This window comes from Streptomyces sp. NPDC104761 (assembly GCF_055583445.1).
Genome location: NZ_JBVJNZ010000001.1, coordinates 1,248,885 through 1,304,112, shown reverse-complemented (window position 1 = coordinate 1,304,112; position 55,228 = coordinate 1,248,885). Strand labels below are relative to the sequence as shown.

Annotated in this window: 49 protein-coding genes and 6 pseudogenes (1 of these 55 running past the window's edge); 26 read left to right on the top strand and 29 right to left on the bottom strand. The window is 72.4% G+C overall.

Features of this window, described 5'->3' with window-relative positions; genetic code table 11:
• On the bottom strand, positions 1–49 hold the start of the coding sequence (locus ACZ63F_RS05830) for a beta-ketoacyl-[acyl-carrier-protein] synthase family protein (protein WP_469709028.1). Its footprint begins 1,136 nt before the window's first position; the window shows 49 of its 1,185 coding nt (coding positions 1–49); its start codon is at positions 47–49; the stop codon falls past the left edge of the window.
• A 671-nt stretch (positions 50–720) separates the two neighbouring features.
• Between ACZ63F_RS05830 and ACZ63F_RS05825 the strand changes: the two genes are divergently transcribed.
• Positions 721–1,158: a DUF485 domain-containing protein gene (locus tag ACZ63F_RS05825; RefSeq protein WP_469709026.1), complete on the top strand. Its 438-nt coding sequence runs from the start codon at positions 721–723 to the stop codon at positions 1,156–1,158.
• Positions 1,155–2,771 carry a sodium/solute symporter gene (locus ACZ63F_RS05820; protein ID WP_469709024.1) on the top strand — a complete coding sequence of 539 codons (1,617 nt, stop codon included), beginning with the start codon at positions 1,155–1,157 and terminating at the stop codon, positions 2,769–2,771. The genes ACZ63F_RS05825 and ACZ63F_RS05820 overlap by 4 nt, the downstream gene beginning before the upstream one ends.
• A 137-nt stretch (positions 2,772–2,908) precedes the next feature.
• Here ACZ63F_RS05820 and ACZ63F_RS05815 read toward each other — a convergent pair whose 3' ends face one another.
• Entirely contained in the window at positions 2,909–3,115 is a 207-nt protein-coding gene (locus ACZ63F_RS05815; protein WP_351959748.1) for a hypothetical protein, read from the bottom strand.
• Positions 3,116–3,433: 318 nt separating this feature from the next.
• Between ACZ63F_RS05815 and ACZ63F_RS05810 the strand changes: the two genes are divergently transcribed.
• The gene (locus ACZ63F_RS05810; RefSeq protein ID WP_469709022.1) at positions 3,434–4,954 is read left to right on the top strand and encodes a catalase; all 1,521 of its coding nucleotides are present in this window, start codon (positions 3,434–3,436) and stop codon (positions 4,952–4,954) included.
• 128 nt (positions 4,955–5,082) lie between these two features.
• On the opposite strand, the gene ACZ63F_RS05805 is transcribed toward ACZ63F_RS05810, so the two are convergent.
• Positions 5,083–6,591, bottom strand: coding sequence for an MFS transporter (locus tag ACZ63F_RS05805; RefSeq protein ID WP_469709019.1), 1,509 nt, complete (start codon positions 6,589–6,591; stop codon positions 5,083–5,085).
• Positions 6,592–6,917: 326 nt separating this feature from the next.
• Between ACZ63F_RS05805 and ACZ63F_RS05800 the strand changes: the two genes are divergently transcribed.
• Positions 6,918–8,771, top strand: coding sequence for an arabinofuranosidase catalytic domain-containing protein (locus ACZ63F_RS05800; RefSeq protein WP_469709017.1), 1,854 nt, complete (start codon positions 6,918–6,920; stop codon positions 8,769–8,771).
• Between the two features lie 138 nt (positions 8,772–8,909).
• Here the strand turns inward: ACZ63F_RS05800 and ACZ63F_RS05795 are convergent, their stop codons facing one another.
• Positions 8,910–9,434: a MarR family winged helix-turn-helix transcriptional regulator gene (locus tag ACZ63F_RS05795; RefSeq protein ID WP_469709016.1), complete on the bottom strand. Its 525-nt coding sequence runs from the start codon at positions 9,432–9,434 to the stop codon at positions 8,910–8,912.
• Between the two features lie 39 nt (positions 9,435–9,473).
• Between ACZ63F_RS05795 and ACZ63F_RS05790 the strand changes: the two genes are divergently transcribed.
• Positions 9,474–10,397: an EamA family transporter gene (locus tag ACZ63F_RS05790; RefSeq protein WP_469709014.1), complete on the top strand. Its 924-nt coding sequence runs from the start codon at positions 9,474–9,476 to the stop codon at positions 10,395–10,397.
• Here the strand turns inward: ACZ63F_RS05790 and ACZ63F_RS05785 are convergent.
• Positions 10,368–11,309, bottom strand: a complete 942-nt coding sequence (locus ACZ63F_RS05785; RefSeq protein WP_469709340.1) for a L,D-transpeptidase — start codon at positions 11,307–11,309, stop codon at positions 10,368–10,370. The two genes, ACZ63F_RS05790 and ACZ63F_RS05785, sit on opposite strands and share 30 nt — an antisense overlap.
• A gap of 534 nt (positions 11,310–11,843) precedes the next feature.
• Between ACZ63F_RS05785 and ACZ63F_RS05780 the strand changes: the two genes are divergently transcribed.
• Positions 11,844–13,271 (top strand): alkaline phosphatase family protein, encoded by a 1,428-nt coding sequence (locus ACZ63F_RS05780; RefSeq protein WP_469709012.1) that lies wholly within the window; start codon positions 11,844–11,846, stop codon positions 13,269–13,271.
• Positions 13,272–13,406: 135 nt separating this feature from the next.
• Here ACZ63F_RS05780 and ACZ63F_RS05775 read toward each other — a convergent pair whose 3' ends face one another.
• On the bottom strand, positions 13,407–15,314 hold the full coding sequence (locus tag ACZ63F_RS05775) for an FHA domain-containing protein (protein ID WP_469709010.1): 1,908 nt from the start codon (positions 15,312–15,314) through the stop codon (positions 13,407–13,409).
• A gap of 251 nt (positions 15,315–15,565) precedes the next feature.
• On the opposite strand from ACZ63F_RS05775, the gene ACZ63F_RS05770 reads away from it, so the two are divergent.
• A complete protein-coding gene (locus ACZ63F_RS05770; protein ID WP_469709008.1) occupies positions 15,566–15,835 on the top strand; it encodes a hypothetical protein in 270 nt (89 codons plus the stop codon).
• A 73-nt stretch (positions 15,836–15,908) separates the two neighbouring features.
• Here the strand turns inward: ACZ63F_RS05770 and ACZ63F_RS05765 are convergent, their stop codons facing one another.
• Positions 15,909–17,522, bottom strand: coding sequence for a purple acid phosphatase family protein (locus tag ACZ63F_RS05765; RefSeq protein WP_469709006.1), 1,614 nt, complete (start codon positions 17,520–17,522; stop codon positions 15,909–15,911).
• A 255-nt stretch (positions 17,523–17,777) separates the two neighbouring features.
• Between ACZ63F_RS05765 and ACZ63F_RS05760 the strand changes: the two genes are divergently transcribed.
• Both ACZ63F_RS05760 and ACZ63F_RS05755 read left to right on the top strand, forming a co-directional pair.
• Positions 17,778–18,674, top strand: coding sequence for an RNA polymerase sigma-70 factor (locus ACZ63F_RS05760; protein ID WP_469709004.1), 897 nt, complete (start codon positions 17,778–17,780; stop codon positions 18,672–18,674).
• 101 nt (positions 18,675–18,775) lie between these two features.
• On the top strand, positions 18,776–19,522 hold the full coding sequence (locus tag ACZ63F_RS05755; RefSeq protein ID WP_469709002.1) for an SDR family oxidoreductase: 747 nt from the start codon (positions 18,776–18,778) through the stop codon (positions 19,520–19,522).
• 59 nt (positions 19,523–19,581) lie between these two features.
• Here the strand turns inward: ACZ63F_RS05755 and ACZ63F_RS05750 are convergent, their stop codons facing one another.
• The 8 genes and pseudogenes from ACZ63F_RS05750 to ACZ63F_RS05715 form a co-directional block, all read right to left on the bottom strand.
• Entirely contained in the window at positions 19,582–19,923 is a 342-nt protein-coding gene (locus ACZ63F_RS05750; protein ID WP_469709000.1) for a hypothetical protein, read from the bottom strand.
• Positions 19,924–20,413: 490 nt separating this feature from the next.
• Positions 20,414–20,665: pseudogene (locus ACZ63F_RS05745) on the bottom strand (glycoside hydrolase family 65 protein); the annotation flags it as partial.
• An 82-nt stretch (positions 20,666–20,747) separates the two neighbouring features.
• Positions 20,748–21,620: a universal stress protein gene (locus ACZ63F_RS05740; protein WP_469708998.1), complete on the bottom strand. Its 873-nt coding sequence runs from the start codon at positions 21,618–21,620 to the stop codon at positions 20,748–20,750.
• 506 nt (positions 21,621–22,126) lie between these two features.
• A complete protein-coding gene (locus ACZ63F_RS05735; protein ID WP_469708996.1) occupies positions 22,127–22,747 on the bottom strand; it encodes an Rv1733c family protein in 621 nt (206 codons plus the stop codon).
• A complete protein-coding gene (locus tag ACZ63F_RS05730; RefSeq protein WP_469708994.1) occupies positions 22,744–23,487 on the bottom strand; it encodes a CBS domain-containing protein in 744 nt (247 codons plus the stop codon). The genes ACZ63F_RS05735 and ACZ63F_RS05730 overlap by 4 nt, the downstream gene beginning before the upstream one ends.
• Positions 23,488–23,770: 283 nt before the next feature.
• Positions 23,771–24,472: a helix-turn-helix domain-containing protein gene (locus tag ACZ63F_RS05725; RefSeq protein WP_469708992.1), complete on the bottom strand. Its 702-nt coding sequence runs from the start codon at positions 24,470–24,472 to the stop codon at positions 23,771–23,773.
• 22 nt (positions 24,473–24,494) lie between these two features.
• Positions 24,495–25,562: a zinc-dependent alcohol dehydrogenase family protein gene (locus ACZ63F_RS05720; RefSeq protein WP_469709338.1), complete on the bottom strand. Its 1,068-nt coding sequence runs from the start codon at positions 25,560–25,562 to the stop codon at positions 24,495–24,497.
• Positions 25,563–25,828: 266 nt separating this feature from the next.
• Positions 25,829–26,215 (bottom strand): annotated as a pseudogene (locus ACZ63F_RS05715) (universal stress protein); the annotation flags it as partial.
• Positions 26,216–26,272: 57 nt separating this feature from the next.
• Between ACZ63F_RS05715 and ACZ63F_RS05710 the strand changes: the two are divergent.
• The 6 genes and pseudogenes from ACZ63F_RS05710 to ACZ63F_RS05685 all read left to right on the top strand — a co-directional run.
• Positions 26,273–26,668: pseudogene (locus ACZ63F_RS05710) on the top strand (hypothetical protein); the annotation flags it as partial.
• 36 nt (positions 26,669–26,704) lie between these two features.
• Positions 26,705–27,091 (top strand): annotated as a pseudogene (locus ACZ63F_RS05705) (universal stress protein); the annotation flags it as partial.
• A gap of 30 nt (positions 27,092–27,121) precedes the next feature.
• Positions 27,122–28,111 carry an Acg family FMN-binding oxidoreductase gene (locus ACZ63F_RS05700; protein WP_469708990.1) on the top strand — a complete coding sequence of 330 codons (990 nt, stop codon included), beginning with the start codon at positions 27,122–27,124 and terminating at the stop codon, positions 28,109–28,111.
• A 67-nt stretch (positions 28,112–28,178) separates the two neighbouring features.
• On the top strand, positions 28,179–28,637 hold the full coding sequence (locus ACZ63F_RS05695) for a CBS domain-containing protein (protein ID WP_469708987.1): 459 nt from the start codon (positions 28,179–28,181) through the stop codon (positions 28,635–28,637).
• A gap of 205 nt (positions 28,638–28,842) precedes the next feature.
• The gene (locus tag ACZ63F_RS05690) at positions 28,843–29,088 is read left to right on the top strand and encodes a DUF1876 domain-containing protein (protein WP_469708985.1); all 246 of its coding nucleotides are present in this window, start codon (positions 28,843–28,845) and stop codon (positions 29,086–29,088) included.
• A gap of 16 nt (positions 29,089–29,104) precedes the next feature.
• Positions 29,105–29,998, top strand: a complete 894-nt coding sequence (locus tag ACZ63F_RS05685; RefSeq protein ID WP_469708983.1) for a DUF1918 domain-containing protein — start codon at positions 29,105–29,107, stop codon at positions 29,996–29,998.
• Positions 29,999–30,188: 190 nt separating this feature from the next.
• Here the strand turns inward: ACZ63F_RS05685 and ACZ63F_RS05680 are convergent, their stop codons facing one another.
• Positions 30,189–32,888: a bifunctional acetate--CoA ligase family protein/GNAT family N-acetyltransferase gene (locus ACZ63F_RS05680; protein WP_469708981.1), complete on the bottom strand. Its 2,700-nt coding sequence runs from the start codon at positions 32,886–32,888 to the stop codon at positions 30,189–30,191.
• A gap of 331 nt (positions 32,889–33,219) precedes the next feature.
• Here ACZ63F_RS05680 and ACZ63F_RS05675 point away from each other — a divergent pair, with 331 nt between their 5' ends.
• Complete coding sequence (locus ACZ63F_RS05675) at positions 33,220–33,669, top strand: pyridoxamine 5'-phosphate oxidase family protein (protein ID WP_469708979.1); 450 nt, start codon at positions 33,220–33,222, stop codon at positions 33,667–33,669.
• Between the two features lie 72 nt (positions 33,670–33,741).
• Here the strand turns inward: ACZ63F_RS05675 and ACZ63F_RS05670 are convergent, their stop codons facing one another.
• On the bottom strand, positions 33,742–33,951 hold the full coding sequence (locus ACZ63F_RS05670) for a hypothetical protein (protein WP_469708977.1): 210 nt from the start codon (positions 33,949–33,951) through the stop codon (positions 33,742–33,744).
• 113 nt (positions 33,952–34,064) lie between these two features.
• On the opposite strand from ACZ63F_RS05670, the gene ACZ63F_RS05665 reads away from it, so the two are divergent.
• Together ACZ63F_RS05665 and ACZ63F_RS05660 are read left to right on the top strand one after the other, a co-directional pair.
• Positions 34,065–34,889, top strand: a complete 825-nt coding sequence (locus ACZ63F_RS05665; RefSeq protein ID WP_469708976.1) for a DUF1684 domain-containing protein — start codon at positions 34,065–34,067, stop codon at positions 34,887–34,889.
• Positions 34,890–34,938: 49 nt separating this feature from the next.
• Positions 34,939–35,466 (top strand): annotated as a pseudogene (locus ACZ63F_RS05660) (TetR/AcrR family transcriptional regulator); the annotation flags it as partial.
• Between the two features lie 279 nt (positions 35,467–35,745).
• Here ACZ63F_RS05660 and ACZ63F_RS05655 read toward each other — a convergent pair.
• The 9 genes and pseudogenes from ACZ63F_RS05655 to ACZ63F_RS05615 form a co-directional block, all read right to left on the bottom strand.
• Positions 35,746–36,435, bottom strand: a complete 690-nt coding sequence (locus tag ACZ63F_RS05655; RefSeq protein WP_469708974.1) for a DinB family protein — start codon at positions 36,433–36,435, stop codon at positions 35,746–35,748.
• Between the two features lie 96 nt (positions 36,436–36,531).
• Positions 36,532–37,644 carry a 1,2-phenylacetyl-CoA epoxidase subunit PaaE gene (gene paaE, locus ACZ63F_RS05650; RefSeq protein WP_469708972.1) on the bottom strand — a complete coding sequence of 371 codons (1,113 nt, stop codon included), beginning with the start codon at positions 37,642–37,644 and terminating at the stop codon, positions 36,532–36,534.
• Complete coding sequence (gene paaD / locus ACZ63F_RS05645; RefSeq protein WP_352092239.1) at positions 37,644–38,159, bottom strand: 1,2-phenylacetyl-CoA epoxidase subunit PaaD; 516 nt, start codon at positions 38,157–38,159, stop codon at positions 37,644–37,646. Before paaD ends, paaE begins: the two co-directional genes overlap by 1 nt.
• Positions 38,153–38,983, bottom strand: coding sequence for a 1,2-phenylacetyl-CoA epoxidase subunit PaaC (paaC, locus tag ACZ63F_RS05640; protein WP_469708970.1), 831 nt, complete (start codon positions 38,981–38,983; stop codon positions 38,153–38,155). The genes paaD and paaC overlap by 7 nt, the downstream gene beginning before the upstream one ends.
• Before the next feature lie 9 nt (positions 38,984–38,992).
• A complete protein-coding gene (gene paaB, locus ACZ63F_RS05635; protein ID WP_093507257.1) occupies positions 38,993–39,283 on the bottom strand; it encodes a 1,2-phenylacetyl-CoA epoxidase subunit PaaB in 291 nt (96 codons plus the stop codon).
• Positions 39,280–40,251, bottom strand: coding sequence for a 1,2-phenylacetyl-CoA epoxidase subunit PaaA (paaA, locus tag ACZ63F_RS05630; RefSeq protein ID WP_469708967.1), 972 nt, complete (start codon positions 40,249–40,251; stop codon positions 39,280–39,282). Before paaA ends, paaB begins: the two co-directional genes overlap by 4 nt.
• Positions 40,252–40,390: 139 nt before the next feature.
• Positions 40,391–41,242 (bottom strand): 3-hydroxyacyl-CoA dehydrogenase family protein, encoded by an 852-nt coding sequence (locus ACZ63F_RS05625; RefSeq protein ID WP_469708966.1) that lies wholly within the window; start codon positions 41,240–41,242, stop codon positions 40,391–40,393.
• A pseudogene (locus ACZ63F_RS05620) lies at positions 41,239–42,055 on the bottom strand (enoyl-CoA hydratase/isomerase family protein). Before ACZ63F_RS05620 ends, ACZ63F_RS05625 begins: the two are co-directional and overlap by 4 nt.
• A complete protein-coding gene (locus ACZ63F_RS05615; protein WP_469708964.1) occupies positions 42,052–43,272 on the bottom strand; it encodes a thiolase family protein in 1,221 nt (406 codons plus the stop codon). The pseudogene ACZ63F_RS05620 and the gene ACZ63F_RS05615 overlap by 4 nt, the downstream one beginning before the upstream one ends.
• 203 nt (positions 43,273–43,475) lie before the next feature.
• Between ACZ63F_RS05615 and paaI the strand changes: the two genes are divergently transcribed.
• From paaI to ACZ63F_RS05600, 3 genes are read left to right on the top strand one after another with little or no spacing between them, the layout of a single operon-like run.
• Positions 43,476–43,907, top strand: coding sequence for a hydroxyphenylacetyl-CoA thioesterase PaaI (gene paaI / locus ACZ63F_RS05610; protein WP_217555826.1), 432 nt, complete (start codon positions 43,476–43,478; stop codon positions 43,905–43,907).
• Entirely contained in the window at positions 43,904–45,250 is a 1,347-nt protein-coding gene (gene paaK / locus ACZ63F_RS05605; protein WP_469708962.1) for a phenylacetate--CoA ligase PaaK, read from the top strand. Before paaI ends, paaK begins: the two co-directional genes overlap by 4 nt.
• Positions 45,251–45,292: 42 nt before the next feature.
• Entirely contained in the window at positions 45,293–45,772 is a 480-nt protein-coding gene (locus tag ACZ63F_RS05600) for a GNAT family N-acetyltransferase (RefSeq protein ID WP_469708960.1), read from the top strand.
• Between the two features lie 146 nt (positions 45,773–45,918).
• Here the strand turns inward: ACZ63F_RS05600 and ACZ63F_RS05595 are convergent, their stop codons facing one another.
• A complete protein-coding gene (locus tag ACZ63F_RS05595; protein ID WP_469708957.1) occupies positions 45,919–46,983 on the bottom strand; it encodes a glycoside hydrolase family 5 protein in 1,065 nt (354 codons plus the stop codon).
• A 256-nt stretch (positions 46,984–47,239) separates the two neighbouring features.
• Here ACZ63F_RS05595 and ACZ63F_RS05590 point away from each other — a divergent pair, with 256 nt between their 5' ends.
• A complete protein-coding gene (locus tag ACZ63F_RS05590) occupies positions 47,240–48,334 on the top strand; it encodes a LacI family DNA-binding transcriptional regulator (RefSeq protein ID WP_469708955.1) in 1,095 nt (364 codons plus the stop codon).
• On the opposite strand, the gene ACZ63F_RS05585 is transcribed toward ACZ63F_RS05590, so the two are convergent.
• On the bottom strand, positions 48,300–49,907 hold the full coding sequence (locus ACZ63F_RS05585) for an FAD-dependent monooxygenase (protein WP_469708954.1): 1,608 nt from the start codon (positions 49,905–49,907) through the stop codon (positions 48,300–48,302). The genes ACZ63F_RS05590 and ACZ63F_RS05585 overlap by 35 nt on opposite strands.
• 192 nt (positions 49,908–50,099) lie before the next feature.
• Here ACZ63F_RS05585 and ACZ63F_RS05580 point away from each other — a divergent pair, with 192 nt between their 5' ends.
• The 3 genes from ACZ63F_RS05580 (at position 50,100) to gap (ending at position 52,590) form a co-directional block, all read left to right on the top strand.
• Positions 50,100–50,465 carry a low affinity iron permease family protein gene (locus ACZ63F_RS05580; protein ID WP_469708951.1) on the top strand — a complete coding sequence of 122 codons (366 nt, stop codon included), beginning with the start codon at positions 50,100–50,102 and terminating at the stop codon, positions 50,463–50,465.
• A gap of 63 nt (positions 50,466–50,528) precedes the next feature.
• Complete coding sequence (locus ACZ63F_RS05575; protein ID WP_352357503.1) at positions 50,529–51,485, top strand: GlxA family transcriptional regulator; 957 nt, start codon at positions 50,529–50,531, stop codon at positions 51,483–51,485.
• 109 nt (positions 51,486–51,594) lie between these two features.
• Positions 51,595–52,590 carry a type I glyceraldehyde-3-phosphate dehydrogenase gene (gene gap / locus ACZ63F_RS05570; RefSeq protein ID WP_469708949.1) on the top strand — a complete coding sequence of 332 codons (996 nt, stop codon included), beginning with the start codon at positions 51,595–51,597 and terminating at the stop codon, positions 52,588–52,590.
• A gap of 63 nt (positions 52,591–52,653) precedes the next feature.
• Here gap and ACZ63F_RS05565 read toward each other — a convergent pair whose 3' ends face one another.
• Positions 52,654–54,261, bottom strand: a complete 1,608-nt coding sequence (locus ACZ63F_RS05565; protein ID WP_469708948.1) for an MFS transporter — start codon at positions 54,259–54,261, stop codon at positions 52,654–52,656.
• Positions 54,262–54,641: 380 nt separating this feature from the next.
• On the opposite strand from ACZ63F_RS05565, the gene ACZ63F_RS05560 reads away from it, so the two are divergent.
• Complete coding sequence (locus tag ACZ63F_RS05560; protein ID WP_469708946.1) at positions 54,642–55,112, top strand: iron chaperone; 471 nt, start codon at positions 54,642–54,644, stop codon at positions 55,110–55,112.
• The last annotated feature ends 116 nt before the right edge of the window (positions 55,113–55,228 follow it).

Here is a 55,228-nt window from a genome sequence, read left to right as displayed (position 1 = left end):
CGTCATGTTCGCCTTGTAGTACGGCTGGAGGAGTCAGATAGGCACCCATAGCGCGCATCTTTCACAGAAAGACATTAAATGAGTGAAGTGTCCGAATCACCCCTGATTGCAGGAGCTTGAGGCTCAAGACACTGCCATTGCAATGTACTTCGCATTCGACAACTCCCCCGTGGCCCCATGTCCCGCGAATGCCACGAAAGTTCCTTCCGGCCCCTGCCCGGCAGGGACCCATGACCACACCACGGAGATCGTTGCGGAGCAAATTGCGTACCGTTTACGGAAGTTGAAGGGCGTACGGATCGGGCCGCCGGACGAGACCCACGCCACCCATGAGGTGCGTCACAGCCGCGCCCCGCCCGGGCCGGCCAACCGCCGCGCGGCCCGGGGCTCATGAGGTGTGCGACGGCGCACTTCGGGAAACAATCGCGCCACCGCGCGCTCCGCCCATGCTTCATCACCCACTGGCAGAGATCCCGACGTCAGCCCCGCGCACCAGGGGCCGCCCCCATCGACTCCCGCCGCACCCCTGGCGGACGGCGCCCACGCCGGAGACCATGGCGCTTCGCCCACCCGACCGCTCCCCTATGAGACGACGTCCCGGACGACCGGCGCACACGGCTTCCCACCAGCCCCCGGCCGCACGGCGTCCGGCCGGCCGAACCGCCCTCCCCGCTCGTGGCCCGTCACGACCGGCCCGGTCCCCACCGAGGAGTTGCCGAAATGTCCTATGATGTGCCCGATTTACCCTCGGGCCGCTCCCCTTACGGCCACCCGTCCCCGTACGACCGCCCGTCCCCGGCCTGGTCGAGCGGCGAGGAGCCGTACGGCACCCCGGCTGCGAACCCTCGCTCCGGTGCCCACCGCACCCTGCGCCTGCTGCGGCGGGCCTACCGCTGGCAGCGGCGGGTGGCGACCATCACCGCGCTCGGCTACTTCGCCGCCTTCCTCACCCTGACCGTCAAGGCGCCCGCCCTGATGACCCGCCCGGGTCCCGGCGGCCTGCCCACCGGACTGGTCCTGGCCCTCGTCCAGATTCCGGTGACCTGGCTCGCGGTCCTGCTCCACGAGGCCGCCGCGCACCGCTTCGTGGATCCCCTGGCGCGGCGCGCCCGCCGCCAGACGGGCGGGGCCGTCGCGGACCGGGAGCAGGCGCCGTGACCGGGTTGGGAGGCTCCGCCCAGTCCTGGTCCCTCGTCGCGTTCTGCGCCGTCGTCGCCCTCACCCTGCTGCTGTGCGTGCTGACCGGCCCGGAGGCGGACGACCTCGCCGAGTTCTACACCGGGTACCGGTCCCTGTCGCCGTTGCGCAACGGGCTGGCCGTCGCGGGCGACTACATCTCCGCCGCCACCGTCCTCACCATCGGGGGGATCATCGCCCTGTGCGGCTACGACGGCATCGTCCTCGCCCTCAGCGCCCTGCTGTCGCTGCTGTTGCTGATGTTCCTGCTGGCCGAACCCCTGCACAACACCGGGCGCTACACCATGGGCGACGCGCTGGCCCGTCGCCACCCTGCCCGGTCGGTGCGTGTCACGGCCTGCCTGGTCACCCTCGCGGCCCTGGTGCCGATGATGGTCGTCCAGCTCGCCGGGGTCGGTGAACTCCTCGCGTACGTGCTCGGGTTCACCGACACCGGCATGCAGAACGGGTGCGTGGCCGGGGCCGGGGTCCTCATGATCAGTTACGCGGCGCTCGGCGGGATGCCCGGCACCGCGCTGGTCCAGATCATCAAGACCGTGGCACTGCTCGGCTCGGGGCTGGTCGTGAGCGTGCTGATCCTGCGCGCGTTCGACTGGCAGCCCCAGGCGCTGTTCCACGCGGCGGCCGCGCGCAGCGGAGCGGGGGACGCCTATCTGACCTGGGGGCTGCAGTACTCCAGCAGCCCGCATCCGGCGCTGGACATGGCCAGTACCCAGGGCGCCATCGTGCTGGGCGGCGCCTGCCTGCCGCACGTCACCATGCGCATGTACACGGCGGGCACGCCACGACAGGTCCGCCGGGCCATGTCCTGGGCGGTCTCCTCGGTGACCCTCTTCATTCTGATGCTCACCCTGATCTGCACCGGCGCGACCGCGCTCGTCGGTCACGACCGCATCGCCGCCGCCGACGCGCACGGCACGACCGCCTACCTGCTGGGTGCCCGCGCCGCGTTCGGAACCGGCCTGTCCCGGCCGGAGAGCCTGCTCTTCGCCACCGTCACCACCGCCGTCTTCCTCACCCTGCTCGCCTCCGTCGCGAGCATGACACTGGCCTGCGCCAACACACTCGCCCACGACCTGACGGCATCCCGCGCCACTCCCCCGGCACCGGCCCGTGAGCTCGCCCTCGCCCGGTGCTGCGCCCTCGCCGTGGGCGTCCCCACCATCGTGCTGGCCGTCCTCGCCCAGCACCGCAGCCTTCAGCCGCTGGCGACCGTCTCCTTCACCCTCGGCGCCTCCGCCATCGCCCCCGCACTCCTCTACACCCTCTTCTGGCGCCGCTACACGCGCACCGCGCTCCTCGCCACCCTCGTCGTGGGCTCACTGACCGTGCTCGCCCTGGCCCCCGGCACCACCCTGGTCTCCGGAACGCCACTGTCCGCGTTCCCGGACGCCGACTTCGCCTGGTTCCCCTACAACACGCCCGCCCTCGTCTCGGTACCCGCGGGCTTCCTCACCGGCTGGCTCACCACCGTCCTGGCGGGGCGGAGGTCCGCCGACCGTGAACGCAGCCGCTACGAGTCCCACGAGCGCCACCTGCTGACCGGCGCGCCCCCCGGCCCCTCGCCCCGGTAGAGCGGTCCGGCACGGCGGTTACGGGCGGGACAGGCCGCCCCCGGCCGACGGGTCGCCGCCCGACCCGGCCGCCGGGAACGGACCGGGTCGGAATCGGACGGACCTGTGCGACGGACGGACCCGACGGGCGGCCCGGTCTACTTGGCCGGGGGCCGGTCCTGCATGCCGGTCGCCATGGACGAGGCAGCCGCGTTGAGACCCGCCACCGCGGCCTTGGGCAGCGCCCCGGCGACCTTGGTGGCGAGGTCACGGGAGGGGCCGGGGGCGGTTCCGTCCGCGTGGGCCGGGGCGGCGAGAGCCACGCCCGTCAGGGCGAGCGCGGCGGCAGTGATGATCCTCTTCATGCCCTGAGGAACGACCGTCCCCGCCCCGGGGACACGACCGGCGGCGGCTCCAGCCGAAAAACGTCCCGGATCCCCGAGTGGCGGCACCGGCCCGGTGGGACCAGGCTGGATGCCGGACAACCGGGCCGGGGCCGCCGTCGCCGCGCGGCCCCTGCAACGGCTGCCGGGCCCGGTGTTTGCCGCGCTCGGGCCGGGTCACCCGCCACTGCGGGGCGCGGCCGCGGGTGTGTGAAACGGCCGCCGGCCCCGGACACCGCAACGACCCCAGTATCCGCAGGAAACCGGCACCCACTGCTCCGCGCGGAGAAAGGCAGAGTCATGACGCAGAAGCCACCCCTCACCACGACCGACTCCGGTGCCCCCGTCGAGAGCGACGAGCACTCGCTGACCGTGGGGCCCGGGGGACCGGTCCTGCTGCAGGACGCCTATCTGATCGAGCAGATGGCACAGTTCAACCGGGAGCGGATCCCCGAGCGCCAGCCGCACGCCAAGGGGAGCGGCGCGTTCGGCCACTTCGAGGTGACCGAGGACGTCAGCGCCTACACCATGGCTGGCCTCTTCCAGCCCGGCGCCCGTACCGACCTGGTCATCCGCTTCTCGACGGTCGCGGGTGAACGCGGCAGCCCGGACACCTGGCGCGACCCCCGCGGCTTCGCAATCAAGTTCTACACCGGCCAGGGCAACTACGACATGGTCGGCAACAACACGCCGGTGTTCTTCGTGAAGGACCCGATGAAGTTCCAGCACTTCATCCGGTCCCAGAAGCGCCGGGCGGACAACAACCTGCGCGACCACGACATGCAGTGGGACTTCTGGACGCTCTCCCCGGAGTCCGCCCACCAGGTGACCTGGCTGATGGGCGACCGCGGCATCCCGCGGACCTGGCGCCACATGAACGGCTACACCTCGCACACGTACATGTGGATCAACGCCAAGGGCGAGCGGTTCTGGGTGAAGTACCACTTCAAGACGGACCAGGGCATCGAGTTCTTCACCCAGCACGAGGCGGACCAGATGGCCGCCGTCGACACGGATTACCACATGCGCGACCTGTTCGAGCACATCCGTGACGGCCAGTTCCCCAGCTGGACCCTGTACGTCCAGCTCATGCCGTACGCGGACGCCGCGGGTTACCGCTTCAACCCGTTCGACCTCACCAAGGTGTGGCCGCACGGTGACTATCCGCTCGTGCCGGTCGGGCGGATGACCCTGGACCGCAATCCGACCGACAACCACGCCGAGATCGAGCAGGCGGCGTTCCAGCCGAACAACTTCGTTCCCGGGATCGGGCCCAGCCCGGACCGCATGCTGCTGGCCCGGCTGTTCTCCTACGCGGACGCCCACCGGCACCGGATCGGCGCCAACTACCAGCAGCTCCCGGTGAACGCTCCCGTCGTCGACGTCCACACGTACTCCAAGGACGGGGCGATGGCCTTCCGCAAGACGTCCGACCCGGTGTACGCCCCGAACTCCAAGGGCGGCCCCGCCGCCGACCCCACCGCCTTCGGCCCGTCGCCCACCTGGGAGGCGGACGGCGAGCTCGTCCGCGCCGCGTACGTCTCCCACCCCGAGGACGACGACTGGGGCCAGCCCGGCACCATGGTCCGGGAGGTGCTGGACGACGCCGCCCGTGACCGTCTGGTCGACAACGTCGTGGGGCATCTGCTCAACGGCGTGAGCGAACCGGTCCTCCAGCGCGCGTTCACGTACTGGTCGAACATCGACGAGACGATCGGCAAGCGCATCGCCGACGGCGTCCGCGCCAAGGGCGACGAGAAGGACCCCAAGGCGGCCGAGCAGGGCAACCCCGCACGGAGCTCCATGCAGGCCAAGGCCTGACCCCGTCCGCGCACGGCGGACGCCGAACGGAAAGGGTGCCGTGCGAGCCATGGGCTCGGACGGCACCCTTTGCGCGGATGCCGGGGGGGCTCGCGAGCGCAGGTGGTGGCCGCCCCGTCACGACGCGCTCAGGACCGTGCGGCTGATTCTGAGCCCCTGGCATCCGCCCGGTCCCGCAGGCAGGCGCTGTACAGCTCCTGCGAAGTGCCGACCAGCCGGCGCTGCTCCGCGCGTGAACCGACCATGGGGCGGGAGCCGCGCAGCGGGACCTGGGCGCTCTCCGGCAGGAAGCGGACGGTCAGCAGACCGATCGCGCCGGCCAGCATCAGGTAGTAGGCGGGCATCAGCTCGTCGCCGGTGACGTTGACCAGGGCCGCGGTCACCAGTGGAGTGGTGCCGCCGAAGGCCGCGACCGCGATGTTGAAGCCGATGCCCATCGCGGCGTAGCGGACGGCCGTGGGGAAGAGGGCCGGGAGGGTCGCGGCGCTCGGCGCTGCGAAGCAGGCCAGCAGGGTGGCGAGGAGCAGGACGCCGAGGACGGGTGGCCAGGTGCCGTGCATCCTGATCAGCTGGAAGGACGGCACCGCGAGCAGGATCATGGCGGCCGCGGAGACCCCGTAGACGGGACGCCGTCCGATCCGGTCGCTGAGCCGCCCGACGAAGGTGATCAGTACGACGATCCAGACCATGCCGATCAGCACCAGGAGGTCGGCCGAACCGCTGGAGCGGTGCAGGGTCTCGGTCTGGTACGTCGGCAGGTACCCGGTGACCATGTAGTTGGTGACGTTGTACAGCAGCACCAGGCCCATGCAGACGAGCAGCGCGCGCCAGTGATGCGTGACGACGGTCCGGAGTTCGCTGTCTGCCGACTCCTGGGCGAGGTCCTTCTCGTGGTCGTCGAGTTGCTGCTGGAAGGCCGGGGACTCCTCCAGTTTCAGCCGCATGTAGAGGCCGATCACGCCCAGCGGACCTGCGATCAGGAAGGGCAGGCGCCAGCCCCAGGTGAGCATCTGCTGGTCGGTGAGGAGCACGTTCAGCACGGTGACCAGGGCCGAGCCGAGGGCGTAGCCGACGAACGTGCCGAAGTCGAGCCAGCTGGAGAGGAAGCCGCGGCGCCGGTCCGGGGAGTACTCGGCGACGAACGTGGTCGCGCCGCCGTACTCCCCGCCGGTGGAGAACCCCTGGACCATGCGGGCGACGAGGAGCAGGACCGGAGCGGCGATGCCGATGGTGGCGTAGCTCGGGATCAGTCCGATGGCGAAGGTGCCGAGCGCCATCATGATCATGGTGGTGGCGAGCACCTTCTGCCGGCCGACCCGGTCACCGAGCGGCCCGAAGAAGAGTCCGCCGAGGGGCCGTACGACGAAGGCGGCCGCGAAGGTGGCGAACGAGGAGATCACCTGGGCACCGGCGGAGGCTCCGGGGAAGAAGACCTTGCCGATGGTGGCGGCCAGGTAGCTGTAGACGCCGAAGTCGAACCACTCCATGCAGTTGCCGAGCGCGGACGCGCCGACCGCGCGCCGCAGCAGCGGGCGTTCGACGACCTGGACGTCGTCGCTGCGGAAGGCCCGGTCGTTCCGTCGGAGCCTGCGGACGAGCTCGTCGCGGACCTGCCGGGGCAGTACGGCTCCGGACACGCTGCCTCCCCGTTCCACCGTCGAAGGGTTTCACCGGCAGAGGTTCGCCGAAGCGAACTCCGCGGCGGGTGCGAACACCTCGCACCACAACCTGCTGCCCCGGAACGGCGAGGCCACACGCGTGGCCTGTGCTCCTGCAACCGCCGCCGCCCGCCATGCCTGGTCTGAACCAAAAGAAGGAAACAAATATTGACGGACTCGAACAGCGTGCGTAAGTTCCGGGCCGAGCCGATCTGAGAGCTGTGCCGCCGTACCTCGGTGCGACCTCCCCCCGTTCCAGCTTCGAAGGGACGCGCATGCCTGGATCTCCGTCCGTCCGTAATGTCATGACCTCGCCAAGATTCTGCTTACGGCGGCCGCAGGCCGTGGCCGTACTGGCCTCCCTCTGTCTCGCGCTCGGGCTGCTGCTCGGGTTCCCGGCCGCCTCGCAGGCCGCGAGTTCGCTGCCCTGCGACATCTATGCCGCGGCGGGTACCCCCTGCGTCGCCGCGCACAGCGTCACCCGCGCGCTGTTCTCCTCCTACGCCGGCCCGCTGTACCAGGTGACCCGCGTCTCGGACGGGGCCACCGCCGACATCGGGCTGCTCACTCAGGGCGGGTACGCCGACGCGGCCGCTCAGGACGCCTTCTGCGCCACGGACGGCGGCTGCCGGATCACGAAGATCTACGACCAGAGCGGCCGGCACAACGACCTCACGCCCGGGCCCGCCGGCACCGCCGGCATGGGTGCCGACCGGGGTGCCGACGCGTCCGAGATCGCCGTCACCGCGGGCGGCCACAAGGTCTACGGCCTCTGGATCTCGCCCGGGGTCGGCTACCGCTACACCGGTGTCGCGTCGGGTGTCGCCGTCGGCGGCCAGCCCGAGGGCGCCTACATGGTGGCCAGCGGCACCCATGTCGGATCCGCCTGCTGCTTCGACTACGGCAACGCCGAACGCACCCCCGCCGACACCGGCAACGGCCACATGGACGCCGTATCCATCGCCACCACCTGCTACTTCGCGCCGTGCACCGGAAACGGCCCGTGGGTGGAGGCCGACCTGGAGAACGGCATGTTCCAGGGCGACAACGGCTCCAACACGGCGAACCGGGGCAACGGCTCCACCTTCGTCACCGCCGTCCTGAAGAACAACGGGCAGACCCGGTACGCGCTCAAGGGCGGTGACTCCCGGTCCGGCAGCCTCTCCACCTGGTGGGACGGCGCGCTGCCGACCCGGGGCGGCTATCAGCCCATGCAGCAGGAGGGCGGCATCATCCTGGGCATCGGCGGCGACAACAGCAACTGGAACCGCGGGACCTTCTTCGAGGGCGTCATGGTCTCCGGCTATCCCACCGACGCCGCCGAGAACGCCGTGCAGGCGAACATCGTCTCCGTCGGCTACAACGGCGCGACGGACGTGCCGAACGGCCCGCAGGGGACCATCACCGGTCCGGGCGGCAAGTGCGTGGACGTCGCCGCCGACGACACCGGCACGAACGGGGCCGCCGTCCAGCTGTGGGACTGCCAGACGTACGCCGAGGACCAGCACTGGACGCACAACCCCGACGGTTCGCTCTCCACCCTCGGGCGGTGCCTCGACATCGAGGGCAACGGTACGGCCGGCGGCGCGAAGCTGGAGCTGTGGGACTGCAACGGGGTCGGCGGCCAGAAATGGGTCCAGCGGGCCGACGGCTCCCTCCTCAACCCCCAGTCCGGACGCTGCCTCGACTCCCCCAGCGGCGCCACCGCCAACGGCACCCGCCTGCAGATCTGGGACTGCAACGGCGCCGCCGCGCAGAAGTTCTCGGTCAACGGCGGCGGGGCGGTCAAGGGCCCGGGCGGCACGTGCGTGGACGTCGCCGCCGACGACACCGGCACGAACGGGGCCGCCGTCCAGCTGTGGGGCTGCCAGTCGTACGCGATCGACCAGCACTGGTACCACGGCTCGGACAACTCCCTTGCCACGCTCGGCCGTTGCCTGGACATCGTGGGCAACGGCACCGCGAACGGCACCAAGGTCGAACTGTGGGACTGCAACGGGGTCGGCGGCCAGAAATGGGTCCAGCAGGCCGACGGCTCCCTCCTCAACCCCCAGTCCGGACGCTGCCTCGACTCCCCCAACGGCGCCACCGCCAACGGCACCCGCCTGCAGATCTGGGACTGCAACGGGTCCGGTGCACAGGCCTTCGGCCTGACCTGAGCGCCGCTCCGGGCGCGCCCTGCCGACGGCGGGGCGCGCCCGGCGGAAGGTCCGGGTCTTCCCGCATCGTCCACACCATGCGCGCGAGGTTCATCCCTCCGAGTGAACCCGTGAGCGTGGCCGCGTACCGGGGCCCGGTCATTCGCCGCCGGGGGTGTGCGGGTCCTCCATGCGGGCCAGCCAGGTGGTGAGCAGGGTTTCGAGCGACTCGGCCTCGGCGGGGGTCAGCAGGTCGACCAGGCGCCGTTCGTTGCGCATGTGGTCGGTGAAGGCACGGTCGACGAGTTCACGCCCCGGGGTGGTGAGGGCGACGATGCGGCCGCGCTGGTCGTCGTCGGAGCGGCGGCGGGTGACGAGTCCGGCCCGTTCGAGGCGGTCGATCCGTTTCGTCATCGCGCCGGTGGTGACCATGGTGTGCGCGGCGAGTTCGCCGGGCGCCCTCTCGTAGGGCTCCCCCGCACGGCGCAGGGCGCACAGGACGTCGAACTCCCCCTCGCTGAGGCCGTAGCGGCCGTAGACGAGGCAGAGTTCCTCGGTGAGCCGGCCGGCCAGACGGTGCAGCCTGCCGATCACCCCCTGGGGGCCGACGTCGACGTCGGGCCGCTCGCGGCGCCAGTCGGCCTGGATGCGGGCCACGCGGTCGATGGGTCCGTCGTGCTTCATGCCTCCACAATACCTTCCCGGGAAGCTATATTAGTTTCCATGGAAGCTAATTTGCGCTGGGTGGCGGTCACCGCGGTGGCGCCGGTGGCCTGGGGTGCCAACTACTACGTGACGCACGAGTTCCTGCCCGCCGACCGCCCGCTCTACGGGGCCGCCCTGCGGGCGCTGCCCGCGGGTCTCGTCCTGCTCGCACTGGGCAGGCAGCGGCCGCGCGGTGCGTGGTGGTGGCGGTCGGCCGTGCTCGGGCTGCTCAACATGAGCGTGTTCTTCGTCCTCGTCTACACGGCCTCCCAGCTGCTTCCGACGAGCGTCGCCTCGACCGTCATGGCGGTGTCCCCGCTGACGATGATGCTCATGGCCTGGCCCCTGGTGTCCGAGCGGCCCCGGCCCGCCCAACTGGCCTGCGCGGTGCTCGGACTCGGCGGGGTCTGCCTCATGCTGCTCACGGGGGTGGAGGGCACGAGCGTGCCGGGAGTCCTGGCCTCGGCCGCCGCCATGCTGGTGTCGGCCTTCGGGCACGTCCTCACCAAGCGGTGGAACGCCGGTACCGACGTGCTCGCCTCGACCGCCTGGCAGCTCACGGCCGGCGGCCTCCTCCTGCTCCCGGTCGCCGCGGCGGTGGAGGGCCCCCCGCCCGCGCTCAGCGCACCGGCGCTGCTCGCGTTCGGCTACGTCTCCCTGGTCGCCACCGCACTGGCCTTCGTCGCCTGGTTCACCGGGCTGCGGCACCTGTCGGCGGGAACGGTCGGGCTGATAGGTCTGCTCAACCCCGTCACGGGCGTCCTGCTCGGCACGGCGGTCGCCGGGGAGGTGCTCACCGGCCGGCAACTGTGCGGACTGGTGCTGGCCCTGGCCGGAGTCGTCCTGGGCCGGCCCAGGCGGGAGGGGCCGCCGCCGCTCCCGGAGGAGCACCGGCGACCCTCCCGCCGCGGGTCACAGCGCCGTGGTCGTCTGCTGTCCTGACGCGCTGCCCGTGAGCCACTGGTCCCAGCTCAGGTTGAAGTCGGCGTAGCCGTTGTCGGCCGGGGCGTTGCCCCGGGGCGAGCCGGTGATGGTGACCGGGTCGCCCTGCTTGACCTGGCCGTAGAACCACTTGGCGTCGGACAGCGAGAGGTGGACGCAGCCGTGCGAACCGCGGGCGCTGCCGCTGCCCGGGTTGGGATCGCCCGTCGAGTAGTGCACGTAGGTGCCCGACTGGGTGAGGTGGACGTCCCAGGGCAGCGTCAGGTCGTAGAAGTTGGGGCTGCCCTTGTCGCAGCTGATGCCGACGCTGCAGGAGGTCATGTGGACCTTCGCCTGCTTGTCGATCACGGCCATCGTGCCGTCCCACGTCGGGTACTGGGCGCTGCCCGCGTTGATCGACAGGGTGCGCACGGTCTGGCCGTTGCGGGTGACCTTCATGGTGTGGCCGGTCACCGAGACGTCCGCCCGCACGTCGTCGCCGATCGTGAAGGTGTGCGTGTAACCGTGCACGCCGTAGCGCCCGTTGCCGTTGCTGACGCCCGTCATGTCGGCGTCGATCTTCACCTTCGTGCCGGAGGGCCAGTAGGTCTTCGGCCGCCAGTCGGCGCGCCGGTCGCCCATCCAGTGCCAGGCCCCGACCACCGGCTGGGAGGTGCTGACCTTCAGGTGCTTCTCGACGTTCGCCCGCGCCTTGGCCGCCACCGGGTTCGTGAAGATCACCGAGATCGGCATGGCCACGCCGACCGTGGTGCCCGTCTGCGGGGTGATCGTGTCCAGCAGCATCGGCGGGCCCGCGGGCTTCGTGGGACTGGGCGAGGCGCTCGCGCTCGGCGTCCCGGACGCCTTCGCGTCGCCCCCGCTCGCCTTGTCGCTGCCGCCCCCGCCGCCGCAGGCGGTCACCCCCACCAGCATTGCGACCGTACCGACTGCGATGCCTATGCCGCCCTTGCGCCGTCCCACGCCCTGCCCCACTCACTCGTCTCGCTCTGCGGCCTCTTCAGGCCCCACTGTCCGTCAGACTGCTGCAGTACGGGTTCCAGTTCCCCGGGGGACGTAAAACATGGATCAAGAATCCGCGGCCGGCGACCGGCGCGGTCCGGCCGGCGCGGCGCGGGGAGATGCGCGGCAGCGAATCGGGCGTGCCGGCACCCGTCATGGGATCCCTCGTCATGGGCCGCACGCCCGCCGTGGTACGCGCGGCCCGGACGCGCACGATTCATGTAGCAGCCATCGTTCTATAACGTCTGGCAACACCCGTATGTCCAGCGAGTGTTGGACGTAACGAGTCGGCACGTTCCCTCCGCGCGTTGGCCCGGAGTTCACCAGCCGCACCTGACGCACCGCACCGGCCGGGGCCCACAGTGAACGACGGCCCGTCCTCGTGGCCGGGCCTGCCGTCACTCCCGCAAAGACCTTCCTGCCGGAAGGCCCGAGAAAGGAGCAGTCATGGCCGAACTGACCCGTCGCAGACTCCTGGGCTCCGCCGCCGGCGCGATCGGCGGCGCCGCGGCCCTGTCCCTCCTGCCGCCCAGCGTCCGGAAGGCCGTCGCCGCCGGACCGCCGCGGAACGGCTCGCTGCGCGACATCGAGCACGTCGTCATGCTGATGCAGGAGAACCGGTCCTTCGACCACTACTTCGGCACCCTCTCCGGCGTCCGCGGCTTCGCCGACCCGCACGCGCTGAGGCTGGACGACGGGCGGTCCGTCTTCTACCAGCCCGACACCGTCAACCCCAAGGGCTACCTGCTGCCCTTCCACCTCGACACGCACAGGTCGAGCGCCCAGGCCATCCCCTCCACGAGCCACGCCTGGTCCGTGCAGCACCAGGCCTGGAACAACGGCAGGATGGACCAGTGGCTGCCCGCCCACCGCAAGGCCGACGGCGTCAACGGCCCCTACGTGATGGGCTACTACACCCGCGAGGACATCCCCTTCCAGTTCGCCCTCGCGGAGACCTTCACCATCTGCGACCACTACTTCTGCTCGGTGCTCGGCCCGACCTGGCCCAACCGCCTGATGTGGATGACCGGCTCGATCGACCCGGGCGGCACGCGGGGCGGTCCGGTCATCAGCAACGCGGCGCCCACGCCGTACCGCTGGACCACGTACGCCGAGCGCCTCCAGGCCGCCGGGGTCAGCTGGAAGGTGTACCAGGAGGAGGACGACTACGGCACCAACCTGCTGGAGCAGTTCGCGTCCTTCAGGAACGCGCGGCCCGGCTCCGACCTGTACGAGCGGGGGGTGCGGCCGCAGGCGCACGGCGCGTTCGAGGACGACGCGCGGGGCGACCGGCTCCCGACGGTGTCGTGGATCTGCCCGACGAGCTACCAGTCGGAGCACCCGGACTACCTGCCGGCCGCGGGTGCCCACTACGTGGCGTCGAAGATCGAGGCCATCGCGTCGAACCCGAAGGTGTGGCGGAAGACCGCCTTCATCCTCAACTACGACGAGAACGACGGCCTCTTCGACCACGTGGCGCCGCCGACCCCGCCGGCGGGCACGAAGGACGAGTTCGTCCAGGGGCTGCCGATCGGCGGCGGGTTCCGGGTCCCGGCCGTCATCGTCTCGCCGTGGACGGTGGGCGGCTGGGTGGCCTCGGAGGCCTTCGACCACACGTCGGCGCTGCAGTTCCTGGAGCGGTTCACCGGTGTCGAGGAGCCGAACATCAGCGACTGGCGGCGGGCGGCCTTCGGCGACCTGACCACCGCGTTCCGCTTCCGCGACGCCCGCCCGCGCGCGCCCCTGCTCCCCGACGACACCGCGGAGCAGCTGGAGAAGGCGCAGGAGGAAGTGGCCACGCTGCCCAAGCCGACCCTGCCGGGTGCCGACCAGTCCTTCCCCCGCCAGGAGAAGGGCCGCCGCCCGCACATCTGACGACCTGAGCACACCGGTCCTTGGCACGACGACCAGCCGCGCTATGGCCCGCCGCACGGCGACAGGGCGGAGGGCGGACCGGCCCCGCCCGCCGGTACGAACGGTCCGGCGGGCCGGATGCCGGGGTCGGGGGCGCTACGCCTGGGCGGCCGGTTCCAGTGCCTCGACGGCCGCGGCGGCCGCGGACGAGTCCTGGCCGTAGAAGATGTCGATGTCGACCTCCTCGCCGCCCATCGTCAGCGTGTCCCAGGCGCCGCTCAGGACGAGCATGCGCAGGGTGGCGGGCTGCAGGGTGCGCAGGCGTTCCAGGATCGCCTCGTCGTCCGGCATGCCGGGCAGGCGGAGGGCCAGCCGGTCGCGGATGGCCTGCATGCGCTCCAGCAGGGTCTTGGTGTCGGCCTCGCGGTCCGGCTCCTCGGGGATCCCGTCGATGCCGTGGCCGATGATGTCCTTGATCGCCCAGGTGACGCCCCGGTCGTCGGTGGTGACCATCGCCTTCCAGGCCCGGCTCTTGTGCCGGTACTGCAGCATCGACATCGCCGCCTCGTGGCGGAGGAAGTCCGCGTCCCGGAACGGCCTGCCGTTCCATGCCCCGTTGAGGGAGCGGGCCAGGGAGATGGCGGACGCGAGGCCGCTGTTGAGGCCGCGGCCCGGCCAGAAGTGGATCGCGTTGGCTGCGTCGCCGAGCAGGAAGCCGTACGTGCCCGGCGAGGTGGTGGTGGGCGGCAGCAGCTCGGCGGAGAACCGGGGGCGTTGCACCATGTCCAGGCGGAAGCTGGTGACCGCCGAGAGGTCGTCGGTCTCGACGCCGAACAGCAGCAGCCCCTCCTGCACCCGCCGCCACAGGGCCGAGCCCTTGACCAGGGCGGGCAGGAACAGCGTGCCGTGCGTCGAGCACTGGAAGTCGCCGTACTCGTCGCGGTCCATCAGGCACGGACGAGAGGCGATGCACTCCTCGAAGACCCGGCGGACCGGGTCCAGGCCGATCACCTCGGCGGCCTCGGCGTCGGTCAGCCGCATGTTGAGGAAGCCCTCGCCGCGCAGCGAGTTGAGCAGGAAGCGGTTCTGGGCGACCGTCAGCAGGACCGCCATCGGGTCGGTCAGGCCGGACTTCACGCGCAGGCCGAGGACGACGTCCTGGAGGTGACGGCCGTCGAGGGAGTAGATCGACTCGTCGGCCTTGCCGAACCGGGCGGCGAAGTGCTCCCGGGTGCGCGACCGGCCGCCGTCGCAGATCGCGAGCACGTGCTGGGAGGCGAGCGCCTCCTGCTGCTCCGCCGGGTCGAACCGGGCGGGTACGAGGCGTATCCGGTCCCGCTTCTCGTTGGCCAGCTCCAGCAGCTGGTCCTCGATGTAGGCGATGCGCATGTTGCGCGGGCTGTGGTCGCCGACCGAGTCCGGGCCGGAGGGCCACATCTCCGTGTAGTGCTCCGGGTCGAAGAGGCGGGCCTGTACCTCCTCGGGCCACGCGAGGTACTGGCGGCTCTGCACCGTCACCACCTGCTGGCGCCGTACGTTGCCCTCGTCCTGGCTCTTCCAGACGACGCCGCGGCCCTGCCTGCGCCACCTGCCGTCGTAGACGGTGATCTTCACCTGGGGCCCGAGGAAGTGTTCGAGGAGCAGGGCGAGGGACAGCCCGACGGGGCCGCCGCCGGCGACGGTGACCTGGAGTACGGGTCCCTGTTCGCTCTTCTGCCCGGCATGTGTGACCGACCGGGGCAGCGAGAGCGCCATCAGCGTCTCCATGGCGTCCGCCACCTCGAAGCGGAACTCCTGGTCGCCCAGGGTGATCTCGTCGCCGGACTGCAGCAGCCGGGACTCCACCTCCTCCCCGTTGACCAGGGTGCCGTTGCTGCTCTCCAGGTCACGCAGCACGTAACCCTTGTCCTCGTCGAAGACGATCTCCGCGTGGAAGCGGGAGACGCTGAGGCTGGAGATGACGACGGTGTTCTCCGAATTGCGCCCAAAGGTGACGCGGGTGTCCAGGACCGGGATGCGCTCCCCCGCCAGCAGACCTTCGAGTCCGACCAGCACCGGTGCCACGGCACTTCCTTCCAGGAGTGATTGACCTCGACATCACTGCGGCACCGCCGGACACTGCCACGCACGTCCACGCCGGGCGGCAGTCAACCGGCGGAACAGCGACACGCTTGACATGGTGACGAACCGTGAGATCGATCGAGTACGACGACGCCACGGTTCTGCCGGCGGCGTCCGGTTTTCCCCACCAATTCGCCCCCGTCCGGGAGCTTATCCTTGCGCCGCCGAGCAGTTCCAGTGGGCGCCACGCTGCGATGTCGCCTGCGTGCGGCGGGAGTTCGCCGTTTTCGGCCAGTGGTCCCGGCAGGCGCCGGGGAGACCGGCGAGGGCGGCGCGCAGTCCGGTGCCGTCCAGCCAGGGACCCCCTCTCGGGCGCCACGGTCAAGCTGCACACCGAGGTCGGCGAGACCGTCGACCTCGCCCCGGCCGGCACCGGCGAGGCCACGGTCCGGCACGAGCCGTCCCAGCCGGCCGAGGCCGCGACGACCACCTCGCTGACCACCGGCTTCGAGAGCATGGGCTGACGCCGGGGATCCGGGGCCGGGCGGTGCGGGCCGGGCGGTTGCCGCCCGGCCCGCTCTCCTGCCGGCAGCGGGATCAGCCGGCGTGGCCGTCGGAGCGCTTGCGGTGCAGGCTGAAGGTCTCGAAGACCGACAGGTCGCCGTTCGGCTTGTTCACGTTGTAGTAGGTGACGTGCATCCGGGTGGTGTCACCGGGGTGCCGGCCGGGGTCGACGGTGAAGGCGGCGAAGCCGTAGGGGTGTTCGACGTCCCGGACGCCCACCCACACGGCCTTCTCCTGGACGTAGGTGGAGGTGCGCTTGCCGTTCGAACCGGCGGTCGCCGACACGGCGGTGATCACCTTGCCGGTGCCGTCGTTGAAGAACTTCTGGTTCGTGGTGCCCGAGACACCGCCGCCGCCGAGGATCATGTGCACGGTGCCGAGGTCGGCGTCGATGTCGTCGGTGGCCTGGGAGACCGGGTTGGGCGTCAGCGTCTCGCTGCCGTTCACCACGCCGCGCACGGCCAGCGAACGCTCGTAGTTGTGCTCGTGCCCGCAGAGCACCAGGTCGACGCCGTACCGGTCGAACAGCGGGCCGTACTTCTCGCGCAGGCCGAGGTCGGCGCCGTTGGCGTCGGAGGAGCTGACCATGACCTGGTGCATGGCCACGACCACCCAGTCGACGTCCTTGGAGGAGCGCGCCGCCTTCAGTTCCCTCTCCAGGAAGGCGAGCTGGCGGCCGCCGGAGTAGCCGCTGATGTAGATGTCACCGCCGTCCTGGAGGCAGTTGTCGTCGTTCTGCAGCACGATGACCCGCACCGAACCGGCCGTGAACGCGTACCAGAGGCCGGCGAGTTCGGCGTCGGTCTCGGTGGAGGGCAGCGAGAAGTACGTCTGGTAGGCGCCGAGGCCGAGCGGGCCGTTGGCCTTCTCGATCTCGTGGTTGCCGGCCGCCGGCATCCAGGGGCGGAAGCGCGCCGAGCGGGTGTTGTTGGTGAAGAAGTTGTTCCAGGTGCGCACCCGGTCGACGTCCAGGTTGGCGTAGCAGAGGTCGCCGTTGAGGAGGTGGAACAGCGGGGCGACCTGCTCGATGCCGGTGACGATGTCCTTCGTCGCGGGCGTGGAGTTGGCGTCCAGGCCGACGGATCCGTCGGCGGCCCAGGTGACCTGCGGGGCGGACTGGTCGCCGAAGCTGGTGAAGGTGACCGGCCGGCGGCCCTGCGGAGCCGTGCGGAAGGTGCCGCTGTCCGGGGTCGCTCCCTCGTGCGTGGCGAGGTAGAGGTAGTCCGTGTCCGGGGTGAGCCCCTTGAGCAGGGCGTGGTGGACGTAGACGGTGCGGTTCGAGGTGCCGTCGACGTACGTGACGGTCCGGGCCTTCTTGCTGGAGCCGAAGCCGTGCTCCAGGGTGCCGTAGCGCACGACGGGCTTGGTCACCGGACGGTCCGTGATCCACGACACCGTCATCTGGGTGCGCGGGTCCGCCCCGAAGGTCAGGTGCAAACCCTGGACGGGGGGCGCGCCGGAGGAGTCCGCGGTGAGATGGAAGGCGGGAGCGGCGAGCGGTGCGGCCTGGGCCGTGCCCGCCCCGAGGAGGCCGGTGGCAGCCGCACCCGCCCCCGCGGTCCCCAGCAGGCCCAGCGCGTGGCGGCGGCTGAACCCCTCCGGGCCCTCCGCCGATCTGTCCTGTGCGGACTCTGTGTGTGTGGTCATGACGCCCTCCCGGCGAGCAGCTGAGCAGACAACGACCGCACCCTTGCCCAGCCCAACTGCTGTCACATGAACACCACATGACCACCTGGCCATCACATGTCAGGGATCTGGCCGACACGACCGGCTCCTGCCCGTGCCTTTACCGGGCGCGGCCCTGCCCTTGACCTCCAGGGGTTCCGACACCCCGGCCCCGGCCGTGCGCGGGCCGGGGCCGGACCGGCTTGTAGCATGCTGGTCCGACCCTGGAGGACATGGATGCGCGCCGGTGACCACGCCGACTCCCTCGACCGCGCGACGAAGGAGTTCGTCACGGCGCGTCCGCAGCTCTTCGGCATCGCCTACCGCGTGATCGGCAGCGCCGTGGAGGCCGAGGACATCGTCCAGGAGGCGTGGGTGCGGTGGCAGAACACCGACCGTACCGATGTCCACGAGCCGGCCGCCTTCCTGGCCACGGTGACCACCCGGCTGGCGATCAACTTCACGCAGTCGGCCCGGGTGCGCCGGGAGTCGTACGTCGGGCCCTGGCTGCCCGAGCCGGTCGACACGCGGCAGGATCCGCAGCTGGGCGCCGAGCGCGCGGAGGCGCTCGACATGGCGGTGCTCTTCCTGCTGGAGAAACTGAACCCGGTCGAGCGGGCCGCGTACGTGCTGCGGGAGGCGTTCGACTACACCTACCGGCGGATCGCGGACATCGTGGAGACCAGCGAGGCCAACGCCCGCCAGCTGGTGAGCCGGGCCCGCAAGCGGCTGGCCGCGGAGCGCAGGGAGCCGGTCGGCTCCGCCGAGCACCGGCGTTTCCTCGAGGTGTTCCTCGCGGCCGCGCAGAACGGCGACCTGTCGGTCCTGGAGGAGGTCCTCACCGAGGACGTGGTCAGCTACACCGACGGTGGCGGCATCCGCGGGGCGTCCAGGATCCCGGTGTCCGGGTTGCCGCACGTCTCCCGGTACCTGGTCGCCTTCGCCCCGCGGTTCTGGCCGCGGGCCCAGGTGCGGTGGGTCGAGGCCAACGGCAGGCCGGCGGTCCTGGTCTCGGCCTCGGGAACCGCGGTGGCGCTGCTGTCGGCCGACGTGTCGGCGCGCGGCATCGAACGTCTCCTGTGGGTGATGAACCCCGCGAAGCTGGCTCCCTACGTGGCGTCGCTGGAGGGGTGACATACCCGCTCCCCGGATTCCCGGAGCGCGTGTCACACCTGAGGGGGCTGTCCGGTCTGTTCTGTCGGAAGCAGCAGAAGGATCGCGAGAGGAATCCCGTCATGAAGGTCGTAGTCATCGGTGGCACCGGGCTCATCGGCTCGAAGCTGGTCCGCAGGCTCGGCGAGCAGGGGCACGAGGCGGTCGCCGCCGCACCGAGCACCGGCGTCGACACCCTCACGGGGGAGGGCCTGGCCGAGGCCCTGGAGGGCGCCTCGGTCGTGGTCGACGTGTCCAACTCCCCCTCGTTCGAGGACCGGGCGGTCATGGACTTCTTCCGTGCCTCCACGGCCAACCTCCTCGAGGCGGAGGCCGAGGCCGGGGTGCGGCACCACGTGGCGCTGTCCGTGGTGGGCACCGACCGGCTGCAGGGCAGCGGGTACTTCCGTGCCAAGCAGGCCCAGGAGGAGCTGATCCAGGCGTCCGGCATCCCCTACACCGTCGTCCACGCGACCCAGTTCTTCGAGTTCGCGAAGGGGCTCGCCGACGGGGTCACCGAGGGCGACACCGTGCGGCTGCCCGCCGGCCGGATCCAGCCGATGGTCTCCGACGACGTGGCCGCGGCCGTGGCCCGCGCCGCGACCGGCGCCCCGGTGAACGGCGTGGTGGAGACCGGCGGCCCGGAGAGCTTCGAACTCGAGGAGTTCATCCGGATGGGGCTCGCCGCCCAGGACGACCCCCGCAAGATCGTCACGGACCCGCGGGCCACGTACTGGGGTGCCGAGCTGCAGGAGGACACGCTCCTGCCGGGCCCGGGCGCGGACCTCGGCGAGGTCACGTTCGCCGACTGGCTGGCGGGACAGGAGTAGGCCCGGCCTCACAGGGGGTCCGGCGCGGCCGCCGGGCCCCTGCCCGGCGTTCCGCCGGTCTACGACGCGCCGACCAGCACCGCGGTGACGCACAGCGCCATCGCCGCGGTGACCAGGAGCATCGCGGTGAGCGTGCCGCGCAGCCACCGTCCGAAGCGGGCGTGGTGCCGCTGTTCCACCGCGCTGACGCTGGCGGCGATGTGCTCCGTCACCATGTGGGCCACGTAGGCCTGTTCCTGGAGGTACCAGCGCTCGATGTCCGCCTTCTGCTCCCGGGTCAGCCCCGGCTCCCGGGCGACGAACGCCGAGACGCGCCGGCGTGCCGCCCGCAGATGGGCCTGCTGGTACAGGAAGTCCTGGATTTCGGTCAGGCCGCGGGCGGCCTCCTCGCTCGTGTCCATGATGTGCTCCACAGGTGAGGCGGCGGCTGTCCGGCCGGTCGCGGTGTACGCGCATCGGCGCCGGGAGGGAGAGCTGCGCGCACGAACGTATCGAGCCGGGACTGGTCGGGGCCGGCGGTCTCGCGAACGCCGTAGAGCGGGAGCAAGCGGTGCGAACGTCCAGCGTGACAACTTCCGCACGCGCCCGCAAGGGTGTCGGCACCTTACGGTCACGGCGCCCGTCCACGTCGCCGCGTGCGCGCCCGGCAAGGGTGAGCCGGTGAGCTCCCCCCTTGCCGAGCCGCCGCCCCGTGCCCGCCGGTAGCCGTATGCCGGCGGCGGTGTTCCGGCGTGGGTACGGGCGTAAGCAGTGGTACTGGGCATCGTCGCCCGCCGTCTGAACGGCAGCCGGGTCGGCTTCCTCGGCGCACACCGGTCTCAGGAGGGGACGTTCTTCGAACGCGGCGGGGTGCCCGACCACCGCGTACGGCCGCTCGACGCGTCCGCGGATGTCGCCGCTGGCCTCGCAGCACTGCCACACGGTGTACGCCACTGCCGAGCCGACGTCCCACTGGAGCCGCGAGTGGTCCGGGAGCCAGTGCCCCGAGCGGGGGTTCAGGTGCAGTTCCTGGGACTCCTCGCGGCCGTCGCTGCCGCTCTGCCAGGGATACAGCGCACCGTGTCGGCCCAGCGCACGCGCGGCCGCGCAGGCCTGGTCCCGCCGCCGGTACCGGTAGCGGAGCAGGGCGCGGGAGACCTCCGGCACCGGCGGTGCACTCGAGCCGCTCACTTCGGCTCCCTCCGTGCGGGGCGCCCGCCTCTGCGGGTGGGGACAGGTGCAACGATCACTCCGTCTGCGGTACCACCGCCACCGGGCACTTCGCCTGGTGGAGCAGTGCGTGGGCCACCCGGCCGAGTTGCAGACCGACGTGTCCGTGCCGGCGCCTCGCGCCCACGACGACCAGGTCGGCGGCGGCCGAGCGGTCCACGAGGATCCGGTGGGCCGGCCCCTCGGCCGTCACGCTGCGGACCTCGACCTTCGGATGCGCGGCCATGGCTTCGCCGAGCAGTGCGTCCAGCAGCGCCGACGCCTCTCCCTCGTGCTGTCGGGCGACCTCCCCGAGCGCCACCTGGTTGCCGACCTCGTGGGCGCGGCAACGCCAGGCGCGGACGGCGTACAGGACGCAGGCACGGGACTCGGCCTCACGGAAGGCGAAGCGTACGGCCTCGTTCTCGGTGACGGGCTCCGCCGCGCCCAGCAGGATCCGCTCGTGGCCGCCGGCCAGGCCGGTCCTGTCGCCCCTGACCACGATCACCGGGCAGTGTGCCTTGGCCGCCACGGCCAGGCCGACCGACCCGAGCAGCAGCCCGGTCAGCTCACCCCGGCCGCGGGAGCCGGTGACCAGGGCATGTGCGCTGTCGCCCGCGCGCAGGAGGGCGTACACCGCGTCGTCGGGGAGGATGTCCACGGTGACCTTCACGTCCGGACAGCGCTGTGCGGCGCGCTCGGCGGCGGAGGCGACGATGTGTTCGGCCAGCACGCGTTCCGAGGGGCGTTCCGTGCCCTCCGACGGCACTCCGGCCTCGTAGCGCTCCCATCGGGAGGCGTACACCAGCCGCAGCGGCAGGTCGTGGCGGACGGCCTCGTCCACCGCCCAGTCGACCGCGCGCAGGCTTCCGTCCGATCCGTCGACGCCTACGACCAGGGGAGGTGTCATCGTCCCCACCGCCTTTCGTCGGACTGCCACGTCGTGCAGCAGGGGGCTCCGATGTCACCGTGCCACCTTCCGGCGAAGGGGCGGAGGGGCCACTCGGCCCGTTCGTGTGCCCGGTCAGCCCCTGCCGGGGTGGCGCGGCCTGCCGGACGCTGGGGCCGGGCCCACCCGGAGGGGAGGGCTCCCGGTACGACCCGCCAGGGTCCTTACGGCCCGTGGCGGCCGGGTCCGCCCGTACCCACCCTGGGATCAGGGCCCTCGGGCCCGACCGTCCTTCGGAGGAGGACATGAGGGGTCCCGGGCACACTCCCCCTGAGGGTCGGCCGGTCCGCACCGGGATGGTCCTGGTTCCCGTCTTCTCCTCCGGGACCGGGACCGGGACGTTCAGCACGCCGTCCGTGTACTCCGCGGCTGCCTCGTCAATGCTCATCTCCGGCCTGGCGAACGGGCCTGGGAACAGCCGTGGGCCGACCGGCCCTGTCCTGGCTCCGGTCGGCCCTCTGCTGAGGTCATCCCTTGCCGCCGCTGAAGTTCCGCCACTGGGGGCCGATCCGTTGCCATTCCGCGTCCCATTCCGCGAGGCGGCGGCGCATCAGGCGGCTGCGGACGGCCCAGCCTGCGCCCCAGACCGCGGTGGCGGCGAGCGGTGCCACGAGGACGGCGGCCGCGACGGAGTCGAGGATCGTCTCGCTCCGGCCCGTCGGTGGAGCGGCCACCCGTTCACCGCGATCCACCCAGACCGCGAGCCGGCTGCCGGCGGTGGCCGTGGGGGGCGCCTTGGCCAGGCCGGTGTGCACGGAGCCGTCCGCGGCCGTCCAGCGCACCGTGACCCACACCTTCCCCGCGTCGTAACCATCCACGACGGGCGAGCCTCCCGCAGAGGGGGTACCCCCAGTCCCGTTCTCGGTCAGCTCGGCGGACACCACGTGGAGGGCGGCACGCCGCTCGGCGAACGCGTGGTCCACGGTCGCGCCGGCCCACCATCCGGCGAGCAGCCCGCCGACGAGGGTCACAGTCCAGAGGGCGAGTACGACCCAGCCCTCCACCATGTCGCTGCGGCGCCGCAGCGGGTTGCGCCGCCAGCGCCAGAACGGTCCGCCGGCCAGGCGTCCGCGGCTCGTGCCGGTCATGGTCCGCCGCCTCCTTCCGGGGTCCGGGACGTGCGGCCCCGGCCGGGCGGGACGTGACCGGCGTCGGGAAGGTCGGGGTCGAGGACCGGGCGGCGGGGCGGACCGGCGAGCGCGCAGTCCACGGCGACCACTCCGTCGACGCCCCGTACCCACCCGGCGGCCACCGGGACCAGCGCGGTGTCCGGGACCCGGCCGGTGAGGGTGACGACACCGTCGCGCACCCGCACGCACACCGGCTCGGCCGAGTCGGGGAAGAGGTGCGGGAGGATCTCGCGCCGGATCTCCTCGGCGATGTCCTCGTCGTCCCGCAGGAACACCTTCAGCAGGTCGGCACGGCTGACAACCCCCTGCAGCAGTCCGTCCGCGTCGACCACCGGAAGCCGCTTGACGCCGTGCCGGGCCATCGTGCGCGCGGCCTCGGGCAGCGGGGCCTCGGGGCGGACGGTGACGGCCGGAGTGGTCATCAGTGCCGCAGCCGTGACCGACGCCGCCTCGGCGACGGCGGACCTTGGCCGGAGCTGGCCGTAACCGACCTCGCTGCCGGTGCGGGCCTCCTCCTTGCGCAGGAGATCTGCCTCCGAGACGACGCCGACGACACGTCCGCCGTCGTCCAGGACGGGGGCCGCGCTCACCTGCCACTGCTGCAGGGCCTTCACGATCTCCTTGAAGGCGGCGCCGTCGCGCAGCGCGAGGACCGTGTGGGTCATCACATCGCTCACGACGTGTGGAGTGCCGGTCATGGCGACCTCCAGGTTTCGGCAGCCGTGGTCCGACACTCCCAGGATCGGCCATCCGCCCCCGGAGGGCATGAGCCGAACGGTCCCCTTCCAGGTCCCGGCCCGGTCGGCTGCGGCGAGGCTTTCCGGGGAGCCGTCCGGGCCCAGGCCCTCGGGGCGGGCCTATACGGGGCGCAGGCAGCACCGGGGCAGCCGGTCGCTTGTGCATCGAGGGCCATCGGGAGCCTCCTCCGGTGTGCACCGGCGGTCTCGTCCGTCCACCGTTTCGCCCTGCCTGGGTGCGTGGCTATTCCGGTGCCCGGCCCGGCCCGGATCCGACCGTGATACGGCGCCCGGTCACGGAGCGGGGCTCGATCCGCACCCACAGGTCACGCTCGCCGCCCGCCCACGGGGTGCTGTAGGCGGAGAAGGTGAGCCGGCGCACCTCCTCCGCCTTGCTCACGCGGATCGCGGGTCCGCGTACCAGGACGCTCCAGCCCTCGCCGAAGGCGTCGTCGATGCGGTCGACCTCGAAGGCCACCTGACGGCCCGGCGCCATGGACGGTGTGGTTTCGTCCGCGGTCCTGAAGACGATCGTGCCGTCGACGACGCTGTAGTTGACCGGGACGATGACCGGGCCCGAGGCGGTGTCGACGCCGAGGCGTCCGACGCCGTGCGAGCCGAGCAGCGCCCTGCACTCGGCCGGGCTCAGTTCGGTGAACGCGGGGCGGTATCCCGCCCGACCGGGTCCGGGCGGGGTGTCCAGGTCGCCTCCGGTGAGGTGCGACACGGTGGTGTGGAGGACGTCGGCGAGCCTGAGCAGGGCGCCCGTGCCAGGTGCGGCCTCGGGATGTTCCTCCAGGTACCGCAGGTAGCCGGCCGCGATGCCCGACCGTTCGGCCGTCTGTGCGCGGGTGAGGCCCAGTTCCTTGCGGCGGGCCGCCACGCGGCGCCCCAGGTCTCCCAGCGCCGGTCCTTCTGCCGTGTACGGCCGTAGCTGTTCGGCCATGACGGTCACGTCCTCTCGTCGGTCAGGTCCCGCGGACGGCGAGCTCGTGCTGCTCCCCGCCGAGCACGACCTTGAGCGCGCCGGTGTCGGCGGCGCCGGCGAAGACGTCGTACGCCTCGGCCATGTGGTCCAGCGGGAAGGTGTGGGTGACCAGCTGGGCGGTGGGCAGCCGGCCGGCCGCCGTCATCCGCAGCAGGGTGGGCGTGGAGTGGGTGTCCACCAGACCCGTCGTGATGGTGACGTTCTTGATCCACAGGTCTTCGAGGTGGAGCGTGGCCGGCCTGCCGTGCACGCCGATGTTGGCGACGCGACCGCCGGGCCGGACCATGCGGGTGCACAGCTCGAAGGTCTCCGGCACGCCCACGGCTTCCATGACGACGTCGGCGCCGAGTCCGTCGGTGAGGTCGGCGATCAGTTGCTCCGGGGCCTCCCTTGCGTCCGCCACGGCGTCGGCGCCCAGGCGCCTGGCCGCTTCCAGCCGGGCAGGGGCCAGGTCCACGGCGACGATCCGCTCGGGGGAGAACAGCCGTGCCGTGGTGATCGCCGCGAGACCGATGGGGCCCGCGCCGACGATGGCGACGGTGTCGCCGGGACGCACCCGGCCGTTCAGCACGCCGACCTCGTAGGAGGTCGGGAAGATGTCCGCGAGGAGCACGGCGTCCTTGCTGTCGACCGTGCCCGGCAGCGCGTGGACGGACAGGTCCGCGAAGGGGACGCGGACGTACTCGGCCTGGGTGCCGTCGATCAGGTGGCCGAGGATCCAGCCTCCGCCGCCGCGGCACTGGCCGTACATGCCTTCCCGGCAGTAGGTGCAGCGCCCACAGGAGCTGATGCAGGAGACCAGCACGCGGTCTCCCGGCCGTACGGTCCGGACGTCGCTGCCGACCTCGACGATCTCGCCCACTGCCTCGTGGCCCAGCACCGTGCCGGGCTGCACCTCGGGCACGTCGCCCTTCAGGATGTGCAGGTCCGTCCCGCAGATCGTCACGGCGTCCACGCGCACGACGGCGTCGGTGGGTTCCTTGATGGCGGGGTCGGGGGCCTCTTCCCAGGCGGACTGCCCGGGGCCGTGGAAGACGAAGGCCTTCATGGGTTCGCTCACCGTCCTCGGTCCGCTGCGGGGCACGGGGCCGGCGGACGCCGGCGGCGGGTGCCGGGCCGGACGTCGGTACCTCGCCGGAATCGCCCCGCACAGCCAGCTTGTCCTGTCCCGGACGGGTCCGCTTGGGCCGTCCGGCCCTCATCACCCGCCGGACGGCCGTGTCCCTCCCTCCGCGGCCCTGGACGACCTGACGGCCCGTGCGGAGCCCGCAGTTGTGAGGAGAACGCGTGACGCTCCGGTCCCGGACCGACGGATCAGTGGTGCGCCACGACGGCGACGGGCGCGCCCGTGTGATGCAGGGCGGCATGGGTGACGTGACCGATGTGCGCGCCGAGTGAACCGGTACGGATGCGCCGGCCGACGACGGCCAGGGACGCGTCGCGGGAGCCCAGGGCGAGCAGTTCGGCGGAGTCCGCCGCCTCGCAGAGGGCGTCGGGCACGGGACCCGTCAGCTGTTCGGTGAGCACCTCAAGACCGGAGTGCCGCAGACGAAGCCCCTCCGCGGCGTCGCCCGGAATCTGCCGCATCCAGTGCTGACGGGTCTCGGGTCCCACCAGTGGAGCCTGCGAGACGAGTGCGGGCGCGGGCTCCGTGACGTGCACGATCTTCAGCGGCAGGCCGAGGGTAAGGGCCGTCCGTCCCCGGCAGGACCGACCGGCCCACCCGCACGCCCCCGCCGGGACGCCGACCGCCGGCGCATGCTGGAAGCAGTCGTTCCGTTCTGCCCCGGACCCTGCGGAGTCCGGTCCGCCTCGGCGACCTGTTCACGGCGTGACATCGTCCCGCTTCGCTTCCCGTCGCGGACTGGGACGTCCCCGTGGGCATGCCCGCCGGCTGGGGTGATGGATGGCGACCGTGTAGGGACCAATGGCCCCTGGTCCGTCGGCCGCACCGCCAGCTGCAATGGAACGGGAACCGGCGGCGGCACTCCCCGGCGCCGCCGCAGGGAGGAGGCGAGGCCGATGCCCGCTCCCGCATCAGCGAGGCAGACCGACCGGGCTGCAACGAGCACCGCGCCCTGGGCGACCGGCACCCCGATGCACGCCCATGTCGGCGACGAGATCCCCGTACGCGGTACCAGGGCCGGAGCCGTCGCACGGGACGGCGAGGCCGTCGGCCTCCACCATCCCGACGGCAGCCCGCACTCGGCGGCTGCGGTGGACCTGGCGTTCGAGGAGGCCGCGCTGCGCGGTGCCGGCGTGCGGGCACTCTTCGTCCGGGAGCCCGGACCGCTGAGGATCTTCGACGAGTACGAACCGGAGCAGGAGGCCCGGCGGGTGCTCTCCGAGATCGTGGCCGGTCGCGGCGCCCGCTACCCGCAGGTGGTCCTGCGGTACGAACTGGTCACCGGACACCCCGTACAGGTGCTCACCGACGCCTCCGCCCACGCGCTGGGTCTGGTGGTGGGCACCCGTGGCCGGGGCGGATTCACCGGCATGCTGCTCGGCTCGGTCAGCCAGGGGGTGCTGCACCACGCGCGGTGTCCGGTCATCGCCGTGCCGTCCGGGCCGATGTGATCCCCGCGGACGAAGCGAAGGGAAGCCGCCATGACCGCACAACCCGTCGACGCGCGCACCGTCGAGACGCTGGTGGCGGATGCCGTCGCCGCGCCCTCGCAGCACAACGCACAGCCGTGGAGGTTCCGTTACCTGCGCGACATCGGTGTGCTGCGCCTGTACGCCGACCTGATGCGCACCCTGCCGCACACCGATCCGCAGCAACGCGGTCTGCACGTGAGCTGTGGAGCCGCGCTGCTCAACCTACGGGTGGCCGCCGCCGCGGCGGCGCTGGCGCCGGTCGTGCGGCTGCTCCCGGAGCCGCGCCACCCGGACCTGCTCGCCGAGGTGCACCTGTGCGGCAGCAGTCCGCCGGACACCGCGCTGGCTCTGCTGCGCCCCGCGGTCGGCCGCCGTCACTCCAGCCGCTACCCGTTCCAGGACGAGGAGGTCCCGGCGGCGATACGCGAGGGCCTGTGCGAGGCGGCTGCCACCGAAGGCGCGCAGTTGCTGTTCCCCGGCGGCTGGCACGTGCGGTCGGTCCTGGAACTGGTGCGGGAGGCCGAGGAGTGGGAGGCGCAGGACGCGGGAGTGCGCGGTGAGACCGCACGGTGGGCGCATGCGGAACCGCCGGGGGCCCAGGCGCCGTCCGACGGCATCCCCGCCGAGGCGTTCGGCCCGGCACGCCGTGCTGGCGACGCTCCCGTGCGCGACTTCGCCGCCGGACGCCCGATGCCGGACCGTGCCCGGGCGTCGTTCGAGAGGACGCCGAACATCGCCCTGCTCGGCACTGCCGACGACGGCCCCCTGGACTGGCTGCGCGCCGGGCAGGCGCTGGAGCGGGTCCTGCTGCGGGCCACCGCGGACGGGCTGGTCGCGTCCGTGACCTCCCAGCCGCTCGAATGGCCGGACCTGCGGTGGGCGGTCCGCGACCCGCTCTCCGCCATGGGCCACGTGCAGATGGTGCTCAGGCTCGGCCACGGCCCCGAAGGGCAGCCGAGTCCTCGGCGGCCGCTGGACGACGTGCTCGACATCGTGTGAAGCCGGCGCCCCGCCCCCGCTCGAACACTCCCGCACCACGACCGGACGACCGACGAGGAGTATCCGCATGAAGGTGTCCGAGGTGATGACCGCGCCTCTCGTGCACGTGGACCCCGCTGTCTCCCTGAAGGAGGTCACCGGGTGGATGGCCGAGCGCGGCGTGGGCTCCGTCCTCGTCGTGAAGGACGGGGAGCTGTGCGGCATCGTGACCGACCGCGACCTCGCGCTCCGCGGCCTCGGTGGCGGCCTGGCGCCGGAGTCGACCGTGGACGCGGTGATGTCGGCCGCGGTCGTCACCGTCGACGCCGACGACGATCTGCGGGCCGCCTACCGCACCTTCGGCCGCGCGGGCGTGCGCCGGTTGCCGGTCCTCGACCGGGGCCGGCCGGTCGGGATGCTGACGATCGACGACCTCTTCCTCGACGTCTTCCGGCAGCTGGCCGACCTGCTCGGCCCCGTCGCATGGAGCGTGCTCCAGGAGCCGCCCGGTCCCCCCTCGGCCGGCGGCGGTCCGCACGAGTCCTGAACCGGGTCGATCGGGGACGACCGCGCTGCTCGCCTCCGGCGGGAAGCAGCCGGAGCGCCTTCTCCGGGGCCGGACGGCGGTACGGCAGGGACCTTCGGCCCTGTGAAGGGGATCCGAATCCGGACGATGGTGAACGAACAGAACGAACTTAACTAACTGCACGAACAGGGCGGGCTCCGTCCTTGCGGACCTGAGGAGGAAAGCTATGCACACGGCGCAGTGGAAGGTGAACCTCCACCTCTTCGAGGAAGACGACGGAACGACCAAGGCGCGCGTGGTGCTGGACACCGGAACCACGTCACTCACCGCCCACGGGACCGCGCACTGCCGCCCGACGGACAGCAACGTGCCGGAGATCGGCGACGAACTGGCGGCCGGCAGGGCCATGAACGACCTGTCCCAGCAGCTTCTGCGCATCGCCGAACGGGACATCCAGGGCGTGGGATCCTGAGGGGAAGGCGGCGACCATGCGAGCTCACCTCGGCGACCAGCTCGTCATCGAAAGCCCGGCGACCGGCGCCACCCGGCGCGACGGGGAGATCGTCGGCCTCCACCACGAGGACGGCACGCCCCCCTACGACGTGCGCTGGTCGGATTCGGACCAGGTCACACTCCTCTTTCCCGGCCCTGACGCACACGTCCACCACCTCGACCGCGGACGGCCGGAGTCGGATGCGGTGAAGACCGGGACCGTGTCTCCGCCACCCAAGGCGGCCAATCCCGGAGACATCGGCCGGCGGGTGGCCGCGGCGCGGCTGCGGCTGGGGCTCAGCCGGGAGGAGACGGCCGCCCGCGCCCGGATGGCCCCCGCGTACCTCGCCTACCTGGAGGAGCAGCCCGCGGCTCCGTCCCTCGCGACCCTCATCAGGCTGGCGGACGCGCTGGGCACCAGCGTCGACGCGCTGTACGGCGGCGGTGTCGGCCTCCCGCCCGGGCAGGGGCACGCCCTGTTCCACCCCCGGCTTCTGGAACTCGGCCCGGAGGAATGCCGGGCCCTGCTCGCCACGCACGGGGTGGGACGCGTCACGCTGTCGACGCCGGACGGCCGGCCGGCGGTCGTCCCCGTCAATTACGACGTCATCGACGGCGCCATCGTCTTCCGGACCGCCCCCGGCTCCGTCACCGCCCTGACCGTGGACGAGGACGTCGCCTTCGAGGTCGACCACGTGGACGAGGCGCTGAGCCAGGGCTGGAGCGTCCTCGCCGTCGGGCACGCGAACGTCGTGACCAGGCCTGAAGTGGTCCGCGGACTCGTGGAACGCGCTCACACCACTCCGTGGGCGGGCGACGAGCGCGCGATGTGGGTGTCGATCCGGCCCAGGAGCCTCACGGGCCGCCGCATCACGCCGGCGGAGGAGTAGGCGACCGTCGGGGAGGGGCCCGCCGGTCCACGCCGGTCGTGCCGGGGCGGGCCTCACCGGGACGAACCGGTGAGACCCGCCCGGCGAACCCGGTCAGTTCTTCAGCTCCGCGGCGCTCCCGGACGCCCAGGCCCGCACGGCGTCGAAGTCCCGGAAGTCCCCGCCCTCATCTCGGTTCCCTCCGCGGTCCTCAGCGAAGCCGGCGCAGATACGGGTCCTGAGGCCGGCGCGGCAGCAGGCGTACCCGGGCGTCGAGCACGGTGACGCCGTCCGGTGTGGCCAGGACGGGGTTGAAGTCGGCCTCGGCCAGCTGCGGCAGGTCCGCGGCCATCCGGGACAGCCGCTGGAGCAGTTGCTCCAGGGCTTCGAGGTCGACGGGCCCGTTGCCGCGGGTGCCGAGGAGCAGGGGTGCGCAGCGCGGGGACGTGATCAGGTCGTGCACGTCGTGGTCGGTGAGGGGCGCAAGGCGTGCGGCATGGTCGGCGAGGATCTCGGTGGCCGTGCCGCCGAGCCCGAACAGCACGAGCGGGCCGAACACCTCGTCCTGCACGACACCGGCGAAGAGCTCGATGCCGCGCCGGGCGAGCGACTGCACGACCACGCCGGTCATCAGGTGGTTGAAGCGGGTCTTCAGGTCCCGGAAGGCGGCACGGACCTGCGGCTCGCCGCGCAGGTCGAGGTGGACCGCCCGCTCCTCGCTCTTGTGGACCAGGCCCAGCCACTGGGCCTTCATGACCACCCGTCCGTCGGCGCCGCTCAGCCGCTCGGCGGCGCGCACGGCGTCGTCCTCGGTCTCCGCCCAGGCCCAGGGGATCTGCGGGATGCCGTAGCAGGCGAGCAGGTCGGCACACGTACGCGGGTCGAGCCAGCCGCCGTCCGGGCGCGCGGCAAGATAGGCGTCCGCGATGGTGTGGGCGTGCTCGGTGTCGACGTCGTCGAGGGCCGGCACCGTGCCGGCCGGGCGGCCCAGCCAGGCCGCGCGGTCGGCCGCGTGGGCCAACGCCCGTGCGGCCGCCTGCGGTTCGGCGTAGGACGGGACGGTGCCGCCCTCGTCGGCGGCCGGCACCAGCTTCACCGGCAGGTCCTGCTCCAGGCAGACGGCGAGGACGGGCTTGGGCCTGCGGCCGGGCGCCCCGGTGAGGGCACGGATCAGGTGGTCGCCGGTCGCGGTGGCGAGGGCGGTCGGGACCAGGGCCACCAGGACGGCGTCGATGCCCGGGTACTCCATGAGCGCGTCGACGCACTCCGTGAGCTGTTCCTCGGTCACGGCGGCGGTGGCGTCGACCGGGTTGCCGATGGCGGCCCCTTCGGGCAGCACGGCGAGCAGTTCGTCGGTCATCACCGGCGTGAACGGCGGCAGGGCGAGTCCCGCCTCGGCGCAGGCGTCGGCGGCCAGGACTCCGGCGCCGCCCGCGTTGGTGACGATGGCGACGCGCCTGCCTTCCGGCAGTGTCTGGGAGTGGAGCAGCGCGGCCGCTTCGAGGAGTTCGCCGACCGAGCGGGTGGCGGTGATGCCGGCCTGGGTGAACAGGGCCCTGCGGGTCATGGTGGGGGTGGCGGCGGCCGCGGTGTGCGAGGCGGCGGCCCGGCGTCCGGCCGTGGACCGGCCGGCGTCCACGGTCAGCACCGGCATCCGGCGGGCCACCCGGCGGGCGGTACGGGAGAACGCGCGCGGGTTGCCGAACGACTCCAGGTGCAGCAGGGCGAGGTCGGTACGGCCGTCGGTCTCCCACCACTGGAGCATGTCGTTGCCGCTGACGTCGTACTTGTCGCCGAGCGAGACGAAGGAGGACACGCCGATGCCGAGCCGGGACAGGCCGTCCAGCAGGGCGATGCCGATACCTCCGGACTGGACGGCGACGCCGGCGCTCCCGGGGCGGGGGTGGCCGTCGGCGAAGGTGGCGTCGAGGCGCAGCCCGGGGTCGGGATGCGAGATGCCGAGGCAGTTGGGGCCGACCAGGCGCATGCCGTAGGTGTGGCAGGCGGAACGGAGTGCCTGGGCCTGGTCGGGGCCGAGGCCCGAGGTGACGACCAGGAGGGCGCGGACGCCGGCCTTGCCGCACTCCTCCGCGGTGACCGGCACCGCCGCCGCCGGCACCGCCACGACCACCAGGTCCGGGGTCCTGGGCAGGGCGCTGACGGACGGGTAGCAGGACACTCCGAGGACCGAGGTCACGCTGGGGTTCACGGCGAAGAGGCGACCGGTGTAGCCGCCGGTGTGGATGTGGTGGAGGATCGCCCGGCCGACCGAGCCCGGTGTGCGGCCGGCGCCGACGACGGCGACCGCCTCCGGGCACAGCAGCGGCCGCAGGCTCGCCACGTCCGCGGCGCGGCCCCGCGACTCGACGGCGGAGAGATAGGCATCGTCCTCGTCCAGGTGGATGGTGCAGCGCGTCTCCACGCCCTCGAAGCGGCGGGAGGTACGCAGGCCGAGGTCGGCGAAGAGCCGCAGCACCTCGCCGTTCTCGCTGAGCGCGTCGGCCGTGAAGACGGTGATGCCGTCGGCGCGGGCCACCGAGACCAGGTGCTCGACGAGGAGGGTGCCGACCCCGCGGTGGTGCAGTCCGTCGGCCACGGCGATGGAGATCTCCGCCGAGTCCTTGCCGCCCCCTGCGGTGTCGTACTCGGCGAGGCCGAGCACCCGGCCCCGCGTCTCGGCCAGCAGCGCCCGGTAGCCGGGGCGGGCCGGGGCGCATGCCCGGTCGGCGGCCATCGCGGCCGAGCGCCGGCTCACCGAGAAGAACCTCAGGCGGAGGTTCTCCGCGGACATCTCGTCGTAGAACGCCTTCAGCTGGTCGTGGTCGCCAGGAGCCACGGGCCGGATGCACACGGTGGTCCCGTCCGCGAGCAATGCGTGGGCGGGGGACCGTTCGAGCAGGAAGTCGGTCATCGCGGTTCTCCTCCAGACCGGTCGGCACTATGAGCATCCGGCGCGGCGGGGCCCTGTCCCATGGGCTGTCCGGGGCGACGTGGGGGCCGATCGGCCCTGATCTGGAGGACTGGTCGGGACGGCGGCCGCGGAACGCGGCGAGGACGTCGTGGCCGGCATCCGCAACACCGTGTCGCTGGCCGGCCTGGAGGGCGCCGCGCGCGACCTGGCCGGCGGCGCTCCCCACCGAGACCACCCGGCGTCCGCGTAGGTCCATGAGTCCCCACGGGCCGGCCCGAGAAAGGGCCTGTCGGCCCTACGGCCGCGCACTCGCCGGCGGGAGTATGGGCCAATGCTCCGGAACGACGGCTTTCGTACACTCGACCGCCAGGAGTGCCTGCGCCTGCTGGCCAAGGTGCCGGTCGGTCGCGTGGTCTACACCGAGCAGGCGCTGCCGGCGGTCCTCCCCGTCAACTTCTCCTTGGACGCGGATGCCTCGGTGTTGCTGTGCACTGCCGCGGGTTCGGACCTGGTCCGCGCGATCGGAGGTGTGGTGGTCGCCTTCGAGGCGGACGAGTTCGACGCGGAGAACCGGTCCGGCTGGAGCGTGGTCGTCACCGGACGCGCTGCCGTGGTGAGTGATCCCGGGGAGCACGCACGGCTGTCGCAGGCCGGTCCCCGCTCATGGATGCCGAAACGGGACGCGGTGTTCGTCCGGATCGAATCCGAGATGATCACCGGGCGCGAACTGGGTCGAGCCGACCGGCCCGGGGCTCCGTGGGAGCAGCGACCGGACGGCTGACGCCGCCGGCCGGCGGCCGCGACACGGGGCTGCGGCAGGTGCGGGCTGTGGTCGCTGACCTCGACGGTGAGGTCAATGGCGGTAGCCGTCGAGGGTCTTCGCGAGGATCGCGTCCCGGGACGACTCGACGAGCGCGGCTCGTCCGGTGGCCTTGCGGCCGCTGACGTCCCGGACGGCGGCGGAGACCGGCAGTCCGTCCGCCGTCTCCTGGCGCTCCCGGGAGCCCGCGTCGTGAACCCCGGGGCCAAGTCCGGGGCACGGCTGCCGGCCCCGGGTTCCCACGACACAAAGCTGACAAGAAGCTGTCACACGCGGACCGGAATGCGGCCTCGTCAGCCCTCGTTCTGACTGGTACGGCTGTTGCAGAGCCTCGCCCGACGAAAGAGGACGGACGCATGACGACTGAGGCCACCACCACGGAACTCCAGCTCTTCACCGAGAGCTGGCAGGACTGGCACCGCGCCCAGGAGGCCCGGATCTCCGCTCCGCACGGGTTCCTGGCCATCACCGGGCTGCACTGGCTCGACGACCGCCCGCAGCGCTTCCCCGACGCCCCGGGCGCCTGGCGTACCGGTCCGGACGGGGTCGTCGTCACCCTGGACGACGGCGAGGAACTGGTCGTCGACGGGACGCCGGTCCGGGGCGAGCACCACTTCGGCGTGCTTCCCGAGCGCGGCGGTGTCGACGCGGTCTGGGGCGACGCCGTCATCGAGGTCGCCAAGCGCGGCGGGAACGACATCGTGCGCCCCCGGCATCCGGACGCCCCGCTGCGCACCGCCTTCACCGGAACCCCCGCCTACGCCCCCGACCCGCGCTGGGCCGTGACCGGCCGGTACGTCCCCTTCGACGAGCCGCGGCCGACCACGGTGGGCGCCGCGGTGGAGGGCCTCGAGCACGTCTACGACGCCCCGGGCCGGATCGAGTTCCAGCTGGCGGGGCGGCAGCTGTCCCTGACCGCGTTCCCCGGGCACGGTCCGGGCGGGCTGATGGTGCTGTTCACCGACGCGACCTCGGGGGTCACCACCTACGCCGCCAACCGGTCCCTGTCCGTCGGACCGCCCGCCGCCGACGGCACCGTGGTCCTGGACTTCAACCGCGCGGCGAACCTGCCGTGCGCCTACACGGACCTGGCCACCTGCCCGCTGCCGCCCGCGGAGAACCGGCTGCCCGTGGCGGTCGAGGCCGGTCAGAAGATCCCGCGCGAGCGCGGCGGATCCTGACCGGGACGGCGGGGCTCGGCGCACATGATCCACTGGGCTACCAGTGCCCATGCCCGAGCGTCCCCCCGCGAGTACGCCGAAGGACGGCGAGCGCCCCCTGCGGCGCGACGCCGCCCGCAACCGGGAACGGATCGAGCACGCGGCGCGGGAGGTCTTCGGCCGGCGCGGCCTCGGAGTGACCCTCGACGACATGGCCGAGCACGCCGGGGTCGGCGTCGGCACGATGTACCGGCGCTTCCCCACCAAGGAGGCACTGGTACGAGCCGTGTTCGAGCAGGACCTCGCGATGCGGCAGGAGTCCGCGGAACAGGCCCTCACCCACCCCGATCCCTGGCAGGGGCTCGTCGACTTCCTCATGACGATGACGGCCGACCTCGCCGAGAACCGCGGCCTGCATGAGGTGATCCTGCTGGGGAGCCACCGTTCCGAGCCCTTCGAGACGGCCCGCGGGGGCATGCTTCCCCACCTGGAGGCGCTGATCCGGCGGGCCCAGGAGAGCGGGCAGCTGCGCACGGAGGTGACCGCCTCCGACATCCCCGTCATGCAGCAGATGCTCATCGCCGCCGCCCGGTTCACCCAGGGACGGCGGCCCGACATATGGCGCCGCTACATCGAGATCCTCCTGAACGGCCTGCGCCGGCGCCCGGGCGACCTTTCGCTGACCACGCCCAGCCTGGACGACGAGGTGGTGGAACAGGTGACGGGGCTGGTGCGGCGGGATCCGGCGCGGGACCAGCAGCTCCGCCGGAGGTGCCGCGACAGGCCGTCAGCCGGCTGCGGCGCCGTCGTGGCCGGTCACGCAGTTCCCTCCCCCAGCCTTCGGCCAGGGGTGACCCCCGGCGCCCCTTGCGGGCGCTCAGCGGGCCTGCCACAGGTCGCGGAGCAGGGCGATCTCGGCCATGTGGTGGATGAGTTCGAGGTTGGTGTTGCTCACTACGTCGACAAAGGGGTCGTCGGGATCGGAGCCGGACGGGTACTGGGAGAAGCCGACGGTGTCGAGCTGCTCGTCGGTCACGGTGGCGACGTCGGCCCGCCAGCGGTCCACGTCCGCCCAGAAGCGCTCGAGCGCCAGGGCCGCGACGGGTGTGAAGTCGACGAGCTCTGCGGGGTCCCGCCGCCGGGTGCCGAAGGTCCACTCCCAGCGGGCGGCGAAGCCCGAGTGCAGGTGCCCCAGCCGCCAGGCGATGGTGGTGACCGCGGTCCGGTCGGGCTCCGGCGGGGCGGTGTCGGCGAGGATCTCCTCGACCCGCTGCACACTGACGCTCCAGTCGTCGGCGATCTTCGCGACCGTCATGCCCGCGGCGACCTGCCGGGCCACCTCGGCGTACTCGCTCGCCGGGATGTCGGGCGCGCCCTTGTCGAGGACCCAGTCACCGGGGCCGTACGCCCTGGGCGTCGCCGCCTCCTTCCGGCGCCGGATCGACCAGGAACCGGGCACCGGCTCCCACAGGTACTCCTCGTCGCCGAGCCCGGTCAGCCGCACCTGGGCCCGTTCCCTGGTGGCGTCGAACTGGTCCAGCAGCACGCCCAGTCGGCCGGTCCCCATGCCTGGCTCCCTTCACGGTCAGCCGTTCGGCTGCGCTCGGGCGGAGGCTATCGGCCGGTCCGAGCGGGGCGCCACGGATTTCCGCGCCGGGGCCGGTCAGCTGTCGTAGTCGACGGTCAGCGACTCGGAGACCGGGTAGGACTGACAGGTCAGGACGTAGCCGGCGTCCACCTCGGCGGGTTCCAGGGCGTAGTTGCGGCGCATGTCGGCCTCGCCGTCCGTGATGCGGGCGCGGCAGGTTCCGCAGACGCCTCCCTTGCAGGCGAAGGGGAGGTCCGGGCGGAGGCGCGCGGCGGAGTCGAGGATGGTGCGCTCGCGCGGGAGGCGCGCGGTGGTGGAGCGGCCGTCCAGGGTGACGGTGACCTCGCTTGCCGGGCCGGTCGCCACCGCGTCCTCGTGGCGGACGGGCTCGATCGGCTCGTCGGCGTAGAAGAGTTCCTGGTGGACCCGGCCGGCGGGGACGCCCAGTTCGGCGAGCACCTTCTGCGCGTCGACGACCATCCCGTGCGGGCCGCACAGCCACCAGTGGTCGGCGCCCTCGATGTCGACCAGGCCGTCGATGAGCGCGCCGAGGCGGCCGCCGTCGAGGCGGCCGGAGAGGAGTTCGGCCTCGCGGGGTTCGCGGGAGAGGACGTGGGCGAGGTGGAAGCGGGTGCGGTACTCGTCCTTCAGGTCGGCGAGTTCGTCGGCGAACATCACGGTGTCGGTGCGGCGGTTGCCGTAGAACAGCGTCACCGTCGAGCGGTCGTCGGCGGCGAGGACCGACTCGGCGATGGACATCATGGGGGTGATGCCGGAGCCGGCCGCGATGAGCACGTGGTGGCCGGGGACCGTGAGGTCGGGGGTGAAGGCTCCGGTGGGGGCCATCACCTCGACGGTGTCGCCCGGGCGCACCTCGTGGACCAGCCAGGAGGAGAAGAGTCCGCCGGGCACCTCGCGGACGCCGATGCGGGGCGCGGTGCCGGCCGGTGAGCAGATCGAGTAGGAGCGCCGCTCGTCACGTCCGTCGACCTCGCGGCGGAGGGTGAGGGACTGGCCGGGGCCGAAGGCGAACTCCGCCGCGAGGGCGTCGGGGATGTCGAAGGTGACCGCCACCGCGTCCTCGCACAGGGGCTGGACGGCGGCGACGCGCAGGGGATGGAAGGCAGGGCGGCGCCGGCGTGCTGTCGTCGCGGGGGCACCGGCGGTCGGTGCCGTCAGCTCTGCCATCAGATCTCCTTGACGTACTCGAACGGCTCCTGGCAGCTGAGGCAGCGCCACAGCGCCTTGCAGGAGGTGGCCGCGAACCGGGAGGTCTCCTCGGTGGCGGCCGATCCGCAGCGGGGACACGGGACCGTGCGCCGGGTCGGCGACAGGTCCAGCGGGACGGGACCCGCGAGGCGCCGGGGCGCGGTGTTGGGCGGTGCGATGCCGTGGTCGGCGAGCTTGCGGCGCCCTTCGGGGGTGATCCAGTCACTGGTCCACGGCGGGTCGAGGACCGTCCGGATCTGCACGCGGCCGAAGCCGGCCTCGCGCAGGCGGGCGGCGACCCCGGCGCGCATCTCGGCCATGGCGGGGCAGCCCGAGTAGGTCGGCGTGAGCTCGGCGACCACCGTCCCGTCCGGCTCGACGGTGACGTCCCGCAGCACGCCGAGGTCGGCGAGGGTGAGCATGGGGAGTTCCGGGTCGGGCACCTGTTCGGCGATGTGCCGGGCCCGCCGGGCGTCGGTCAGGACGGTCACCACGTCGCCTCCGGGTGGGCGCGGGCCACGCTCTGCAACTCGGCGAGGAGCGGGGCGAGATGGCCGGTGTGCTCGCCTTCGCGGCCCTGGCCGGGCAGCGGCGGGACGGCCGGCACGGGGAGTCCGGCCGCGTCGAGGACCTGGTGGAGATCGGCCAGTACCGCGTCGCGCACGTCGTGGGCGGCGAACAGCTCCTCCCAGTAGGGGGCCTGCGCCTTGAGGGCGGTCAGCATCCGGGCGTGCGACTCCTCGGTGCCGTCGCCGAGGCGTACGACCCACTCGGCGGCGTACTGCCGGTGGTAGGTGAGCTCCTTGACGCCCTTGGCCGCGATCGCCGCGAGCACCGGGTCGGGTGCGGTGGTCAGTCCGGTGAAGTGGGCGAGCCGCCAGCTCGCGAACACCAGGAGCCGCAGGACGGAGAAGGCGAAGTCGCCGTTGGGGAGTTCGGCGAGGCGTACGTTGCGGAACTCGGCGGGGTCCCGGAAGTAGGCGTAGGCGTCCTCCGTGCGGCCGGTGCCGTCGGTCTGGCCGGCGCGGGAGTAGAGCAGCCGGGCCTGGCCCAGCAGGTCGAGGCCGATGTTGGCCAGCGCCACCTCCTCCTCCAGCTCGGGAGCTCGGGTGACCCATTCGGCGAGGCGCTGGGCCAGGACCAGGGCGTCGTCGCCGAGCGCGAGGCAGCTCGCGGCCAGTGCGGCGGCGTCGACGCCCACGGGCACGGCGGTGTCGACGCCGTGCAGCGGGTCCTCGAAGCCGGTGCCGAACGCCCAGCGCGCGTCGCTGTCGTCGTTCCCTTCGGCCAGGCTCAGGTAGACGTGGTCGTCGCTCATCACCGGCTCCTAGATGTGCGGGACATCGTCGGGGATGTCGTAGAAGGTCGGGTGGCGGTAGACCTTGTCGGCGCTGGGGTCGAAGAAGGGGTCCTTCTCGTCCCGGGTGGAGGCGGCGATGTGCTCGGAGCGCACGGCCCAGATGCTGACGCCTTCGTTTCGGCGGGTGTAGAGGTCGCGGGCGTGGGTGAGGGCCATCTGGTCGTCGGCTGCGTGCAGCGAGCCGACGTGGACGTGGTTGAGGCCACGCTTGCCGCGGATGAAGATCTCGTACAGGGGCCAGTTCCCGGTGTCGCTCATGCCACCGCCTCCTCGCGGGCTCGGGCGGCCTGCTTGGCGGCGTGGGCACCGGCGGCCGCACGCACCCAGGCACCTTCCTCGTGGGCGGACCGCCGGCGCTCCATGCGCTCCGCGTTGCACGGGCCGTTGCCGCTGATGACTTCCTTCAGCTCGGAGAAGTCGGGGGTGCCGAAGTCGTGGTGGCCGCGCTCCTCGTTCCAGCGCAGCTCGGGGTCGGGCAGGGTCACGCCGAGCCTGGCGGCCTGCGGCACGGTCATGTCGACGAAGCGCCGGCGCAGTTCGTCGTTGCTGTGGCGCTTGATCTTCCAGGCCATGGACTGGGCGGAGTTGGGCGAGTCGTCGTCGGGCGGGCCGAACATCATCAGGGACGGCCACCACCACCGGTCCACGGCGTCCTGCACCATCTCCCGCTGGGCGTCGGTGCCGCGCATCATGGTCATCAGCAGTTCGTAGCCCTGCCGCTGGTGGAAGGACTCCTCCTTGCAGATCCGCACCATCGCGCGCGCGTAGGGGCCGTACGAGCTGCGGCACAGCGGGACCTGGTTGCAGATGGCCGCGCCGTCCACGAACCAGCCGATGACACCGACGTCCGCGTAGCTGAGCGTCGGGTAGTTGAAGATCGACGAGTACTTCTGACGGCCTTCGAGGAGGCGCTCGGTGAGCTCCGCGCGGTCGATGCCCAGGGTCTCGGCGGCCGAGTACAGGTACAGACCGTGGCCCGCCTCGTCCTGGACCTTGGCGAACAGGATCGCCTTGCGGCGCAGCGAGGGCGCCCTGGTGATCCACTCGCCCTCCGGCTGCATGCCGATGATCTCCGAGTGCGCGTGCTGGGCGATCTGCCGGATCAGCGTCTTCCGGTAGCCCTCCGGCATCCAGTCGCGCGGCTCGATCCGCTGGTCCCGCGCGATCGTCGCCTCGAAGTGGGACTCCAGATCGGGCCCGGTGTCCCTTCCGGCCGCTTCAGTCATCTCCACCAACTCCCAACCGACCATTCGTTCGGTTCATCATAAGGTGCGCCCTCCCCGGTCTGGCAAGGGGATACGCCGATCAGTGCGGTGCGCCCCACGGCTGCCGTGGGGCCGGCCGAGGGACCGCGGGCAGCCGCGGTCACCATGTGTAGAAGCCCTGACCCGTCTTGTGTCCGAGTTCGCCGCGGGCCACCTTGTCGCGCAGCAGCCGCGGCGGGGCGAAGCGGTCACCGAGCGTCGCGTGCAGGTACTCGGCGATGGCGAGCCGAACGTCGAGCCCGACCAGGTCGGTCAGGCGCAGCGGGCCCATGGGGTGCTTGTAGCCGAGCCGCATGGCGTCGTCGATGGCCTGGGGCGCGGCGACGCCCTCCTCGACCATCCGGATCGCCTCCAGCCCGAGGGCGAGCCCGAGACGGCTGCTGGCGAAGCCGGGCGAGTCCCTGACGACGACGTCCTGCTTGCCCAGCGCCGCGGTCCATGCCAGGGCGGACTCCACGGTGCCCGGGGCGGTGCCGGGGGCGACGACGATCTCGACGAGGGCGGAGGCGGGCACCGGGTTGAAGAAGTGCATGCCGAGGAAGCGCTCCGGGCGCCGGAGAACCGCGGCGAGGTCGGTCACGGACAGGGAACTGGTGTTGGTGGCCAGGACGGCGGTGTCGCCCACGGCTTCCTCGGCGGCCTTCAGGAGGCGGGCCTTGAGCGCCGCATCCTCGGGCACGGCCTCCACCACCAGCTCGGTGTCCGCGGGCAGCGCCGCCACCGTGGGTACGGCGGCCACCCGGCCGGCGACCTGCTCCGCGTCCTCCCTCAGGTGGCCCCGCTCCGCGGCCCGCCGCAGGCTGCCGCCGATCCGCTCCAGTGCGGCGGCCGCGGCTTCCGTGCCGCTCTCCACCACGGTGACGGCCGAGCCGGCGGTGGCGAAGGACTGGGCGATCCCCGCGCCCATCCGGCCGCCGCCGATGACCGCGACGGTCCTGGGTGCCGATGTCATGCGCGGCTCCTCTCCTGCTCCGGGTCCTGCTGCGGGTCCTGCTCCTGGCTGTCCGACGTGTTTGCGGACGCGTTCCTGCCAGCGCTCTTCGCCAGGAAGCGCGTCATGCGGTCCCCCCTCGAAGAGCACGGCCTGCGCCAGATCGTCGGCGACCGGGTGGGCGCCCGGCGAGTCGACGACGAGCTTCGTCAGCCGCAGGGCGGTGGCCGAGGAGCGCGCCATCCGGTCGAGCAGCGCGTGGGCCGCCGCAATCAGCTCTTGCGCCGGGACGACGTCGATGACCAGGCCCGCGGCGAGCGCGGCCGGTGCGTCGAGGGTGCGTCCGGCGAGCAGGACCTGTTTGCCGACTGACTCCCCGACCAGTTCGGGCAGCCGCCGGCAGGCGCCGGCCGCCGCGAGGATGCCGAGGCCGGGCTCGGGATTGCCGAAGACGGCACCCGGGCCGGCGATCCGCAGGTCGCAGGCGTAGGCCAGCTCGGCCCCGCCGCCCAGGGCCCAGCCCTCGACGGCGGCCAGCGTGGGCATCGGCAGCCGCCGGACCCGCTCGAAGAGGCGGCTGTTGATGCCCTGCAGCGCCTGGTCCCGGCCGCGCTCCAGCAGCTCGGCGATGTCGGCGCCGCCCGCCAAGACCCCGCCGTCGCCGGTCAGGAGCAGCAGTCTGGGGTCCCGCTCCAGCCGCTCGCAGACCTGGTGCAGTTCACTGATCATCCGGCCGCTGATGGCGTTGCGGGCCTCGGGCCGGTGGAGGGTGACGACGACCCGGTCGGCGCGCTCCTCGACCAGGAGGGTGTCGTACTGCGCAGCCGTGGTCACACCCGCTCCACCAGGAGTGCCACGCCCTGGCCGACTCCCACGCAGAGCGTGGCCAGGCCGCGGCGGCCGTTCTCGCGTTCGAGGCGGCCGAGCAGGGTGAGCAGGATGCGGGCGCCTGAGCAGCCGAGCGGATGGCCGAGGGCGATGGCGCCGCCGTCGGCGTTGACCTTGTCCTCGTCGAGCTTGAGTCGGCGGATCACGGCCAGTGCCTGGGCGGCGAAGGCCTCGTTGAGCTCCACGGCGTCCAGGTCACCGGTCTGCCAACCGGCGCGGGCCAGAGCTTTCCCGGTGGCGGGGACCGGGCCGAGACCCATGAGGTGGGGCTGGACACCGGCGGAGGCCGAGGCAACGATCCGGGCCCGCGGGGTGAGGCCGTACCGCTCGACCGCCTCGGCGCTCGCGACCACCAGGGCGGCCGCGCCGTCGGACAGCGGTGAGGAGGAGCCCGCCGTGACGATGCCGTCCGCGCGGAAGACGGTACGCAGGGAGCCCAGCTTCTCCAGGGTGGTGGAGGGGCGGGGGCCCTCGTCCCGGGTGACCTCGCCGTCCCGGACCGGGACGGGCACGATCTCACGGTCGAAGCGGCCCGCCTCCTGGGCGGCCACGGCCCGCTGGTGGCTGCGCAGGGCGAAGGCGTCGGAGTCGGCGCGGGTGATGCCGTCCAGGGCGGCGACCTCTTCCGCGGTCTCCCCCATGGACAGCGTGACCCTGACCGCCTCGGGTCCGGCGTCCGCGGACACGTCCCGGTCGGCGGCGGTGAAGCGCGGGTTGGTGAAGCGCCAGCCCAGGGCGGTGTCGTGCACCTGCCCGGGCTTGGCCCAGGGGGTGCCGGGCTTCTCCATCACCCAGGGCGCCCGGGTCATGGACTCCACTCCCCCGGCGACCACCAGGTCCGCCTCCCCGGCGCGGATCGCCTGGGCGGCCGAGGCGACGGCCGTGAGGCCCGAGGCGCACAGGCGGTTGACGGTGTAGCCGGGCACGGTGTGCGGCAGCCCGGCGAGCAGGACCGCCATCCGGGCCACGTCCCGGTTGTCCTCGCCCGCCTGGTTCGCGGCTCCCAGCACGACCTCGTCCACGGCTTCGCCGGGGACACCGGAGCGCCGGACGGCCTCGCCGACGACGAGGGCGGCGAGATCGTCCGGCCGTACGGCAGCGAGCGCGCCGCCGTAGCGGCCCTGCGGGGTGCGGGCCCCGTCGATCAGGTAGACGTCGGACATCGGGCGGTCTCCTCGGCTTCGGGGGCACGGTCCGCCGCGGCCGCGGGACGGCGCGGCGGACCGTGGCGAAGGGGTCTCGGACAGGGGGGCGCGGGCACGTCCGCGGCCTGCGGTCCACCTCTTGACATGCAGGTTGTGTTGCTGGATTACTTGACCACGCCGCACGCTAACCGAATGTTCGGTCGGTTCACAAGGTGGTGGAAATGACGACCCAGGTACCCGGGACGACACCTGGCCCCGTCGAGACGATGTTCGCCGCGGACGAGGCCTCCAGGCGGCTCGGGATCGAGTTGCTGGAGCACGGCGAGGGGACGGCCGTGCTGCGGATGACCGTGACCGCCTCGCAGGTCAACGGACACCGGATCGCCCACGGCGGGCACGTGTTCCTGCTCGCCGACACGGCGTTCGCCTGCGCCTGCAACAGCCACGGCCCGGTGACGGTCGCCGCGGGCGCCGACATCGACTTCGTCGCACCCGCCTACGAGGGCGACGTCCTCGTCGCCACCGCGCGGGAGCGGGTCCGGTTCGGCCGCAGCGGTGTCTACGACGTGAGTGTCGTGCGCGGCGACGAGGTGATCGCGGAGTTCCGCGGCCGCAGTCGCACCCTGCGCACGCAGAATGAGGAGCCGCAATGAGCAGCGAAGTGATCGCGCCCGAACCGAGGGGCACCCGCCGGGGAGAGCCGCTTCCCGAGGCCCTGCTGGACGAGGCCGAGCGGATGTCCCGCGAGGAGGTCGAGGCGCTCCAGCTCACCAGGCTGCGCACGACGCTGCGGCACGCGTACGACAACGTGGAGCTGTACCGCAAGAAGTTCGACGCGGCCGGTGTGGGTCCGGACGACTGCCACACCCTCGCGGACCTCGCCCGCTTCCCCTTCACGACCAAGGCGGACCTGCGCGACACCTACCCCTTCGGCATGTTCGCGGTGCCGATGTCGGAGGTACGGCGCGTGCACGCCTCCAGCGGCACCACCGGCCGCCCCACCGTGGTCGGCTACACCGACAACGACCTGTCCATGTGGGCGGACGTCGTCGCCCGCTCCATCCGGGCCGCCGGCGGCCGCCCGGGGCACAAGGTCCATGTCTCCTACGGCTACGGCCTGTTCACCGGCGGCCTGGGCGCCCACTACGGCGCCGAGCGCGCCGGCTGCACGGTGATCCCCGCCTCCGGCGGCATGACCGCGCGCCAGGTGCAGATCATCCAGGACTTCCGGCCCGAGATCATCATGGTCACGCCCTCCTACATGCTGACCCTGCTCGACGAGTTCGAGCGCCAGGGCGTCGACCCGCGCTCCACCTCCCTGCAGGTCGGCATCTTCGGCGCGGAACCGTGGACGGAGGAGATGCGCCGGGAGATCGAGGAGCGTCTGGACATCCACGCGGTCGACATCTACGGGCTGTCCGAGGTCATCGGACCCGGGGTGGCGCAGGAGTGCGTGGAGACCAAGGACGGGCTGCACGTCTGGGAGGACCACTTCTACCCGGAGGTCGTGGACCCGTTGACCGACCAGGTGCTGGCGGAGGGCGAGAGCGGCGAACTGGTCTTCACCTCGCTGACGAAGGAGGCGCTGCCGATCATCCGGTACCGCACCCGCGACCTGACCCGGCTGCTGCCCGGCACGGCGCGTCCCGGGTTCCGCCGGATCGAGAAGATCACCGGCCGGTCCGACGACATGATCATCCTCCGGGGCGTCAACGTCTTCCCCAGCCAGGTGGAGGAGATCGTGCTGCGGACGCCGGGGGTGGCGCCGCACTTCCAGATCCAGATCAGCCGGCGCGGGCGGATGGACCACATGACGGTTCGGGTGGAGGCGCGGGCGGATGCCGGCCCCGCCGACCGCGAGGCCGCCGTACGGACCATCACCCAGGGCGTCAAGGACGGTGTCGGGGTCTCCGTGGAGGTCGTGGTCGTCGACCCGGAGACGCTGGAGCGCTCGCTCGGCAAACTCCGCCGGGTGAAGGACCTGCGCACGCCGTAATTCGTTGGCGGGCCGACGGTGGGGGTGCCTACCGTCCTCGCCATGCCCGAACTCCAGTTGCTCCGCATGGAGCACGCGCCGGCGCTGCTCGCCTTCGAGCTGGCGAACCGTGCCTATTTCGCTGCGTCGATCCCCGACCGCGGCGACGACTACTTCGCCCGGTTCGACGAACGGCACCGGGCGCTGCTGGCCGAGCAGGAGGCCGGGACCTGCTACTTCCATGTGCTGGTCGACCCGGCGGGCGAGGTGCTGGGGCGGGTCAACCTGGTGGACGTCGCGGACGGCGCGGCCGACCTCGGGTACCGGATCGCGGAGCGGGCCGCCGGGCGGGGGCTGGCCACGTGGGGGGTACGGGAGGTGTGCCGACGTGCCGTCGACGTCTACGGGCTGACCACCTTGCGGGCCGCCGCCGACGTCCGCAACGCGGCGTCACGGGCTGTCCTCGCCCGGACGGGGTTCACGGTGACCGGTGAGACGCGGCTGTCCCGTGGACCGGGACTCACGTATGTGCTCCGCCTCTAGCCCAGAGCGCTCCGCCGTCGTGCGTCTGCGGCGCCGCCGTGGCGGGTCGCGCAGTTCCTCCCCCGGCCTTCGGCCGGGGGTACCGTGCGGCCCTTTCGGGGGGCTGCCGAGCCACCTGCTGCACGGCAGCCGCCCCACAGCCAGGGTCAGCCGGTCACCGGCCTCCCGCGCCCCCAGGCCCAGGCGAGGCGGTCGGCGCCGGACTGGTTGGTGGTGGCGAGCCAGGGGCGGGACGCGTTGCCGATGAGCTTCTGGATCGAGTACGTGTCGTCGGTGCGCAGGCCGGGCCAGTACACCGAGCCCATGCCGAGCTGGCGGAAGGTGTCGGTGTCGGCCTGGATGAAGTTGACGGAGTTGTCGTCGGGAGCGGGCTTGTCGTAGTCGAGGCCCGTGGTCATGGGGGCGCCGAACTCGTCGGCGACCGTGCGGTTCGCGCAGTCGCCGAGCCGGTCCTTGAGGTCGGCCACCCACTGGTCGTAGGTGGCGTAGCTCTTCCAGAAACCGTAGTGGTGGAGGGAGAGGTAGGTGCCCTTCAGGCGCGGGTCGGCGCAGACGGTGGTGACGTGGTCGTTGTAGCCGGCGCCGCTGACGAAGACGCGGTCGCGCGGGACGGCCGGGTAGGTCGCCAGCCACTTCGCCGCCAGGTCGGCCCACTGGGCGTCGGTGTAGCCGTGCGGCTCGTTCATCGGCTCGAAGTAGACGTGCGGGTCGTGCCGGTAGGCCGTCACGACGGTGTTCCACATGGGCCAGTAGGTGGCCTCGTCGTCGATGAAGCCGTCCTTGTCGGCGCCGGTGCCCTCCCAGTAGGAGACGATCACCTTGAAGCCCTGCGCGGAGGCCGCGTCGATGACCCCGCGGTACGACGTCCAGTAGGAGCCGTTCACCGTGTACGGGTTGATGGGCAGTCGCACGGTGTTGGCCCCGAGGTTGGCGCGGAAGGCCGCGATCACCCGGGTCGCCTTGGCGTAGGTCCGGGCGTAGCTGTCGGAGAGCGACAGGCCGGAGAGGACCACGGGGTCGTCGGCGTAGTTGTCGCGTGGGTCGGCCCAGTTGACGCCCCTGAACTGGCTGGTGCCGTGGCCCGGTGCGGCGGCGGAGGCGGCGGCCGGGCTGCCGGTGAGGGTCGTGGCGCCGACCGCGGCGATCGCGACCGCCGCGAGGGCGGCACGGGTACGGGGGGCGATCCGGGTTCTGGCAGAGGTCTTGCGCATCAACGTGCCCTTTCGGAAGACGGCGGCTCGACGCGGGGGCCCGCGGGCCCGACCGCATGTTCACGTGAACATCGACGCGGCATGTTCACGTGAACATCGCCTCCGCCGACCTGCCCGCGGGATCTCCGCCGGGGCTGGTCACGGGGCGATGTTTACGTAAACTCGAAAGCGTCGGAATCGTGGCACCCGCTCCTCGGGCCGTCAAGATTCCCGGTCCCGACTTCCCGTGCATGAAGGAGATTTGAGGGGTGGGGCGATGGTCCTGAACGAGCCGGAGCGGCCGGCCGCACCGGCGGGGGGCGATGCGCGGCGGGGCGGTTCCGGGGTGCCCGGCGGACGCCGCAAGCAGCGTGTCTCCATGGCGGACGTCGCCGAACTCGCGGGTGTCTCCTCGCAGACGGTCTCGCGGGTCTCCAACGGGCATCCCGGGGTGGTCGGTTCCACCAGGGAGCAGGTGCTGGCCGCGATGCGGGAGCTCGGCTACCGGCCCAACAGCGCGGCCCGCGCCCTGCGTTACGGCCGCTTCAACACCATCGGCGTCATTCTGTTCAGCCTCTCCTCCACGGGCAGCAGCCGCACCGTCGAGGCGATCGCCACGCATGCGGCGGCCGAGGGCTACGCGATCACCCTCATCCCCATCGACGTGGCCACGCAGGACAACGTGCTGGGTGCCTTCACGCGGATGGGCGAGCTGGCGGTGGACGCCGTGATCGTCATCATGGAGATCCATCTGCTGGACACCGCCACCGTGCAACTGCCGCCCGGCGTCCATGTGGTGGTCGTGGACTCGGATGCCGGGGACCGCTACGGCGTGGTCGACACGGACCAGGCCGACGGCGCGCGCCGGGCCGTACGGCATCTGCTGGACCTGGGCCACCGGACGGTGTGGCATGTGGCAGGTCCCGAGTCCTCGTACGCGGCCCAGCGCCGTGCCCAGGCCTGGCGGGAGGTGCTGGCGGAGGCCGGGTGCCCGGATCCGGGGCTCCTGCGCGGCGACTGGTCGGCCGAGTCCGGTTACGCGGCGGGGCTCGCGCTCGCCGGGGAAGCGGCCTGCACCGCCGTGTTCGCGGCCAACGACCAGATGGCCCTGGGCCTGCTGCGCGCCTTCCACGAACGGGGCCGGTCCGTGCCCGCGGAGATCAGTGTGGTCGGTTTCGACGACACCCCGGACGCGGCCTTCTTCATCCCGCCCCTCACCACCGTCCACCAGGACTTCGCCGAGGTCGGCCGCCGTTGCGTGGAGGGCGTCCTGCGCCAGATCCGCACCGGCGACGACTCCCGCCCCGGCACCGATCTGGTCCCGGCCCGCCTGGTCGTCAGGGAGAGCACCGCCGCGCCGCGCAGGACGTGACGGCGGTCAGGGCCTCGCGCAGGGCCGGGCCGGCCGGTGGGGGTGCGTCCCAGCGGGCGGCGATGTGACCGTCGGGGCGGACGAGCAGGGCACCGCCGTGCGGGCTCAGGCCGTACCGGCAGGCGTGGTCGCCGGGCAGCGGTTCGACGCGCAGCGGCCAGGGGCCGGTGGTGTGCCGGCGCCAGCGGCCGGGTTCCGGGGTCAGTACGGTGAACCACTCGCCGAGCGCGTCGAGCGTGGAGCGGTCCGGGGTGAGCCAGTGGTGCGGCAGCCGGTGGCCCGGCCGCGCGGCGGGCACGTACGCGGTGCCGGGGACTGCGATGCGGCCGGCGCCGTCTCCGCCGCCGTCTCCGTCGCCGCCGTCTTCGCCTTCGCCGAAGACGGCGGCGGAGTCGTACACGGTGCCGAGCACCAGGCCGAGCTGTGCGAAGTACCTTTCCGACCAGGGAAGTTCGACCGGTGCGGAGGAGCCGCTGCGCAACTGCTCCCTGCGCAGGTTCTGCACCTGGAGCAGGAGGTGGGTGTTGGCGACCGCCTGGCGCAGGGTCTCGTGGGCCACCGGCAGGCGCTCGGTCTCGTAGGTGTCCAGCAGGGCGGGTCCGGCCCAGCCCTGCAGCACGCCGGCCAGTTTCCAGGCCAGGTTGTGCGCGTCCGCGACGCCGGCGTTCATACCGAGGCCGCCGATCGGCGGGACCGCGTGCGCGGCGTCGCCCGCCAGCAGGACCCGGCCCCGCCGGAGGCTCTCGGCGACGTGGCCGGTCATCGACCAGTGCTGGACCCGCACCACGTCGGCACGGACGCCGGCACCGGCGCCCAGGGCGTGCGACACGCGGCCGGACCAGTCGGTCCGCCCGTCGCCGTCGGGCGTGGGGCCGAACCAGGCCCAGCCGCCCTCCGGGTAGAGCGGGGTGAAGGTGCCGAACGGGGTGAAGTAGACCCCGGCGGGCTGGTGGGCGCACCAGGGGGCCAGGTCGGCGTCGAACACAACGGTGGTGTAGTCGCCGAGTGCTCCGGGGCCGGTGGTGGCGATGCCCAGCCGCTCGCGGACGGTGGAGTTCGCGCCGTCGGCGGCGACCACGTACCGGGCCCGGACGCGGGTCCGCGCGCCGCGTGTGCCGTCGGCGAGCACGGCGACGACACCCTCCGCGTCCTCCTCCAGGGCGACCAGTCCGGTGCCGAACCTCACCTCTCCCCCGGCGGCGGCGAGCAGGGTGGGCTCCAGCCGGTCCTGCGAGGTGACCACCCCGACGACCGGGCTCTCGGCGACCGCCGCGCGTACCCCGACCATCGCGGCCCCGGCGAAGTCCGGGGCGCACAGGGTGTCCCGGAAGCGCACCCGGCCGTACTCGGGTGCGAACGCGTCCGCCGTGATCCTTTCGGCGACCCCGAGCCGGCGGAAGATCTCCATGGACCGCACGTTGACCAGGCGGGAGCGCGGAAACGGGGACAGTTCCCGGTGCTTCTCGACCAGCAGGGTCGGCACTCCCCAGCGCCCCAGCAGCGCCCGCGCGGTGAGCCCGACAGGTCCCCCGCCGACGATCAGCACCGGCACCTCTGCGTCCGCTCCAGGCATGGCTCCATCATCGGGCCCCGGCGACCGCCCGCCGTCCCCGGGCGCGGGCATCCACCCGAACGGGTTCCCGCCCGCGCGGACGGGGACGGGGGCTCGGCGGCTCGGCTGCGGATGAAAAGGGGCCGTGGCGGGTACCCGGGCCGGAACCGTGGTGAAGGGCACCGCGCGGGCGTCGGGAGTTGTCCTGTGTCCATGGCGCATCCTGCCGAACGCTCCCGCAACGGGCGGGGCTGGTTCGAACGGCTGGCCGAGGCGACCTCGAACCTCACCAGCTCACTGGCGTTCATGTGCTTCTGCCTGGCCCTGGTCGCCGCCTTCGTCGCCGTGCACCTCTCGGGTCTCGCAGTCAGCTGGCAGCTGCTCGTCGGCGACGTCATGACCTCCGTGAACCTGCTGCTGCTCGCCCTGCTCAAGAACTCCGAGCGCCGCGCGGAGCACGCCATCCAGCGCAAGCTCGACAGCATCGCCGCCGCGCTGCTCGACCAGCGGGAGGGCGACCGCCCGGAGGAGGCCGCCGAGGAACTGCACCGGGCGATCCGGATGGAGGAGGAGCTCTGACCCGTCCGCGGCCGGCGGGCGGGCCGCACCGGGCGCGGGCCGGGTGCTCGTACCCTGTTCGATGTGCCTGCCGTCCGTCTGCATCGCGTCGCCGTCCTTGTGCTGGAAGGGGCGAAACCCCTGGACGTCGGTATCCCGGCGCAGGTGTTCACGACCCGGGCGAGCATGCCGTACGAGGTCCGGGTGTGCGGTGCGGCGCCCGGTCTGGTGACCGGCGGCGACGGGCTGTCGTACCACGTCGCCGACGGTCTCGACGCGCTGGAGTGGGCGGAGATCGTGTTCGTGCCGGGGTACCGGTTCCCGGACCGGGAGGACCCGCCGCCGGCCGTCGTCGAGGCGCTGCTCGGCGCGCACCGGCGGGGCACGCGGCTGGCCGCCATCTCGACGGGGGCCTTCGCGCTCGCCGCGACCGGGCTGCTCGACGGCAGGCGCGCCACCACGCACTGGCACTACACGCGCGCCCTCGCCGAGAAGCATCCGCTGGTCAAGGTGGACGAGAACGTGCTCTTCGTCGACGAGGGCAGCGTGCTGACGTCGGCCGGCGCGGCCTCGGGGATCGACCTGTGCCTGCACATCCTCCGCGGCGACCTCGGGGTGGCCGCCTCCAACCACGCGGCCCGGCGGCTGGTGGCGGCGCCCTACCGCAGCGGCGGCCAGGCGCAGTACGTGCCGCGCAGCGTGCCCGAGCCGCTCGGTGAGCGGTTCGCCGCGACCCGCGAGTGGGCGCTGCACCGGCTCGGCGAGCCGCTCGGCCTCGACGCGCTGGCCCGGCACGCGGGGGTGTCGGCGCGGACGTTCTCGCGGCGGTTCGTGGAGGACACCGGGTACACGCCGATGCAGTGGGTGATGCGCGCCCGGATCGACCTGGCCCGCGAACTCCTCGAACGGTCCGAGCGCAGCGTCGAGCAGATCGCGGCCGACGTCGGCCTGGGCACCGGGGCGAACCTGCGGCTGCACTTCCAGCGGATCCTCGGTACGACGCCGAGCGACTACCGGCGCACCTTCACCAAGGGCGAGTAGGGCCGCCCGGGTGACACCTGGCGGGATCCTTTCGAACCGTGGCGTTCTCGCCGCTGTCCCGGCCGCTGACGGGCCGCGAACCTGGTGGCGTAGCGAAGGGACACCACTTATGACTCGTATCGCCGTCAACGGATTCGGCCGCATCGGACGCAACGTGCTGCGCGCCCTGCTGGAGCGGGACAGCAGCCTGGAAGTCGTCGCCGTCAACGACCTCACGGAGCCGGCCGCCCTCGCGCGGCTGCTCGCCTTCGACTCCACGGCCGGCCGCCTCGGCCGCCCGGTGAGCGTCGACGGGGACGTCCTGGTCGTCGACGGCCGCCGCATCAAGGTCCTCGCGGAGCGCGAGCCGGCGCAGCTGCCGTGGGCCGAGCTCGGCGTGGACATCGTGCTGGAGTCGACCGGCCGCTTCACCTCGGCGAAGGCGGCCCGCGCCCACCTCGACGCGGGCGCCCGGAAGGTGCTGGTCAGCGCGCCGTCGGACGGTGCCGACGTGACGCTGGCGTACGGCGTGAACACCGACGCGTACGACGCGGAGCTGCACACGATCGTCTCCAACGCCTCGTGCACGACCAACGCGCTCGCGCCGCTGGCCGCCGTCCTCGACGAACTCGCCGGGATCGAGCACGGGTTCATGACCACGGTGCACGCCTACACGCAGGAGCAGAACCTGCAGGACGGCCCGCACCGCGACCCCCGGCGGGCCCGTGCCGCCGGTGTCAACATCGTGCCGACCACGACGGGCGCCGCCAAGGCGATCGGTCTGGTGCTGCCGAACCTCGACGGGAAGCTGTCGGGCGACTCCATCCGGGTGCCGGTGCCGGTGGGTTCGATCGTCGAGCTGAACACCACCGTGTCGCGTGAGGTGACGCGCGACGACGTGCTGGCCGCGTACCGTGCGGCGGCCGAGGGACCGCTCGCGGGCGTCCTGGAGTACTCGGAGGACGCGCTGGTGTCGTCGGACATCACGGGCAACCCGGCCTCGTCGATCTTCGACTCCGCCCTGACCCGCGTCGACGGCCGCCACGTCAAGGTGGTCGCCTGGTACGACAACGAGTGGGGCTTCTCGAACCGGGTGATCGACACGCTGGAACTGCTGGCGCGCTGACGGGTTCCGACGGGGGCGCAGGGGTCGGCCACCGGACGGTGGCCGACCCCTGCGTGCGGTACGTCAGCTCGCGGCCCCCGCGGGATGCGCCGCGGCCTCCGGTGCCGCCTGCGGGGCGCGCGCCGGACGGATCCCGATGAGGACCGCGGCGACGACCGCGGCCACCAGCATCCCGATGCCGCCGACGAGGGCGCAGGTGTGCAGGGCGTCGGTGAAGCTCGCGCCGTAGGCGGCCTGCGCCTGGCCCGTGCTCGCCGGGGTCTTCAGGTGCAGGAAGGCGCCCGCCTGGATGCCGACGCCGGAGACCAGGCCGCTCACCTGGCCCTGGTCGGCGGGACTGAGCCCGGACGAGGCGAGGTGGCCGGGCAGGGTGGCCAGGGTGCGGTGGGTGAGGATGACACCGAAGACGGCGGGCCCGAGGGCACTGCCGATCTGGCGCAGCGCGCTGTTGGCTGCGGCGGCGGTGCCCCCGAGCCGGTGCGGCAGGGCGTCCATGGCGATGGCGGTGATCGGCGCCATGGCGAGCGCGATGCCGACGCCGAGGACGCCGATGACCAGGGCGGCCTCGCCGGTGCCGGTGCCGGCCTGGAAGGCGTTCATGAGCAGCGCGCCGATGCCGCCGACGACCAGTCCGGTGACCAGGAGCAGTCCGGGCGTGGCCCGGTTCATCAGCCGCCCGACCAGCGGGCCGAGGACCACCGTGAAGCCGTTGATGGCGATGAGCCGGATGCCGATGTCCAGCGTCGAGGCGTGGTGGACGAGCCCGAAGTACTCGCTGAGCGCGAAGACCAGGCCGACCTGGGCGAACAGGGTGACGGCCATGACGAGGGCCGCGCCGGAGAACGCCCGCGACCTGAACAGGCGCATGTCGAGCATCGGGCAGGCGGAGCGGAGTTCCACGAGGACGAAGCCGGCCGCGCCGAGGGCGGCGGCCACGAAGGCGATCACGACCTGGGCCGAGGACCAGCCGGCGCTGCCGCCCTCGATGACGCCGTAGACCAGGCCGGTGATGGCGACGACGGCGAGCAGCTGGCCCGGGAGGTCCAGGTGGCGTTCGCGGTCCGAACGGGAGTCGGTGAGGACGACGGCGCCGAGCACGGCCGTGACCACGGCGAGGACGAGCGAGGGCAGGAAGATCCACCGCCAGCTCGTGTGCGCCACGATCACGCCGTTGACCACCGGGCCGAGGGTCAGTCCGAGGCCGAGGGCGGCCGTCCACAGGGCTATCGCGCGGGCGCGTTTGCGGGGGTCCGGGATGACGTGGCCGATCAGGGCGAGCGTGGAGGGCAGCAGCGCGGCGGTGCCGACGCCGGTGAGGGCCTGGCCCACACAGACCTGGACGACGCTGCCCGCGGTCAGGCAGACCAGGCAGCCGAGGCAGAACAGCGCGAGCCCGGCGAGGTACGTCTTCTTGCGGCCGTACAGGTCGCCGACCATGCCGCAGGTCAGGAGCAGGGCCGCGGTCGGCAGGATGAAGGCGTCGGTGATCCACTGCAGGCCCTCGGTGGAGGCGTCGAGGGCCTGTTGCATGACCGGCAGCGCGACGGAGACACCGACGACCGGCAGGTAGGACACGAACACGCCGAGGCAGGCCAGCACGATGGTGGCCGTGATGTGCCGGGGGCCGGTGTCGGGCGGTGCGGACGACGGGGACGAGGCAGGAGAAGACATGGCCACAGGGCACCTCGGGGCAGTGGAGTGACAGGGCGACGTACGGGGGCGGCGCTGGGTGACCTGTCGACTCCCGATCGACGGGTGCACCGCGGCTCTGCCGCCGGGCCGACAGCGGGAGCCGCGTCAGGGCGGTTCCGGCTGCTGTCCGCGCGGCGCCTGCGCGGCGGGTTCGGCCGGAATCTCCGTTGACGTGAGCCACTTCTGACGGGGCAAGCGCTTCGGACCGTATACCGACGTGCCGCCTGCGGAGATGCCCTTGGACCTGCAACCTAAGGTGAACGGCGCTGACGGCTGACCGGTCAGTTTCGGAGAAGCCCCCGGGTGCGGCGGACTTCTGGCCTGGACCTCATCAGGTCCCGCAGGAGAGGAATCCCGACATGAAGCGCACGCAGACCTCCGCCACCGCTGCCGACGAGAAGTACGACGGGTTCACGGACGAGGAGCGCGGTGCGATGAAGGAGCGCGCGCGGGAGCTGAAGGCGGCGGCTCGGCGCGGTTCGCGCGCGGACAAGGCGGCGGAGGCGGTGAGCGAGGTGCTGGCGAAGATCGCCGAGATGCCGGAGGCGGATCGTGTCCTCGCCGAGCGGATCCACGCCATCGTCACGTCGAATGCCCCGGACCTGGCCCCGAAGCTCTGGTACGGGATGCCCGCGTACGCCAGGAACGGCAAGGTCGTCTGCCACTTCCAGAGCGCCGAGAAGTTCACGTCGCGCTACGCCACGCTCGGCTTCAGCGACCAGGCACACCTCGACGAAGACGTCCTGTGGCCGACGGCCTTCGCTCTGACCGCCCTGACGCCGGCCGCCGAGTCGAGGATCGCGGAACTGGTGAGGAGAGCGGCGAACTGATGCCGGGCGGGGGGGCCGTGCGGTGCTCGACGGGACCCCCGCCCCCAGTTTAGGAAAGGAGGGTTCAGGTCTGGTTGGGGACTCCCCAACAAGACCAAATCTCTAGCCGGGTGTCG

Bases quoted from the DNA above. Each gene is read 5' to 3' on its own strand.
- ACZ63F_RS05825 (WP_469709026.1), top strand. From the start codon at position 721: ATGTCCTATGATGTGCCCGATTTACCCTCGGGCCGCTCCCCTTACGGC.
- ACZ63F_RS05815 (WP_351959748.1), bottom strand. From the start codon at position 3,115: ATGAAGAGGATCATCACTGCCGCCGCGCTCGCCCTGACGGGCGTGGCT.
- ACZ63F_RS05810 (WP_469709022.1), top strand. From the start codon at position 3,434: ATGACGCAGAAGCCACCCCTCACCACGACCGACTCCGGTGCCCCCGTC.
- ACZ63F_RS05800 (WP_469709017.1), top strand. From the start codon at position 6,918: ATGACCTCGCCAAGATTCTGCTTACGGCGGCCGCAGGCCGTGGCCGTA.
- ACZ63F_RS05795 (WP_469709016.1), bottom strand. From the start codon at position 9,434: ATGAAGCACGACGGACCCATCGACCGCGTGGCCCGCATCCAGGCCGAC.
- ACZ63F_RS05790 (WP_469709014.1), top strand. From the start codon at position 9,474: ATGGAAGCTAATTTGCGCTGGGTGGCGGTCACCGCGGTGGCGCCGGTG.
- ACZ63F_RS05785 (WP_469709340.1), bottom strand. From the start codon at position 11,309: ATGCTGGTGGGGGTGACCGCCTGCGGCGGCGGGGGCGGCAGCGACAAG.
- ACZ63F_RS05780 (WP_469709012.1), top strand. From the start codon at position 11,844: ATGGCCGAACTGACCCGTCGCAGACTCCTGGGCTCCGCCGCCGGCGCG.
- ACZ63F_RS05770 (WP_469709008.1), top strand. From the start codon at position 15,566: ATGTCGCCTGCGTGCGGCGGGAGTTCGCCGTTTTCGGCCAGTGGTCCC.
- ACZ63F_RS05765 (WP_469709006.1), bottom strand. From the start codon at position 17,522: ATGACCACACACACAGAGTCCGCACAGGACAGATCGGCGGAGGGCCCG.
- ACZ63F_RS05760 (WP_469709004.1), top strand. From the start codon at position 17,778: ATGCGCGCCGGTGACCACGCCGACTCCCTCGACCGCGCGACGAAGGAG.
- ACZ63F_RS05755 (WP_469709002.1), top strand. From the start codon at position 18,776: ATGAAGGTCGTAGTCATCGGTGGCACCGGGCTCATCGGCTCGAAGCTG.
- ACZ63F_RS05750 (WP_469709000.1), bottom strand. From the start codon at position 19,923: ATGGACACGAGCGAGGAGGCCGCCCGCGGCCTGACCGAAATCCAGGAC.
- ACZ63F_RS05740 (WP_469708998.1), bottom strand. From the start codon at position 21,620: ATGACACCTCCCCTGGTCGTAGGCGTCGACGGATCGGACGGAAGCCTG.
- ACZ63F_RS05735 (WP_469708996.1), bottom strand. From the start codon at position 22,747: ATGACCGGCACGAGCCGCGGACGCCTGGCCGGCGGACCGTTCTGGCGC.
- ACZ63F_RS05730 (WP_469708994.1), bottom strand. From the start codon at position 23,487: ATGACCGGCACTCCACACGTCGTGAGCGATGTGATGACCCACACGGTC.
- ACZ63F_RS05725 (WP_469708992.1), bottom strand. From the start codon at position 24,472: ATGGCCGAACAGCTACGGCCGTACACGGCAGAAGGACCGGCGCTGGGA.
- ACZ63F_RS05720 (WP_469709338.1), bottom strand. From the start codon at position 25,562: ATGAAGGCCTTCGTCTTCCACGGCCCCGGGCAGTCCGCCTGGGAAGAG.
- ACZ63F_RS05700 (WP_469708990.1), top strand. From the start codon at position 27,122: ATGACCGCACAACCCGTCGACGCGCGCACCGTCGAGACGCTGGTGGCG.
- ACZ63F_RS05695 (WP_469708987.1), top strand. From the start codon at position 28,179: ATGAAGGTGTCCGAGGTGATGACCGCGCCTCTCGTGCACGTGGACCCC.
- ACZ63F_RS05690 (WP_469708985.1), top strand. From the start codon at position 28,843: ATGCACACGGCGCAGTGGAAGGTGAACCTCCACCTCTTCGAGGAAGAC.
- ACZ63F_RS05685 (WP_469708983.1), top strand. From the start codon at position 29,105: ATGCGAGCTCACCTCGGCGACCAGCTCGTCATCGAAAGCCCGGCGACC.
- ACZ63F_RS05680 (WP_469708981.1), bottom strand. From the start codon at position 32,888: ATGACCGACTTCCTGCTCGAACGGTCCCCCGCCCACGCATTGCTCGCG.
- ACZ63F_RS05675 (WP_469708979.1), top strand. From the start codon at position 33,220: ATGCTCCGGAACGACGGCTTTCGTACACTCGACCGCCAGGAGTGCCTG.
- ACZ63F_RS05665 (WP_469708976.1), top strand. From the start codon at position 34,065: ATGACGACTGAGGCCACCACCACGGAACTCCAGCTCTTCACCGAGAGC.
- ACZ63F_RS05655 (WP_469708974.1), bottom strand. From the start codon at position 36,435: ATGGGGACCGGCCGACTGGGCGTGCTGCTGGACCAGTTCGACGCCACC.
- paaE (WP_469708972.1), bottom strand. From the start codon at position 37,644: ATGGCAGAGCTGACGGCACCGACCGCCGGTGCCCCCGCGACGACAGCA.
- paaC (WP_469708970.1), bottom strand. From the start codon at position 38,983: ATGAGCGACGACCACGTCTACCTGAGCCTGGCCGAAGGGAACGACGAC.
- paaB (WP_093507257.1), bottom strand. From the start codon at position 39,283: ATGAGCGACACCGGGAACTGGCCCCTGTACGAGATCTTCATCCGCGGC.
- paaA (WP_469708967.1), bottom strand. From the start codon at position 40,251: ATGACTGAAGCGGCCGGAAGGGACACCGGGCCCGATCTGGAGTCCCAC.
- ACZ63F_RS05625 (WP_469708966.1), bottom strand. From the start codon at position 41,242: ATGACATCGGCACCCAGGACCGTCGCGGTCATCGGCGGCGGCCGGATG.
- ACZ63F_RS05615 (WP_469708964.1), bottom strand. From the start codon at position 43,272: ATGTCCGACGTCTACCTGATCGACGGGGCCCGCACCCCGCAGGGCCGC.
- paaI (WP_217555826.1), top strand. From the start codon at position 43,476: ATGACGACCCAGGTACCCGGGACGACACCTGGCCCCGTCGAGACGATG.
- paaK (WP_469708962.1), top strand. From the start codon at position 43,904: ATGAGCAGCGAAGTGATCGCGCCCGAACCGAGGGGCACCCGCCGGGGA.
- ACZ63F_RS05600 (WP_469708960.1), top strand. From the start codon at position 45,293: ATGCCCGAACTCCAGTTGCTCCGCATGGAGCACGCGCCGGCGCTGCTC.
- ACZ63F_RS05595 (WP_469708957.1), bottom strand. From the start codon at position 46,983: ATGCGCAAGACCTCTGCCAGAACCCGGATCGCCCCCCGTACCCGTGCC.
- ACZ63F_RS05590 (WP_469708955.1), top strand. From the start codon at position 47,240: ATGGTCCTGAACGAGCCGGAGCGGCCGGCCGCACCGGCGGGGGGCGAT.
- ACZ63F_RS05585 (WP_469708954.1), bottom strand. From the start codon at position 49,907: ATGCCTGGAGCGGACGCAGAGGTGCCGGTGCTGATCGTCGGCGGGGGA.
- ACZ63F_RS05580 (WP_469708951.1), top strand. From the start codon at position 50,100: ATGGCGCATCCTGCCGAACGCTCCCGCAACGGGCGGGGCTGGTTCGAA.
- gap (WP_469708949.1), top strand. From the start codon at position 51,595: ATGACTCGTATCGCCGTCAACGGATTCGGCCGCATCGGACGCAACGTG.
- ACZ63F_RS05565 (WP_469708948.1), bottom strand. From the start codon at position 54,261: ATGTCTTCTCCTGCCTCGTCCCCGTCGTCCGCACCGCCCGACACCGGC.
- ACZ63F_RS05560 (WP_469708946.1), top strand. From the start codon at position 54,642: ATGAAGCGCACGCAGACCTCCGCCACCGCTGCCGACGAGAAGTACGAC.